Genomic DNA, 57,671 nt, shown 5'->3' on the forward strand with positions numbered 1-57,671 from the left:
TCCCCTTTTACCGATATACGCGCACCTTCGTAATTTGTGCTAATTTCTGCTTGGATTTTGTGATGCTCTTTAGACAATATAATGTCGAGTGCAATAAGTGATGGAAAGTGGCTCTCGATTTTTGAAAATTTTTCGTTGATATGCTCTCTAATAGAGTTAGTAACGTCTACATGGTGACCAGAAAGATTAATTTTCATAGGGTATCCTTTTATTTGTTACCTCATAAATAGTATTGGGGGCTATTTAGATTAACACAAGGAAAAAGCACTGTTTTTTAAAATTAATTTGTTACTCAAACTGATTTAAATCATACATTGTGCAAAGTTTATGCAAAGCCCATAAACTATGGGCTTTCAGACGTCTAGCCTTAAGCGTTTAGTCTGTGTACGAACAGCAATAGTCAGCAAACTCACTTACTTTTACTTTAAAGCTAACATTGGCATCAACGTTAAATGATTCACCCGCGGTAAATGTTTTCCACTCACTCTCGCCTGGTAATAAAATCTCCCACTGGCCACCTAAAAGCTCCATTAATTCTTTTTTACTGGTATCAAATACAAATTCGCCCGGTTGCATAAAACCTAGCGTTTTAGTTGTGCCATCGTTAAATACCACGGTACGGCTTGATACTTTGCCGTCAAAATACACGTTCGCTTTTTTAATTACGCTTACATTTTCAAACTGAGACATCCTCACTCCTGTTGTATTATTTTATTTAATCGGCCACCACCTTGCCTGATAGGCCTTAGCCTTGCAAGGAATGTACATTGAAAGTTACTCATTTGCGGTTTTAAAGCTGCGTTTTTAGATACCAGCCGCTGCGCTTTTTACGTGGCAACTTATAGCAAAAGTTTGAATATGAGCTTCCAAAGTAGGTGTTAGGCTGCTTGCATTTTTAGCAGCACCTCTTCATATTTGATCAAACAAAAAAGCCCGCCCTGATTTACACAGGGCGGGCTTTTAAATATTAAATCAATTGATTAAAACAAGGCGTTTGCTTTATTTACAATGTTTTCTACTGTAAAGCCAAAAAACTCAAACAGCTCATTTGCTGGTGCAGACTCACCAAAGGTCGTCATACCTACTACTGCGCCATTTAGGCCTACGTACTTGTACCAGTAATCAGCAATACCTGCTTCTACTGCTAAGCGGCGTGTAACGGCTGACGGTAGTACGCTTTCTTTGTATTCGGCGCTTTGATCTTCAAACGCATCAGTACACGGCATAGAGACAACACGTACCTTTTTACCTTGGCTGCGTAGTTCTTTTGCTGAGTCTTGCGCTAGTTGTACCTCAGAACCTGTAGCAATAATAATTAGCTCAGGGTTGCCGTCACAGCTAAGGATGTACCCGCCCTTTTTAACATCTGCTAATTGCTGAGCGTCACGCGATTGTTGCTCAAGGCCTTGGCGAGTAAAGATAAGTGATGTAGGGCCATCTTTACGCTCTATAGCTTGTTGCCATGCAATTGCCGACTCAACTTGGTCACACGGGCGCCAGTTGTATAAGTTTGGCGTTAAACGCATGCTAGCAATTTGCTCTACCGGTTGGTGAGTTGGACCGTCTTCACCTAAACCGATTGAATCATGTGTGTATACAAAAATGCTTGGTTGCTTCATTAGTGCAGCCATACGTACAGCGTTACGCGCATATTCCATAAACATTAAGAAAGTAGCACCGTAAGGAATAAAGCCTTTATGAAGGGCAATACCGTTCATAATTGCCGACATACCAAACTCACGTACACCGTAATAAACGTAGTTACCACTTGCATCGTCTGCAGTTAATCCTTTAGAGCCATCCCAAATTGTTAAATTTGAGCCAGCTAAGTCGGCTGAGCCACCCATGAATTCTGGTAAAATTGGGCCAAAGGCGTTTAATGCATTTTGTGATGCTTTACGCGATGCTGGATTTGCAGGGTTTGCTTGTAACTGCTCTATGTACTCTTGTGATTTTTGTGCCCAATCAGCAGGTAAATCGCCAGCTGTACGACGTTTAAATTCTGCTGCTAGCTCTGGGTAAGCATCTGCGTACGCTGCAAACTTTTCGTCCCAGCTTGATTCAAGTTCTTGCCCTTTAGCTTTTCCATCCCACTGTGCGTAAATATCTTCAGGAATTTCGAATGCCTCGCCAGTCCAACCTAAAAATTCGCGAGATGCTGTAATTTCGTCATCACCTAAAGGTGCGCCGTGACAATCGTGGCTACCCGACTTGTTAGGCGAGCCATAACCAATCACTGTTTTACAACAAATAAGCGTAGGTTTATCGGTAACACTTTTAGCTTCAGCTATTGCAGCACTGATTGCGTCGCTATCGTGGCCATCTACGCCACTAATTACGTGCCAGCCATACGCTTTAAAACGTGCTGGTGTATCGTCGCTAAACCAACCTTCTACTTCACCATCGATTGAAATGCCATTGTCATCCCAAAAAGCAACTAACTTGCCTAGGCCTAAGGTGCCCGCAAGTGAACATGCTTCATGAGAAATACCTTCCATTAAACAACCATCACCCATAAATGCATAGGTGTAATGATCAACAATGTCGTGACCCTCACGGTTAAATTGTGCAGCCAATGCTTTTTCAGCAAGTGCCATACCAACCGCGTTTGTGATCCCCTGACCTAATGGGCCCGTAGTGGTTTCGATACCTGGCGCGTAACCGTACTCTGGGTGGCCAGGTGTTTTTGAATGCATTTGACGGAAGTTTTTAATTTCATCAATTGGTAAGTCGTAACCACTTAGGTGCAGCAGAGAATAAATAAGCATTGAACCGTGGCCGTTTGAAAGAATAAATCTGTCACGGTCAGCCCACTCTGGATTAGTTGGATTATGCTTTAGATAATCGCGCCATAATACTTCTGCGATATCGGCCATGCCCATAGGGGCTCCAGGGTGACCAGATTTGGCCTTTTGTACTGCGTCCATTGACAAGACGCGAATAGCATTTGCAAGTTCTTTGCGAGATGGCATGAATTCTCCTACCTTTATGTGTATTTGCGCGGGTACTAATGTGCTCGTTTTTACCCTTAAGTAACTTAAGAGCTGTTATAGCAACCATTCTTACTTAATGTGGGTGCTGTGTGCAATTAAAAACCCCATAAAAATGGGCTATTATGAATATTTTTTAAGACCAAAAAGTGATTACTCATTTTATTTAGACGTCTAGGCGTAAAAACACTATGCAAGCAGTTTCGTTTTAGATAAAATACGCCCCTTAATTTTTTAGCGCTAATACCGACGTTTGTGAAGCGCAATATTTGTGAGCAGAAATACAATGGCAAAACATTTATTTACTTCTGAATCTGTTTCTGAAGGTCATCCGGATAAAATCGCCGATCAAATCTCTGATGCGGTACTTGATGCTATCCTAGAGCAAGACTCTCATGCCCGTGTTGCGTGCGAAACTTACGTAAAAACCGGTATGGTTATGGTTGGTGGTGAAATCACGACTAGCGCATGGGTTGATATTGAAGAAATTACACGTAAAACAGTACGTGAAATTGGCTACACGCATTCAGACATGGGTTTCGATGCAGACTCGTGTGCTATTTTAAACACCATTGGTAAGCAGTCTCCTGATATTAACCAAGGTGTAGACCGTACTAGCCCAGAAGAACAAGGTGCTGGCGACCAAGGCCTAATGTTTGGTTACGCATGTAACGAAACAGAAGTACTGATGCCTGCGCCAATTACTTACTCACACCGTTTAGTACAACGCCAAGCGCAAGTACGTAAAAGCGGCGAGCTTAATTGGTTACGCCCAGATGCAAAATCGCAAGTAACTTTTGCATACGAAAACGGCAAGCCAGTAGGTATTGATGCAGTTGTACTTTCTACTCAGCACGCTGAAGAAATCTCGCAAAATGATTTAGTAGAAGCCGTGATGGAAACCATCATTAAGCCGGTACTTCCTGCCGAGCTTATTACAAGCGCGACTAAATTTTTCATTAACCCAACGGGTCGTTTTGTAATTGGCGGACCTATGGGCGACTGTGGTTTAACAGGTCGTAAAATTATTGTAGATACATACGGCGGTATGGCACGTCACGGTGGTGGTGCTTTCTCTGGTAAAGATCCATCAAAAGTTGACCGTTCAGCAGCATATGCTGCACGCTACGTAGCTAAAAACGTAGTGGCTGCAGGCCTTGCTGATAAGTGTGAGCTGCAAGTATCTTACGCAATTGGTGTTGCAGAGCCTACCTCTATCAGCGTTGAAACCTTTGGTACAAGCAAGCTTGAAGAAGGTCGCTTAATCGAGCTTATTCGCGAGCACTTTGACCTACGCCCTTACGGCTTAATTCAAATGCTTAATTTAGAGCGCCCAATTTACCAACCAACAGCGGCATACGGTCACTTTGGTCGTGACGAATTCCCATGGGAACGTACAGATAAAGCAGACGCACTTCGCGCAGCTGCAGGCCTTTAAGCCAAAACGTATTAATTAAAAACGGCCCTTTTAAGGGCCGTTTTTATATCTAAAATAAAAGTTAATAATGAGTTTTAGCGAGCCCTCGAATTACTTACTGTTTTAGGTATATACTCTTTGCATAATAAAAGCTTAAGGGATAAGTAAATGGCCAATAATTTTCGCGTTATGTTTGTAGGGCTCGCTGAGGGCACTGAGACTAAAACTGCCTGCGTTAATTTAGCAAATAAACTAAAAACGTCTGAAGATAAAGTAACTCAGTTTTTTAACGGCAAGACACTCTTTGCACCAAGCAATAAAGACAAAGCCCTAAAGCAAGCCAAATTACTCGCAAGTTTAGGCATTAAAAGTAAGTTACAAGCCACAGGTGAGCAGCCTCCTCAAAACCCTAGTGCAGCTAGTCAGCGTGATGAACGGATTTTTGATGCCCTCGATTACATAACAAGCAGCCTGATCCGCCTAGAAGAAAAGCTAGAAGAGCTAGAGCAAAGGCTTCCAACCAATGAGCTAAAAAGCCCTGCAGACGAAAGCGATGAGTGGCAAGAAGATGATCTAATGCTTGACGAGCAGCTCGATGAACCTGTTAAAGCGCGTAGCAATATTTTGTTATATTCACTGATTGCCACCGCCGTTTTACTACTGATTGTGCTTGCTGTTTACTTAGCTTTTCCTGATTTAGTGTCTATTTAATCGAAGGTGCGTAATTACAATGAGCAATAAACGTACACACATACGCCAATCTATTCGTCAATTACGCAATAATCTATCAAAAAAACAGCAAGAAAAAGCCGCTGCACAGCTAAAGTTGAATTTTACTCAACAGCTAAATAGCGAGAAAACAGCCTCGAAAAAACAGATAGCCATTTACTTTAGTAACGATGGAGAGTTAGATACATCGCTGTTAATTAATGAGTTATGGCGACAAGGCCATGCTCTTTATTTACCCGTTATACACCCATTTAATGGGGCTACTTTGCTATTTCAACGCTATGAAAAAAACTCACCCATGAGAGCAAATCGCTATGGTATCTTGGAGCCTAAGCTGAACTGCTCTCAAATATGCCCATTAACTGATTTAGATTACTTACTGATGCCACTTGTTGCATTTGATAATCAAGGTAACCGATTAGGAATGGGGGGTGGATTTTACGATAAAACACTGGCGCAATTACACGCATACAATTGGCAAAAACCGCAACTTATTGGCCTAGCACACAGCTGCCAAAAAGTAGATGCACTGCCAATTGAATCGTGGGATGTTCCACTTAAAACCATTATTACTCCTGATAAAATTTATCACTGGTAATATACACCCACTACACATTTGAAACATGAGCATGACAATGACGCAAGACGAATTAAAAAAAGCAGCTGCGTGGGCTGCACTCGAGTTTGTAAAAGAAAACACCATTGTTGGTGTAGGCACAGGCTCTACCGTAAATCATTTTATTGATGCCCTAGGCACAGTAAAAGACACCATAACGGGGGCGGTATCTAGCTCTGAGGCTTCAACAGCGCGCCTACAAGCATTAGGTATTGAAGTGTTTGAGCTAAACGATGTAGATGCGCTTGATGTTTATGTAGATGGCGCAGATGAAATTAATGCCCATAACGAAATGATCAAAGGCGGCGGCGCAGCACTTACCCGCGAAAAAATAGTCGCAGCCGTTGCAAAACAGTTTGTGTGTATTGTTGATGACACAAAATTAGTAGATACATTGGGCGACTTCCCACTTCCGGTAGAAGTTATACCCATGGCACGCAGCTACGTAGCGCGTGAATTATTAAAACTTGGTGGCGACCCTGTTTACCGCCAAGGCGTAGTAACCGATAACGGTAACGTTATTTTAGATGTACACAATTTAAGTATTAGTAATGCCAAACAACTTGAAACACAAATTAATTCAATTGTTGGCGTAGTTACCAACGGCCTATTTGCGATGCGCGGTGCTGATAAAGTAATTATCGGCACTAAAAATGGGCCACAAATTAAATAGGATGAGGTTATGAGTAAGGTATCGTTAGCAAAAGACAAAATTAAAATTCTCTTGCTTGAAGGTGTTCACCAAAGCGCTGTAGAAACGCTTAAACGTAATGGTTACAGCAACATCGATTACGTAAAAACATCGCTACCTGAGGACGAACTTAAAGAGCGTATTAAAGATGTGCACTTTGTAGGGCTTCGTTCTCGTACTCATATTAATCAAGCCGTTTTAGACTCAGCTGAAAAGCTAGTAGCCATTGGCTGCTTTTGTATTGGTACTAACCAAGTTGACTTAAACGCAGCGCGCGAGCGCGGTATTGCGGTATTTAACGCACCGTTTTCAAACACACGCTCTGTCGCAGAGCTGGTACTTGGCGAAATACTCTTGTTATTACGTGGTATTCCACAGCGTAATGCAGCAGCACACCGTGGCGGCTGGTTAAAAACGGCAACCGGCTCATTTGAAGCTCGCGGTAAAACACTCGGGATTATTGGCTACGGCCACATTGGTACGCAGCTTGGTATTATGGCTGAAAACATTGGTATGACCGTAGAATATTACGATATTGAAGATAAGCTATCTTTAGGTAATGCCACGCAAATTCATAACCTAACACAGCTTTTACAGCGCGCTGATATTATTAGTTTACACGTACCAGAAACACCGCAAACTAAAAACCTGATTGGCACTGCTGAGCTTGCCGTAATGAAGCAGGGCTCAATACTAATTAACGCTTCACGCGGTACTGTAGTGGATATTGATGCACTTGCCGAAGCACTTAGCGAGAAAAAGCTAAGCGGCGCTGCTATTGATGTATTCCCTGTTGAGCCAAAATCTAACGAAGAAGAATTTGTATCGCCACTGCGCGAATTCGACAACGTTATATTAACGCCGCACATTGGTGGTTCAACCCAAGAAGCGCAAGAAAACATTGGTATTGAAGTAGCCGGTAAATTAGCTAAATACTCAGATAATGGCTCAACTATTACGGCTGTTAACTTCCCTGAGGTTTCGCTGCCAGAGCTTGCTAACCGTAGCCGCTTATTGCATGTACACCACAACCGCCCAGGTGTACTTACGCAAATTAACCAAGCGTTTGCCCAGCACGGTATTAATATTGCCGCTCAGTACTTACAAACTGATGAATCAATTGGTTATGTAGTTATTGACGTAGATACCGATCAATCAGAAGTTGCGCTTAAAGAGCTAAGTGCAGTAGAAGGTACAATTAGAGCGCGTATTCTTCACTAAAAGGTGAAGTGTAAAAAATAAATAAACACCGTGTTTAAAATAAATACGGTGTTTTTATTTTAAAGCTAACTTAACTTTAGGCTCTCATTTCAACGTATTTACCTAGGTGCCCATTATAAACCTTGAGTAGCGCCTTGCTTAAACAGTTTCAAATTTTCATAACCACTTATACTTTCACAGCTGATGCTATCCTCGCATTTACCTCCTTTAATACGACTCGATACGGCGGTTCGCATACTAGGCATATTTTTTATATTAGTTATAAAATTACCCATTGTTTGCTTTTCTCTAACAACGGTTATTCGCTCAATATCTTTATTTTCAGGCTCTCTTGGTAAATCAATGCCTAAAGCGGCAAGCTTTAGTTTTGCCCTTGGGTCTTTTATAGCCGCCTTTTTATAATGCTTAACTGCTTTTTCTTTATTGGATTGACCTAAAATTGCTGATTCATACACTTTAGCTAGTAAAAAATTAGCCCTCACATAGCCCTTATTTGCTGCCAGTTCTAGCTTTTCTTTTGCTTCTAAAGCATCATCTTTTGTCGGGTTATTAGCTAGCGTATATGCTGCAATATAATAATTTGCTTTAGGTAACTTTTTAGCGGCATGTCGTAAGTTTGTAAAGCCAAGGCTTTTATTAACTTCACCACCTTGGCCTTCAATCATCATTATGCCAAGTTTAAACTGGCTATTAGGCAGCCCCCAACGAGCGGCTTCATAAAAGTACCTTCTTGCTTTTTTTAAATCTTGCTCTACACCATAACCATTATAATAAAAAGTGCCCAACATCTCTTGAGCAAGTGGGATCTGTTGACGTGAGTATTGCTTTAGCTTTTTAAACTCTTCCTTACATTTTTCTGAAGAGCATGACTCCACCTTGATATTGTGCTCAAAATTAGTTTTTGCTGATATGGTTGGCGAAAGCGATAAGGTTATTACTTGGGTAAGAATTAAAAATAAGCGCATAATTAGGTCCATTTCCGTATGTATAACTAATACACTAGCCAAACAGAGACTGAAAAACAAGCAGCTCAACCAATGCAAAAGCATTTAAAAACAGATTATTATATTGCACAAAAAAGCGTGAGATATACTCACGCTCTAACAACTTCAGTGTTTGCAGCCAACCATATAGGCAACTACAAAGCTAAAACGACTTTATTCGCCTTTAACTTCTAAATTAACGAATTTAACTAGCTCTTCTGGCTGGCCAGCTAACATCATTATTTGCTGGTTTACTTCCATCATGGTTTTACCTTCAGGCAATTTTGCCGATATGCTTAAAGAGTTTAGGCCTTTGGCAAAGTCAGTAAGCGATTGTGCAATTTCTTCAGTTACAGGAGCTTGTTGCAATTGTTGCTGTAGCGTCATTTGCATTTGCTCAAGCGTCATACCTTGCTTTTCAAGCTCACTCACAAATAGCTCTTTTAATTTGCCTTGGTTATTAAGTACTAAATTAATATTACGAGGCTCAAGCTTGCTCATAGCTTGCATCACTAAGGTTTGCTGTTGTAACTCTTGCTCGTAAGTAAGTGGCGTGTCCCCTGCTTCTTGCTGCGCTTTGCTTATAGCAAGGGATGCGTCCATTAATGCTTTAGCATTGGCAAGGCCTACATCCATATTAAAACTAACAATATCTTTTGCATCGAGCTTTAAAACTACGTCGCTGTCGCCAGATTGTTCATCGTAATCGAGCGATGAGCTTAAGTCGTAACTTGCTGAAGCAAGCATTTCGTTTGTATCAGCAGGTAGTTTTGCTACAAAGTCTTTATCGAACTGGAAGCTTTTTACTGTAAACGATGTATGTGGCGATATTTTATCGGTTTCGTAACCGGTTACTTCAATACTTTGAATATGCGCTACGTTTTCACCTTCAGGGCTTATTACTTCCATGTTAGTAATTTCAACACTTTTAGAAATAACACTTGCCGATAAACCCGCATATTTAAACGTTGCACCAGTTTGATCGCTTACTAAAGCTAGCTGCTTGTCTACTTCGGTACGTACTTCTTGAGTTGCTACATAGTTTGCGTAGCTAATGCCACCCACACCTGCTGCAACAATGGCTATGGCTATTACGAGTTTTTTCATGTTATTTCCTTATTCTGTTCTTTGTATAAGTTATATTAGCTCAAGAGTAACATTGCATGGCAATCCCTGTAAGCGTTAATTAATCAAACTAAGAAGCTCATGCACTGTTTTTACAGGCGTAATTTTAGCGCCTAAGCCTTCCATCGATTTATGGTAATTACGAAATGGAATAAATATTTCGGTAAAACCATGCTGCGCCGCTTCTTTAACTCGCGGTACACCACTGTCGATTGGGCGTACGTCGCCGTTTAAGCTAAGTTCACCCATAATGCAGGTTGTACGCGGTACTACAAATTCGTTTAAGCTACTTAAAAGCGCAGTCACTAACGCTAAATCAATACAGGTTTCGGTTTCATCAATTCGTAAGCCGCCCACAATATTAAAAAACGTATCGTGGAATATTTTGGTTTTGGTGTGTTTACGTAAAATACCAGTAAGCATTTTTATTCGGTTCATGTTTAAACCTACACATACTCGCTGTGGGAATTCAGCTTCGGTTTCGGTGGTTAAACATTGTATTTCGAGCAATAAGTTCCGGTTACCTTTTCGGATACACGTAATAGTAGAGCCTGGTGATTCAGTACTTGATCCTGATAAAAAAATCTCGCTTGGGTTATCAACGCTCAGCATGCCGCGCTCGCACATTTTAAAAATGCCTACGGTATCAATATCACCAAAACGGTTTTTATTAGCTCTTAGCGTACGTACTTGTCCATCATTCGTGTCAATATGCAATAAAGCATCCACTATATGCACTAATGTTTGCGGCCCTGCAATTTCGTTGTTTTTATTTACATGGGCAATAATAAACATGGTGACATCGTTTTGCTTACAATACTGGGTAAGCGCTTGTGCGGCACTTTTTACTTGCGAAGGCGAACCTGGGCTGCCGTTGGCGGTATCGGTTACAACCGCTTGAATAGAGTCGATGACAGCAAACTTAATTTTATTTTTATCAAGCTCTTCAATAATGGTTTCTACGCTGGTTTCGGAAAGTAAATAAAGCTCATCGGCGTTGTAATTAAGCTTTAGTCTGTTTACACGGTTTTTAAACTGCGACAGCGACTCCTCAGCTGTACAATAAAGCGATGGCATACGCTGCGACATTCTGGCTACTAAGTCAGATAATAGCGTTGTTTTACCCGCACCAGGGTCGCCCGAAATAATATTAACCGAGCCTGTGGTTACCCCGCCGCTTAGTACACGGTCAAGTTCACCTATTTCGGTTAGTTGCTTTTCGGCTTCTGTGGTGGCTACATCGTCAATTTTTTTAGAGCCGCCGCCAACACCACCGGCATAGCCACCTACCGTTGCGCGCGCAGCCGCTTTTTTACTTTGTCCTGCTGAGGGTTTAAATTCTGCCAACGTGTTCCATGCACCACAGCGACACTGACCTTGCCAACGTTGATAGTTCATACCACATTCTGTACAAACAAATTCTACTTTTGCCGCTTTAGCCATTTATAACCTTACCTACTATTGTTTAATTTGAGCGTTTACTATTAAGAATAGATATTACCATTGAAGCAATGTGCTTGCAGTGTAGCATTCGTCACACGTAGTTTGTTTCTACTTTAAATACAAATACATACTACTTTTTATTTTGCCCTAATTTAGGGCATACTTATTGCTTTTATATGCTTTGAAGTAACTTGCCAATAATTTGGCATTTAACACATAATAACAAGAGTTAAACTGTACTTACACGAAAAACCGTACCTATATCAACACTGTGGTGCGATGTTACGTTTATTGAATTTTCAAATAAATGGACTTTACAGTATACCTACTTTTCAATTAGACGGTGACGATTTATAAATGGCTGAAGACATACTGCTCAAACACGAAAGTCTCGTAAATGAGTTAAAAACCTATTTAGGTAACGCGAAGTTCGACCAAATTTTCAAATCTAAAACGGCCGGTTTAACAAAGCCTGAGCAATTTTTGATGAAAATGGAAATGTCGCGCCTATCTCAGCCAGTAGCCCGCTTTGTAGACCTACGGGGCTTAGTTACTGGGCAAGTGCGCCCATATGAGCATAATGGCAAACAACATTTTATGGATGATACTGCCATAGAGGTTTTTGAAGCAGCCCTTAAGCAACACGGCGGCTATACGTTAGCAGTATACGAAGCAGTAATGAATACCGAAAACAACCATCGCGTACTGCAAAAGCAAGCGCAAGAGCAAAGTGATGCGCAAGCCGAAAACGATACCCTAACTACCAGCGTAATAAAATTTGCCTCATACGAAAGTCGCTCTGAAGAGCGGATGAACTACTCAATTAAAGTTAAAATTGAGTACAATGATCATAAAAATATTGCCGCTAGCACGTCAGACATTTCTTTAAGTGGCTGTAAAATTAAACTTTCTACTCGGCAAGTTATTAAAAAAGGGCAACTCATTGCCATGCGCCTGGTTGGGCTTGAACAAGATTTTGAGTTAGGCCTTAAAAACGGTATTCAATATGAAGTCGTGGCAGTTGATAACATATCACGCGAATATAACCACATTCGTTTAAAGCGCACTTATATAGAAAACAATGAAAAGTTTGATGAGTTTTTAGAAAGCTTTATTCATGGCAATAAACGCCGCTATAAAGTGAATTTAGATAACACCCTTGATGCAGTTGTTTCCAAAGGTTATGAGCAATATTATATCCCCCGTGTTACCTCTTTATACGTATTTTTAAGTAAAAAAGGCGACCATATAGTCCCAAGCTTGAGCCTGACAACTGAAAATAACATTTTTATTCAGCGCTATTTTACTGATGAAAGAAAAGTGCCCTGCTTATATAGCGTTTTGAATAACCAACGCATTAGTCAAATGCTTAGCCAAGTAACCGCCGTAAAAGAAGAGTATCTATATACATTTACACATGTGTCTGCGGGAAAAATCTATTACTACTCAGCCACGCGTACAGAGCTTAATAACAACCCTAAATTAAAAAATCTATTTTTAGGATTCGGCAGTCAAAAAGATAGTTGGCAATGTTTTAAGCTACAAGTTATGCCAAGCCACCCTGATGATTCGTTTATTCCGTTATCGCTACCAAACTCGGCGGGTAAAAATATAGAAAAGCTAAATAAACCGCCATCGCCACGTGTGTCAGGCCTTATAAAAGATGTGAAATACATTGCGGTTTTAACTGCCATTGGCAATAGCGAAGAACAAGCAAATTATAAAAAATTACCGTTTGATAAGGCGATAGTGAACCAACTTAAGCATTTTGGCCATGCTAAGCATAACAAACCACCTTATTTAGATATTGTTGCGTTAGAGTATGTAAATTTGCGCTCTCATAAACGCTACTTATATAAAACACCCGCTTTAGTTACCTTTGAGGATAAGCAGTACCAGGCCCATTCTCGGGATTTTTCGGTGATGGGTTTGCAATTAGAGTCATCCGTACCGGTTAGCTTTAAAAAGGGTGATATTGTTTTACTATCTTTCCCCGATTTACAAAAAATAACTAAAAAACATAACTTAAGTGAGCTTAAATACGAAGTAATGGCGATTAGTAAGTCATTAACAACCATTAATTTAAAAGCGAACAGAGTGGCTGACTTACCACATGCAGGTGTTAACTTTTTTACCCAATTAATTGAAAGTAATAAAGATAAACTAAAAGTATCTGAAGAAGCCCCGAAAATAGAAGGCCTTTCTACTGCACTGAGAAATATGGTGACCAAAAGTGTGTGCCAATTCCCGCTTTATTTACATAAAGAAGCAAACCACTTTATTCCAGGTGCCATAGGTTTTGGTTTATATGCCAGCCCTATCCACGTTATTTTACAAAATTTTGGCTTATTAAATAACAAAACTGATCTGAGCCATATTTTAACGCAACAACAAATTATTGATGTGATCACCCCAAGCATCAAAGATCGTAGCCGACAAGACCCGCCTTTACCGTTTACTCTCGTGATTAATTTTGACCCTAAGCAAGAGACTATTGAAAAGGCTGTCACAAGCCAATGCGTACTAGGTGAAAACTATTCAAGCTTTAGCGAGCAAATTAGTGCAGGCGTTAAATCTGAACTGGTATTTGTAATGCGCTTATATTTATCGCGTACTGGGCGCCCAGATACAGACTATCTATCAAATGAGCTAAAGTATGTAAGCCAATATGCAATGCACAAAGCAAAGGATATAGAAGAAGCGCTATGGGCAGTATCTGGCGTGGGTGATATTGTAGATATAACCGACGAAGCCCTTAGCCATTTACAATTAGATCAAAAGCAAGTAGCCCAAATGGGCCGAAGAAAACTGTTGTGGTTAAACCGCTTACGTTAAGCGGTTTAACTTATGCTGTGGTTATTTATGTAAAGGAATTGCCAGCATGTACAGTAACTGTAATAACGACCCCTTACATATAGCTGCTTGAGCTTGCTCCACCACTTTTGGTTTACCATGTACGGCAACGCCTAACCCTGCTTTTTCCATCATTAACAAATCGTTTGCACCATCGCCAATGGCTACCGTTTGCGTATTTGCTAAGCCCAACTTTTGTTGCAGTGTTTCTAAAACAACCGCTTTTTGCTGCGCATCAACTATAGTACCAGAGACCTTACCTGTGAGCTTGTCGTTTGCAAACTCAAGCACATTAGCATGTACTTCATCTAAATTAATAAGCTGTTGCACACGCTCTGCAAAGGGTACAAACCCGCCTGATGCGATAGCAAGATACCAATTATGCTGCTTTAATATTTGGCATAAGGCTTTAATACCTGGCATTAATGGTAAAGTATTTTTTAACTCATCTATTAAGCTTTGCTCTATGCCAGCTAACTTTGCTACACGTTGATTTAAACTTTCGCTAAAATCTAACTTGCCAGCCATTGCAAGTGCGGTTACAGAAGCCACATCGTCATATACATCTGCTAAACGCGCAATTTCATCAATGCATTCTATGGTGATGGCGGTGGAGTCCATATCCATAACCAATAAGCCTGGTTCATATAAGTTTGGCGGTGTGGCAACTTGCACTAGCTGACAATCAAGCGAATTTGCAAACTCCCCTAGCACAAGCGGATTAATTTTTTGCTCTGACTCTGGGCTATAAAAACACAAAGCTGGGGCTAACCCTAAGTCGGGTTGATAGTGACATACAGCCGTTACATTGAGTTCGTGCTTTTTTAAAAATTCGATAATGCTAGTTACGTGCTTTAGTTCAAAATCGCCTGCAAACGCAATACTAAATAACCCAACGGTTTTATCTGGTTGTGTTTGAGCAGTAGTAAACTGCCCATCATTATAATTAAACCATGTGTTTAGCGTTAAAGTGTGTAATGCTTGCTCAGCAGCTGGCTGTGCCATGTTCGTTTGCGACATGGGGTCTCCGTGTTTGTTATTTGTTTTTTTAATTTTGCGTATCTTTTAGAGGATTCATAACGCTAAATTCGCCATTGAGGTAGATTTAAGGTTATAGTTACTGTAGTTGTAACATCAAATCAAAATGCTGTCAGTAGCATATACGGTGACTATGAAAAATAACCATATAAAAAGCCCTTTATCTGCATCACAAAGAAAGCGAATTATTCGTTTATTATTGGCTGCGGGCTGTTTTGTATTACTGAGTTTTGTAGGTGTTAACAGCAGCTTTGAAAGCCACCAACTGCTTTATAATAGTGCCGATAACACTGCCAAAAGCTTAGCCCGATTTATGGCACTGAATGCTAAAGAGCCATTACTTGCTAAAAATAAGCCACAACTTACTGCGCTATGCAACGATATAAGTAAAGACGATTTTGTACTTTCAGCCACAATATACGATCAGCAAGGCGTGCTTATAGCAAGCAGCGATCATTGGCAGTCACATCATGTATTTGGCCAATTACCAGAGTCGACCCCTGGAATAAGTAAACTAAAAACCCCGTTTGTTGAGCCTGTTGTAAGCGACATAGATAAGCCTCTTGGCTTTGTCTCTATTACCTATTTAACACGTGCTGCGATATCAGACAGTCACAATCATTTTCATGATTTAGGCAGGCAAGTTTTGTTAATGCTAGTTATTGCGTGTATTTTTACGTGGCAGTTAGGGCGTGGACTAAAACGTTGGCAGGTAAACCGCTATATGCAAAAAACCTCAGAGCAAGAGTCATAAAGCTGCTTCGCAAGCGCCTCTTTATCGCTACTTTGCTTTAAACTACATAATACATTGAACACATTTGGAATGTGTAATGGCGTATTAATTTCACCTTGATGACCGCTAAGTGGCATTGAAGGCGAGTCGGTTTCGAGCACTAAATGTTGTGGCTCAATTTGAGCAATGACATTACGGGTTTTAGCAGCCCGTTCATAGGTAATAACCCCACCTACCCCTAATTTAAAGCCCTGTTTGATATAATACTGGGCTTGCTGGAGTGATCCCGAAAACGCATGTATCACCCCACCACATTTTGGCTTACAACGTTTAAACGATTGCGCAATTAAGTCATGGCTTTGCCTGTGGTGCACAATAAGCGGTAGGTTCAGTTCGTTAGCAATCGTTATTTGCTGCTCAAACAATCTTGTTTGCTTTTCAAGGTCTTCAATACTTCTATCAAGCCCACACTCACCTATTGCTACCAGTTGATTATTGTTCACCTTTGCAAAGTCGAATAGCTGCACTAAGTGAGCATCTTTATGATCACCTAAAAAGTAAGGGTGAAGGCCTGCGGCAATATGTACTTGTGAGTATTTATCTTTAAATTCAATTAGTTGCTTTGATTGCGCCAAGCTGATACCTGGCACAACAAAACGCTCAACACCTTTAGCAATACACTCTTTTATGAGTGATTCGCGATTTGTATCAAATTCGCTAAAATCAAGATGGCAATGCGAGTCTATAAACTTCACAGCGTAAACCGATTAAGGGTTTAAACGTGTTATTTGCCAGCTATTATCGGCTTGACGCTGATATATAAAACGGTCGTGCAATCGATGCGCGCCACCTTGCCAAAACTCAATTTTAGAAGGCACTACGCAATATCCGCCCCAAAAATCTGGCAGTGGAATTTCGCCGTTAGCAAATTTACTCTTCATATTGGCAAAGGTTTCCATTAGCGCTTTTCGCGAGGACACCGGACGGCTTTGCGCTGATGCCCATGCGGCTAATTGACTTTCTTTAGGGCGAGATAAAAAATATTTTGCCACCGCTGATGTTGGTAATGGTTTTGCCTCGCCGTATACAATCACTTGGCGCTCCATATGGTGCCATGGAAAATGCAGCGATATTTTATTATTACCTTTTAGCTCTTGTGCTTTACGAGAGCCGGTATTAGTAAAAAATACAAACCCGTTATCATCTAAATGCTTTAACAGTACAATACGCTGTGAAGGTTGCCCAGTTTCATCAACTGTTGCTACAACCATCGCCGTTGGGTCTGGAATATTACTGCCAACAGCATGCTCAAGCCACGTTTCAAATTGTTTGAATGGATCATCTTGCAAGTTATCTTCGCTTAGCGCGTCTTGCAGGTATTCACGGCGGATATCTTCGAGTTTCATAAACAAATCCTTCTCTGTTTATTAAAGCGTATGTGGGTAAGTTAAGGTCAGGCTGTTAATCGTTATAAGAGCAAAAATAAAAATGTTTTGTTTAATGTTAGTTTAGTGTTGGGTTTCGTTTCACTAAACCCAACCTACGATGCTATCAGCTATCAGCTATCAGCTATCAGCTATCAGCTATCAGCTATCAGCTACAAAATTGATTAACTTACAAAAGTTCGTCAAGTAAAGCCTAAAATCATCTGCAAGTGTAGGAGTGCTAGCAAGGCGGTAAAACTATTTATGCCAAGGAGCATACGGTTTGTATGTGACTTAGGCTAAATAGTTTTACCAACGCAGCTAAAGCGAACTACACGAAGCAGACGTTCACCTAAGTAGTTTAGCCTAAGACAAGGCATCCAACCCGACTTATCCCTATGAGCATACGGTTTGTATGTGATTAGGGTAGAACTCTGTGCCAAGTTATGTCGGCAAGTGTAGGAGTGCTGACAAGGCGAAGTGCTTTTTTATGCCAAGGAGCATACAATTAGTATGTGACTTAGGCTAAAAAAGCACGACAACGCAGTCAAAGCGAACTACACGAAGCAGAAGGTGATTACATTTGCTCCATGACTTCAATGCCTAACAGATCCAATCCTGTTTTTAGCGTATCTGCCACTAAATTACACAGCACTAAACGGCTGTCACGTACGCTTGGCTCTACGCCTTCTTTTAGTACTGGGCAGGCTTCGTAGAATGTCATGTATAAGCTAGCTAGCTCGTATAAGTAGCTACATAATACGTGGGGAGTAGCCTCAGAGATCATTAAATCAAGGACTTCTTCAAGCTGTAGCAGTTTAAGCGCTAGCGCTTTTTCTTGCGGCTCAGCTATAGCTACATCAGCATTTAACGAGGCAGCATCTACACCTGATTTACGGAAAATACTGCGCACTCGCGTATAAGCATATTGTAAGTAAGGTGCTGTGGCGCCTTCAAAGCTTAACATGGTGTCCCAGTTGAATATGTAATCGCTGGTACGGTGCTTAGAAAGGTCAGCGTACTTAACCGCGCCAATACCGACTTTACGCGCAATTTCGCTGCGCTCATGTTCTGACAAATCAGACTCACGCTCAGCAAGTTTTGTTGCTGCACGGCTAATTGACTCTTCAAGTAAGTCGGCAAGTTTAACAGTGCCACCGGTGCGAGTTTTAAATGGTTTACCATCGGCGCCCATCATGGTGCCAAACGGGCAAAACTCATAGCTTGTCTCATCACGTAAAAGGCCTGCTTTTCGTGCTGTAAGCTCCACTTGATTAAAGTGAAGGCTTTGACGCGCATCAACAAATATTAAAATACGTTCAGCGCCTAAAGTGTTTGAGCGGTAATTACATGCGGCTAAATCGGTGGTTGCATATAAAAAGCCACCGCCAGATTTCTGCACGATAAACGCTGATGGCTCACCATCTTTGTTGGCAAGCTCATCTAAAAACACCACTTGTGCGCCTTGCGACTCTACAGCAATATTTTTATCTTTTAAAAGGCTAATAATATCGTTAAGTTCGCTGTTGTATGCACTTTCAGCCATAATATCGTCTTGAGTAAGCGTTACATTTAGACGTTTATATACTTCTTCAGAGTGCTTAACTGAGGTTGCTATAAATAACTTCCATAGCTTTTCACAGTGCGCATCGCCGCCTTGTAGTTTAACCACGTAATCACGGGCTTTATCGGCAAAGCCTTCTTCATCGTCAAAACGTTTTTTAGCGTCGCGGTAAAACGTTTCTAAATCAGCAAGCGCTACCGACTCTAAGTCTACGCCTTGGCTAATTTGATCTTCTAAATGCGCAATTAGCATACCAAACTGTGTGCCCCAATCGCCCATATGGTTTTGGCGAATAACTTTATCGCCTCTAAACTCAAGGGCACGTACAATCGCATCACCAATAATGGTTGAACGTAAATGGCCTACGTGCATTTCTTTTGCAAGGTTTGGTGATGAGTAATCTACTACCACAGTTTGTGGGTTAGTGTGCTCATTCACAGCCAGTTTTGCATCGCTGTTTGCTGCTTTTACACTGTTTGCTAAAAACTCAGGCTTTAAGTGGATGTTAATAAAACCTGGGCCGGCAATTTCTGTTTTTTCAGCAATATCATTTACATCTAAATTATCAATAATTTTTTGCGCAAGCTCGCGTGGGTTGCTTTTCATTTTTTTAGCGGCACCCATTGCACCATTAATTTGGTAATCACCAAATTGCGGGCGTGTGCTTTGTGTAACTGCTGGATTGGTATCTTCTGGTAGGCCTGCAGCGGTCATGGCGGCAATGGCTTTTTCTACTAAAATAGTACGAATGTTCATTATATTATTTACCTATGTAAGCCCGCCATAGCAGGCTTTCAGTTAACTTTAGTCAGTCAGTTCTAATTTTCGCGCGTGTGGCTAAAGGTTACGTCTGGGTAACGCTCTACCGATAAATTTAGGTTTACGCGACTTGGTGCTATGTAAGTTAAGTTATCGCCACCATCAAGCGCTAAGTTGCTTTCGCACTTACGCTTAAACTCTTCAAACTTTTTAACGTCGTCACAATGTACCCAGCGCGCAGTATTTACGTTAACACCTTCGTAAATAGCATCTACGTTGTATTCTGCTTTTAAACGCGCAACAACAACATCAAACTGCAGCACACCTACTGCGCCTACAATCAAATCGTTATTAATAAGCGGTCTAAATACTTGTACTGCACCTTCTTCAGATAACTGTACTAAGCCCTTTAGTAGCTGCTTTTGCTTAAGCGGATCTTTTAATCGAATACGGCGGAACAATTCAGGGGCAAAGTTAGGAATGCCACTAAATTTAAGCTTTTCGCCTTGCGTAAAAGTATCGCCAATCTGAATAGTGCCGTGGTTATGCAAACCAATAATGTCGCCTGCGAATGCATCTGCTGCGCGCTCACGATCGCCCGCCATAAAGGTTACCGCATCGGAAATACTTATTTGTTTACCAATACGCACATGGTTCATTTTCATGCCTTGGCTGTATTTACCCGATACAATACGCATAAAGGCTATACGGTCACGGTGTTTAGGGTCCATGTTAGCCTGAATTTTAAATACAAAGCCGGTAAAGTTTTCTTCAGTTGCAACAACTTGGCGGTCTTCTGTTTCACGCGGCAATGGTGTTGGTGCCCACTGTGTTAAACCATCAAGTACATGGTCTACACCAAAGTTACCAAGGGCTGTACCAAAGTAAACAGGCGAAAGCTCACCCGCTAAAAACAGCTCAAGGTCAAACTCGTTAGAGGCGCCAATTACCAGTTCTAGTTCTTCACGTAATTGCTCGGCAAGCTCTTCACCAATGGCGGTATCAAGCTCTGGGTTATCAAGGCCTTTTACAGTGCGTACTTCTTGAATCGTATGACCTTGGCCTGTTTTGTATAAAACTGCCTCGTCGTTATGAATGTGATAAACACCTTTAAACTCTTTACCACAACCAATTGGCCACGTAATAGGCGCACAGGCAATGTTTAGCTCTGTTTCTACTTCATCAAGTAGCTCCATTGGGTCACGAATATCACGGTCACACTTATTCATAAAGGTAACGATTGGGGTAGTACGCAAGCGCGTAACTTCCATAAGTTTACGGGTACGTTCTTCTACACCTTTTGCGGCATCAATAACCATTAAACACGAATCTACCGCAGTTAAAGTACGGTAAGTATCTTCTGAGAAGTCTTCGTGTCCAGGAGTATCAAGTAAATTAACTAGCGCATTGTTATATGGAAACTGCATGACAGAGGTAGTAACTGATATACCACGCTCCTTTTCCATTTCCATCCAGTCAGACTTTGCATGCTGATTAGAGCCACGGCCTTTTACAGTACCGGCTTTTTGAATCGCTTGTCCGAACAAAAGTACTTTTTCGGTGATGGTGGTTTTACCAGCATCCGGGTGCGATATAATTGCAAAAGTCCTTCGCTTGCTAATTTCGTTGATAATATTCTGGTCTGCCATTAATAAGTTCTTTTAGTTTGATGCCAAGTTACATGCATAACATTGAGTGTATGCAAGGCAACCCGTTAAGTTGATCGTTATTAACTGGGCTTTGAGCAATTTAGTGTGAATAAATTGACAACAATTAACGCCATATAGCTAATTTTTTAATAGTGGCAATTGTAACAGGAGTCGGTATAAAAGTGTGCTATCTAACTTAAAAATATCTTGGCTTTGTCTAATCACTATTTTAGGGGGCCATCTAACTGTAATTTAATCGGTAGATACATTAAATTTTAACAATGATGTTTTCACTTAAAGCACAATACATAGGGTAATTTTTTAAAACTTAACAGATAAACTTAAAGTGCCAAGAATATAAAAGCCTCCTTAGCAATAACTTATTAACGACCCATGTATTAAAACATTATATTTTTACTCTAAATTAACGCTAATCGACCTTAGCTTCTTGAGAATTAAACCTGTAACGCATATCATTGATAGATTGCACGGAGGATAAGTAGTTTGGTCATGAAAACCAGTAAGTTAAGCATTCGATTATTATGGTATATAACTCCTTTGGTGATATTACCTTTGCTATTTTTAGGTGGCTTTACCCTAACTAATGTAACCAATTCGACCCAAAAACAAGCCGACCTTATAATGAGCCGCTTTGTTGAGCAACAGCAACAAAAGGTTTTTAACTACATAGACTCGTTTCATTCCACAGCAAAACTACTGTCAACCTCACCGGTTTTAAGTGATTTTTTATCAAACGACATTCACGCTGATGGCAGCTATACTCGCCGTTTAGGGGCACTAATGGATGTTTTTGCCAGTTATAGCGAAGCCTACCCAGATATAATTAGTATTAATTTAGTGTCGGCCAGTGGTAAAAGTGACGCGTATTACTCTAACAACCTAACAACTGCACCGCAGTCATACCCATTTTTTAAGCAAGTACTGCAAAGTAATTTGCGCCAGCAACAATTTATGGTGCAAAACAGCGACGGCACCACAAATTTATTTTTTGTACAACGCGTTCAAAGTGTAGATTACTATTTAAAGCGGCCACAACAACTTGGCTTTATAGTATTACAAGTCGAACCTTCTATATTAAACACCAGTATTTTAGAAGCGCCTTACAACAATACGCTAAATTTATTGCTTACAAACGATGGGCAAATTTTATTTAGCTCAGACTACAGTTTACGCGGACAATACATTACCGAGCACGAGCTTGAACAAGTGCATAATTTAGCTGATGTAGGCACCCTTTCGACTATTGAGCTTTCTAGCATAGACAAAATAGAAAGAATGATTTTTGCCGTACAAATGAGTGGCGGTTATTATTTTGTATCAACCATTCCAAAGGGCGTGCTTTATCAATCGGGTAAGGCTATTAGCTTAATTACAGGCTTAATTGTGATTATTTCGGTGATCACCCTGCCTATTCTTATTTTTGTGGTTGTTCGCAACTTACTACTTAACCCCATTGAGCTTTTAGGGGCGGCTAGCCATCGTGTTGGTGATGGTGATTTATCGGTAAATTTACCGGCTCATACCAATGATGAAGTTGGGGTATTGTTTAACGATTTTAACCACATGATCAACCAAATTAGACACTACCAAGAGCAGCTTGAAGAATATAAACACCACCTAGAAGATAAAGTAGAAAGCCGCACTAAAGCGCTTGAAGCGATGAATAGCCAACTTGAACTTGCGATAGCTCAAGCTGAGCAAGCCAACCAGCTTAAAAGTCGCTTTTTAGCAAATATGAGCCATGAGATACGCACTCCACTTACTGCCATTATGGGCTTTACCGAGCAGTTACTAATTAACGATAAAGTGGTTAACGATAAGCAGCATTTAAACACTATTTTAAGAAACTCTAAACACTTATTAGAGCTAATAAACAACATACTCGATTTATCTAAAATAGAAGCAGAAAAGCTTGCAGTAGAGCAGGCGCCACTCAATGTAGTCCAACTAGTTCACGATATTGAATCAATTATTGAACCGCTAGCACGAGAAAAGCAGCTCGCGTTCAGCATTCATTACGAGCTGCCATTACCACGCACTATTTATAGTGATATGACGCGTTTAAAACAAATCTTAATAAATATCGCCAGTAACGCCGTTAAATTTACCGAACAAGGTAAAGTGTCTATTTGTGTGCATTACTTACAAAGTAAGCAACAGCTTGAGTTTGTGGTTAAAGACACAGGTATTGGTATGTCTGAGCACCAAATAGAGCGTATATTTAAGCCTTTTGAACAAGCTGATGCCACCACAACGCGACGTTTTGGAGGCACAGGCTTAGGTTTGTGTATATCTAAAAACTTAGCACAGTTATTAGGTGGCGATGTCACTTTAAAAAGCGAAATTGGTATAGGCAGTCGCTTTGCTATTACCGTTGATTGCCATATTAACGAGCCTAAACAATCATTAGAGCTTTTAACTGAGAAAGCACAGCTTATTCCAGAAAAAGACCCTTTCTTGTCGTTTGCTACTTCTAGTTTTGATGCCAATATATTGGTGGCCGAAGATAATCCAGATAACCAGCTTCTTATAAAGCTTTTATTACAAACCTGGGGGCTTGAGCCTGATATGGCTAATAACGGTGCTCAAGCGGTAGAAATGGCGCTAGTAAATGACTACCAGCTTATTATTATGGATATGCAAATGCCTGTAATGGGTGGCCTTGAAGCAACTAAAATGCTACGCCATGCCGCCTACGATGGGCCTATAATTGCGCTTACCGCCAATGTAATGAACCATGATATAGACACCTATATAGAAGCGGGTTGCGATAAAGCACTCGCAAAACCAATCGATAAGGACGCGCTTGAAAACGTACTGGTAAGCTACTTAAATCTTGAAAAAGATAATCAAAATAAGTGGGATAGCTTACTAAAAAGTGAAAAGTTTCAGCAAATTAATGACAACTACGTGGCTAACCTGCCAAGTTACCTGCAAAAGGTAAACAGCTTAAAGGCGAGTAACGATGCAGAAGCACTTAGAAGCGTAGCCCATAGCCTAAAAGGCAGTGCGGGGTGCTTCAATTTTGATGATATTTACCACAGTGCTGCTTTATTAGAAGAGAACTTACTAAGTAACGATCAAACACAGCGCCCTACTTTGATCATTAATTTAATCAATGCAATAGAGCAAACTATCGCTAAAAGTAAAGAAACAGCTTAAAGCTTACAAAAAGCCTAAGTTAAGCGCCATACCCATTAGTATGGCGTCCTCATAACCATTTTTAGTCACATCATCGCTCGGGTAATAATTTTTACGTACCGACATTTGCGTAAAGCCAGCATGTTCGTAAAGCTTTATTGCACGCGCGTTTGATTCGCGTACTTCTAAAAACAGGTTTTCAGCATTTTCCTGCTCGCCATATTCAATAAACTGGCTAAGTAACTGCCTTGCAATGCCTTTACCTTGCTCACTGGGTGTTACACATATATCCATAAGGGTAAAGTCAGGCCCTGCCTTTTCACCAATATAAAAACCTACTAGGGTGTTTTCATCAAACGCCGCTAAATTAAAGTAACGACCGCCCATGCAAGAGCTCATTGTTTTAAGAGACCAAGGATGAGAGTGGCAAGCGGTTTCAATAGCCATTAATTGAGCTATGGCATTTTCGTTTACAGGCTTAAAGTTTATCAAGGTGTGTACTCATTAAAGCCCATAGAGCGCGCTTATCAGAAGCACTGAGCTGTGAGGTTGGTAGTGTAAGCTTATCGTCGGTTAACTCTATACCAGCGCCTTTAAAAACATGGTTAATTATTAAAGGAGGTGCGCTTAACCGTATATCACTTAATAACGGCTCACTCAGCGTTAAACGTTCAGCGGCGGTGCTTTGCGAAACGTCTGAAGAAGAGTCACTATTTTTTTGGCGATAGTGCCGATTTAGTTCAAGGTTTTCTATACCAAAAATAGCTGCGTAACGTGGATGCATAACAACTCAGTAAATTAAACACGGGAACAATATATGAAGTAATAAAAACGATGTAAAGAAGAAATGGCAGGGGCGGAGAGATTCGAACTCCCAACCGTCGGTTTTGGAGACCGCTGTTCTACCAATTGGAACTACGCCCCTGCAATGTCGACGAATTATAGAGACCTTTTAGAAAAGGTAAAGTAAAAAATTAACTTTTTAGTTCAACTGCCTTTAAATTATACAAAACGCTGAATTAGCAAGCTAAATAGCGTTATAAAAACACTTTACCAGCCCAGCAGAGCCTAGATGTTATGCTGTAAATACTCTCACCGGTAATAATTTGGTGCCGAGCATCACGTATTTCATCCGCCCTCACTATTTATGGCGCCTCCTCCCGCCCTAATGCAGCATTTAAGTGCATAAACAAATCAATAACATTAGCAGCATTTATGATACAGTTTAGCGCCTAGGGGATCCGCGCCTTACCACCTAATTGCATATTTCATCATGTATCTTACATACGCGGATCATTAACAATGCAAATATGGAGGAGCTTTACTATTAGCCGTTGCTAGTAGTTCATGCCGTGTTATATGAAGTTTAAATCAAAAAAATACAGTATCGATTCAACCGATTACCAAGTAGGGCAAGACAACGTTAGCAAATGGGGCATGGATATTCATACTAATGTATTTTCTGTTTCTATTGGTCTATCTCTACTTTTTATAATTACCCTGCTTGCCCTATCACCTAACGAAGCAAAAGAGGCAATTAACTCAATAAAAAATGCCGCACTAACTAATTTTGACTACGTATTTATGTGGGGTGCCAATATATTACTGCTGTTTGCAGTAGGTATTGCCGCTTCACCACTGGGTAAAATTCGCCTTGGCGGCGATAAAGCAACGACAGACTATTCAACCTTATCGTGGGTATCTATGCTCTTTGCTGCGGGTATGGGTATTGGCCTTATTTTTTGGGGTGTGGCAGAACCGACTGCATTTTACACCGACTGGTTTGGCACCCCACTCAATGCAGAACCCTTTAGCACACAAGGCCGCGAAATGGCTTTAGGGGCTACAGTATTCCATTGGGGGCTGCACGCTTGGGCAATTTACGGTATGACCGCTTTATGTTTAGCCTATTTTGTTTATAACAAAGGCTTACCGCTTTCTATGCGCTCTGTATTTTATCCGCTTTTAGGAGACCGAGTTTGGGGCAGGTTAGGTGATGTTATCGATGTAATGGCGGTATTAGTAACCCTTTTTGGTCTTGCGACCTCGTTAGGTTTAGGCGGAGCACAAGCCGCCAGTGGTATTAGCCACGTACTGGGCTTTGAAAGCACCTTATTATTACAACAAGGCATTATTTTATTAATTATGAGCTTGGCTATCCTCTCTATTGTGCGTGGTATGAATGGTGGCGTAAAACTCCTAAGTAATATAAATATGGGCATCGCCTTCGTGTTTTTGGGGTTAGTGTTTATTTTAAACTTTACCACCGTACTTGATTCTGCCTACACGGCCGTACTCGGCTATATTAAAAATATCATGCCACTAAGCTACAGCACAGGCCGAGAAGATACGCAGTGGCTACATGGCTGGACCGTATTCTATTGGGCGTGGTGGGTTGCATACGCACCTTGCTTTGGTATGTTTGTAGCGCGTATTTCAAAAGGGCGTACCATACGTGAGTTTTTAGTGTACGTATTACTTATTCCTACTCTCGTAACTACCGCGTGGATGTCGGTTTTTGGTGGTGTAGCAATTGATCAAATTATAAATAAAGTTGGGGTACTAGGGGCGAATCAAGGCATTACAGATGTAACGCTTAGTTTGTTTTATATGCTAGATGCTTATTCGTTTGGTACGCTGCTTTCGCTTTTAGCTGTGGCGTTAATAATTATCTTTTTTGTCACCACCCTCGACTCCGGCTCTATTGTAATAGATAGCCTTACATCTGGCGGCAAACTAGAAGTGCCTATAAAGCAAAAGTTAGTATGGGCCGTTATTGCCAGTATTATTGCTATGTTGATGCTGTGGATTGGCGGCACCGACTCAATTCAAGCGTTGCAATACATTACTATTATCGCCGCCTTACCTTTTACGTTTATTTTACTGCTTGGCAGCGTGAGTTTAGTAAAAGGCATGCTAACTGAGTTACCCCCTAAAACTTAAAAGCTTAGCCTTAAAGTTAGTGCATAAAAAAGCCCGTTTATTAAACGGGCTTTTTAATGTGCAATAATCAGCTCAGTAAATTAAGCTTACTTATTTGGTATTATTCCCACTCTATGGTGGCAGGTGGTTTACCAGAAATATCGTAAACAACGCGTGAAATACCATCAATTTCGTTAATGATACGGTTAGAAACCACACCTAAAAACTCATACGGTAAATGTGACCAACGTGCCGTCATAAAGTCAATCGTTTCAACACAACGCAGTGATACCACCCAGTCGTATTTACGCGCATCGCCCATAACCCCTACCGACTTAACAGGTAAGAATACAGTAAACGCTTGGCTTACTTTATGGTAAAGCTCGGCTTTGTGTAGCTCTTCAATGAAAATAGCATCAGCACGGCGTAGTAAATCACAGTATTCTTTTTTAATTTCACCTAGTACACGTACACCTAAACCTGGTCCTGGGAATGGGTGGCGATAAAGCATGTCGTACGGTAAACCAAGTTCTAAGCCTATTTTACGTACTTCATCTTTAAATAATTCACGCAATGGTTCAACTAAGCCCATTTTCATGTCATCAGGTAAGCCGCCCACATTGTGGTGAGATTTAATTACGTGTGCTTTACCTGTAGCAGATGCTGCAGATTCAATGACGTCTGGGTAAATAGTACCCTGGCCTAACCATTTGGCATTTTTAAGCTTTTTAGCTTGCTCATCAAATACATTGATAAACGTATGGCCTATGGCTTTGCGTTTTTCTTCTGGGTCTGATTTACCAGCTAGGTCAGCTAAAAATTGATCTTCAGCGTCTACTTTAACAATATTTAAGCCAAACTTATTGCCAAACATATCCATCACTTGCTGACCTTCGTTTAAACGAAGTAAACCATTATCAACAAATACACATGTTAGCTTATCGCCAATGGCACGGTGAATAAGCATAGCCACAACAGATGAATCAACACCGCCTGATAAGCCTAATATCACTTCGTCATCGCCAACGGTTTCTTTGATACGCTCAATGGCATCATCAATAATTTTGGCAGGTGTCCATAATTTTTCACAGCCACAAATATCAATTGCAAAACGCTCTAATAAACGTTGTCCTTGATGTGTGTGCGTTACTTCTGGGTGAAATTGTACACCGTAAAAACGCTTTTCTTCATTAGACATAGCTGCATGCGGACACGTTGGTGTTTTAGCTGTGGTGCTAAAACTTGCCGGCACTTCCATTACTTTGTCGCCGTGGCTCATCCACACATCTAAAACGCCGTTGCCGCCATCAGTAATATGATCTTCAATTGCATCAAATAATGCACAGTTACCCACTTTTTCTACCTGTGCATAACCAAACTCTTTTTTATCAGAGCTATGTACACTACCGCCAAGTTGAGCTGCCATGGTTTGCATGCCGTAACAAATGCCCAGTACTGGCACGCCAGCGTTAAACACATATTCAGGTGCACGCGGGCTGTTCTCTAGTGTGGTTGACTCAGGGCCACCAGATAAAATAATACCTTGTGGATTAAACTCGCGAATTTGCTCTTCGGTCACATCCCATGCCCACAGTTCACAATAAACACCAATTTCGCGGATACGACGCGCGATTAATTGAGTGTACTGCGAACCAAAATCTAAAATTAGAATTCGTGAATCGTGAATATCTTTGCTCATGAAGGATCTCGTAAAGTAGATGCTAGATTCCACTAATTTACTTAGTGGCTATAAAAGAGGGCTGGTAATTCCAGCCCCGTAATTTAAACGTGTTGTTTAACCTAAGCGGTAGTTAGGCGCTTCTTTAGTGATTTGCACATCGTGAACGTGCGACTCACCCATACCTGCAGATGTAACACGTACAAACTGAGGTTTTGTATTTAGCTCTTCAATGGTGGCACAACCCGTTAATCCCATTGCGCTACGAAGGCCACCCACTTGCTGATGAATAATCGTTGCAATTGGGCCTTTATAAGCGACGCGACCTTCAATACCTTCAGGTACTAATTTGTCAGCTTGGTTAGATTTTTGGAAGTAACGATCCGACGAACCTTCTTTTTGATCCATCGCACCTAACGAGCCCATACCACGGTACGATTTGTAGTAACGGCCTTGGTAAAGTTCAACTTCGCCTGGCGCTTCTTCAGTACCCGCAAGCATTGAGCCCACCATTACACACGATGCACCCGCAACCAATGCTTTAACAATATCGCCAGAAAAACGAATACCGCCATCAGCAATGACAGGAATGTCACGCCCTTGTAAGCCATCTACCGCATCAGAAATAGCCGTAATTTGTGGTACACCACAACCTGTAACAATACGCGTAGTACAAATTGAACCTGGGCCAATACCTACTTTAACCGCATCAACACCGGCATCAGCAAGAGCAATAGCGCCTTCGGCAGTGGCAACGTTACCGGCAATAATTTGTAAATCTGGGTACGTTTCGCGAGTTTGAGAAACACGGTCAATAACCCCTTGCGAGTGGCCGTGTGACGTATCGATGAGTAAAACATCAACACCCGCCTCTACTAATGCAGCAATTCGCTCATCAGTACCTGCACCAACACCAACAGCAGCGCCCACACGTAAACGCCCTAGCTCGTCTTTACACGCATTGGGTTTGTCTTGCGCCTTTTGGTAATCTTTTACGGTGATCATGCCTTTTAGCTTAAATGCATCATCAACCACTAAGATTTTTTCAATGCGGTGTTCGTGCATTAAACCCAAAATTTCTTCGCGCGACGCGCCTTCTTTAACTGTTACTAGTTTGTCTTTTTTAGTCATAACGCTAGAAACAGGCTGTTCAAGCTTAGTTTCAAAACGCATGTCACGACCGGTAACAATGCCTAGCAGGTTATTTTCGCTATCAGTCACCGGGAAACCCGAGAACCCTTTTTCTTGCGAAAGAAGCGTTGCATCTGCAATGGTTAAATCGGCAGACACAGTAACAGGAAATGACACAATACCTGCTTCGTAGGTTTTAACTTTACGTACGTTTCTCGCTTGTTCTTCAATAGTCATGTTTTTATGGATAAAACCAAGACCACCTTCCTGCGCGAGGGCAATAGCTAAACGAGCTTCTGTAACAGTATCCATAGATGCTGAAATAAGCGGCAAGTTAAGTTTGATACCACGCGTTAAGCGAGTTGAAATATTTGCCGTGTGTGGCAAAACAGTAGAATGACCAGGTACTAAAAGTACGTCATCAAAGGTAAGAGCTTCTTTAGCGATTCTAAGCATTTTGGCAACTTCTCACATGTGGATCTAAGATAAGGAATTGCGGCCAAATTTTAACAGCGTTGCGCGCATTCGTAAATAATATTTCGCAAATATTTATGATAAACTTATCTCATAACTTACCTCATAATAGTTTTAGGTTGTTTTATATGTTTTCGAAGCCTTCGCAAACGGTATACACCGTGTCGCGCCTTAACAAAGAGATTCGTGCAGTTCTTGAGCAGGGCTTTGCATCGCTTGTTCTAACCGGCGAAATTTCCAACTTTATTACCCCTGCTTCTGGGCACTGGTACTTTTCGTTAAAAGATGAAAAAGCACAAATTAAAGCAGCTATGTGGCGCGGCAATAACCGCAGTCAAAGTTATCGCCCCGAAAACGGCGCTCAAGTAACAGTTAGAGCCCGAGTTTCACTTTACGAACCACGCGGCGATTATCAGCTTATTGTTGAACATATGGAACCTGCAGGTGAAGGCCAGCTTAAGCAAGAATTTGATGCATTAAAAATGCGCTTAGCCGCAGAGGGCTTGTTTAGTTCGGCCTATAAAAAACCACTGCCGCAAAATATAAACCGTGTAGGTGTTATAACCTCAGCAACGGGCGCTGCTATAAAAGATATATTAACCGTACTTAAACGCCGCGCACCACAATTAGACGTCATTATTTACCCAGCCATGGTGCAAGGCAAAGAAGCCCATGTGCATTTAGTTAACCAAATACAGTTAGCCAATGCACGCAATGAGGTAGACGTACTTATTTTAGGGCGAGGCGGTGGCTCACTAGAAGATTTATGGTGCTTTAACCATGAACTGCTTGCCCGCGCTATTTACCAAAGTGAATTACCTATAGTGAGCGCAGTAGGCCACGAAATAGATACAACTATAAGCGACTACGTCGCTGATGTTCGTGCAGCAACGCCTTCTGCAGCGGCTGAACTTGTTAGCCCTAACACGCAAGAGCTACATAATAAGGTGGTTGAGCTCATTAACCGGTTAAATAATGCCTTTAAACACAATATGGCCGATAAACGCGCACTAGCAACACAGTTACAGCATCGGCTTAATTTGTGTCATCCGCGCAATCAACTAAACCAAAAAGCGCAGCGATTAGATGAGCTAACTATAGCCTTACAACAAGGCATGCGTAATCGCCTATACCAACAAGAGCGCATGCTTAATAATTTGATCCCGCGTTTAATGCGTCAATCACCTGATAAAAAGTTATCGCAGGCCAGTCATCAGCTTATGCAGATACAAACCCGACTTGAGCAAGCAATGCAGCACAAGTTGCAACACGCGCAAAATAGCTTAGCGCTGCAAGCGAGTAGGCTCGACTCGGTAAGCCCACTTAATGTTTTAGCGCGCGGTTACAGCATCACCAAATCTCAACAAGGCAAAGTGGTTAAATCGGTTGCACACATTAAAAAAGGTGACGTGCTAATCACAGAGCTGGTCGATGGCGCTATAAAATCGACCGCGTTGTAAAGCCCTCTTGATTAAAGCTCTGTGGCCATAAATAAAGTGAGTTCGGTGTCGCTTGACGTTGAGGTTGTTCTTTTAAATTGCAACCAAAACTCTTGCTTCATTAACTTATCGTTTAGCTCTCGCCATTGGGTGTGATCAAACGAATCGTTATCAGTTGGTGCGGCAAGTTCAAATTTACATACTGTGGTTTTACACGCTGCGCTGACAATCTCAGGGATAGCACTTAAATCAGAGGTAAGTAAAAAATCTTGCAGTGCTGTTTCTGTTTGATAGGCCCACTCTTCGTTGCGTGTTTGCTCATCAAATTGCGCTTGCAAAACGGCTTGTGCATCAGAGGGGTCGCGCAATTGTTGCGCCGCGTTTTTCATCAAGGTTTTTTGCGCTGCTAATTGCTGCTTAAGCTGAGCAACTTGCTCTTCTAGAGGAAGCTCATTAAGCGGTTGTGGGCCTAGGTTAGGCGGATTATCTTTTTGCACTAAAGCAGGGCTTTGCTCAGGGGCAGCTGGCACAACAGGTCTTGTTGTTGCGTCACTACTTTTAGGTGGCTGAACAACAGGGACCTGCTGCTTTGTATTTGCATGTTGTAACTTAGCGGGGTTTGCGTCACTTGAAACCAAATTAAAGTAGCTCCACGTTAAACCTACACCCGCAATAAATCCTATCCCTAGTGTTAATAAGCTATTTTTGCTCATTTTAATTCCTTTTAAAATTTTTTATTTGTACAAGTTAATATTACAGCATAGCGCTGGTGTGTGATTCGTTTTCAGGTTCTTGAGTGGATAAAAAATTTTGATTCATACTTTGCGCCGGACAGGGGCAATCCGGTCTGCCAATAATTTTAGCTGGTACGCCTACCGCAGTGGTATGTGGCGGTACCGCTGTAAGTACCACAGAACCTGCGCCAATACGTGCGCCCTCGCCTACTTCAATATTACCCAGCACTTTAGCACCTGCGCCAATAAGCACACCGGCTCTAATTTTAGGATGGCGGTCGCCCTGCTCGTTACCCGTACCGCCAAGCGTGACCGATTGCAGTATTGATACGTTATCTTCAATCACTGCGGTTTCACCAATAACAATACCGGTGGCGTGGTCAAACATTATCCCTTTACCAACCTGACACGCAGGGTGAATATCAACCCCAAACACTTCTGAGGTACGGCTTTGAATAAAACGAGCAAGCTCTTTACGGTTTTGCTGCCACAAACAGTTAGCCAAGCGATGCGCCTGAATAGCATGAAACCCTTTTAAGTTTAAAATAACCGTAAGGTAGGTTTCAGCTGCTGGGTCTCTGTCTTTAACGGCTTTAATGTCTTCGGCGACATAGGTAAGCATGCGGTCGCATTTTACAAACGCTTGGTCGAACAACTCACGTATTGTAAAAGCCGATACCACAGCATCTGCCAATTTATTAGCAACAATAAAGCTTAACGCTGAACCCAAACACTCATGATTTAAAATGCATGAATACACATGACTTGCTAAAAGTGGTTCGCGAGTTACAACTTCATTAGCTTCACTACGAAGCTGTTGCCAAATTTCATGACGCATAATACTACACTGCCTTAAATTGATATAAAAAGAGCTTTTTCCCAAGTTTAACGGATTTAAAGCCTAAGGTGTTAACGCCTTAGTTATTTGTTCTGGTTATTAGGTATAACTAAGGGTAAAAAATTATACGAGTGCTAAATCACTCACACATAAAGCATCTTTTCCTTTATCTTTTGCTTTATAAAGTAAATCGTCTGCTTCTTTGATTAAATACGCCGCTGTAAAATCACTACTTGGTGTAATAGTAGTCAACCCTACGCTAACAGTGAGGGTTTTGCTGGGTAATGAATGTTTATTTTCAATGTTTAACTGTTTTAGGTTTTCTAAAATATCGTTCAATACTAACAAAGCCTGATCTGAGTTTGTATTTCCATAAACTAGTACAAATTCTTCACCACCAAAACGCGCGCATAAATCACTGGGCCGTTTAGTGTGTTCATTAAGTACTTTAGCCACCATTTTTAAACATGTATCGCCTTGTTGGTGGCCGTAGGTATCATTAAGTAATTTAAAATCATCAATATCAATTATAGCCAGTGAAAGCGGCATACTTAAACGCTGACAGCGATTCCACTCTTGCTCTAAAAAGGTATCAAAAAAGCCTCGGTTAGCAATATCTGTTAAGCCATCAATAGCGGCAAGTTTTTGTACTTGCTCTTCTGCTAATTTTCGCTCGGTAATATTTTGATGACTAATAGCGTAATACGCATTATCTATATGGTTAAACGAGACCACACGCATCATAAACCAACGTTTTTCATCTTCGCTATGACACGGATATTCTAGATAGAAGTCGCCATTAGCACCTGAAATAACTGATTTAATACCGTTAAATGCTTTTAAACCAAAGCTGTCTCCTTTTTGCGCTGCTTTCTCACACTCAGTTAAGTAATTTTGTTGCTCCCACATATCACAGCAGGCACAGTCGTTTTGTTCACCAAAGTTTTGCCAGCTTCTATTGACGTATACTATATCGCCAGCAGAATTAATAACCACTACTTGGTCGGGCGTGGTATCTAATACCAACTTAAAAAACGCTTTATCGTCAATCACGAGCTTTCCATTTTAGCTTTGTTGTCAACTAGTATAATCAATAACAATTTTTTAACACAATATTGTTACTTTGCATCACGCTAATTGCTTAATTTATTAATGTGAAGTAATACACCGTATGACAGTTAAGTGATCTATAAAAATTCATAAAATTTACTTTTACATTAATAATCAAGTACTAATGAAGCATGACAGGGCTGCTGTCATGTGCCAAACTAGCTACTGACATACTACTGACGGCGTAAAAAATAAAAACAAACGCTAAATTAGCATCATCAACTCAACAAGGATAACGATGATGAAAAACGATATATTAAATACAAAACGACTTGGTTATAAATTCTACTTTCAAGATGGCGACAACCAAATAGCCTGCTTTGGTAGTTACTTTACTGGTAAAGAAGAAGTGTACATAAACGATGATTTATTCAGTAAAAAACGCACTATTAATTGTGCGAGCACACATTCTTTTGATTTTGAGGGCTCACAGTATCAAGTAAAGTTTGACATGCTTAACATATTCACAGGGCGCCTAGAATGCACACTTTATAAAGATGCAAAAATCGTTGCAAAACAAGTTCAATCTAGCCTTTCGGACGACCCTAAAAAGGCAGCATTTTTTCTTGCTGGCTGCACATTAGGCGGAGCGGTGTTTGGCTATACAACGGCAACCATTGTTGAACTATTTGTAGGGAAGCTTTAACGTGCAATTAAATCCTACAACAATTAAATCGCTTAGAAGTAAGTTGAATTGGACACAGCAGCAGCTTGCAGATGCCTGCGACGTAAGCTTGCGGACCATTCAACGAGTAGAAAAACAAGGCGCCGCTTCTAAAGAAACCACTATGGCACTATGCGCGGTACTTGAAGTACGCCAAGGCGAGCTAATTAAACTTGATGAACCTGTAAATGACACCGTTAAAAGTACACCAACTAAAAGCTTTTTAGCGGGCGTTGTTATTAGCTCCTTAATAAGCTTTGCTCTAGGCGCAGGTTCAGTGCTTTTAGCGACTAACTAATACCCTACGCTAATTAAATAAAAATGCCCCAGGCTATAAGCACTGGGGCATTTTTTATATATTGAATAAAGCGCTTAAATTACTGAAACACTTTTTCAACGGCCATTACTTCAATATTTTTAGCTGGGATTGCTAATTTGTAATCGGCAATGACTTTATCCTCAGCAACAAGTTCTGCTGGTTTTTCTGTGTTGTAAACCATTGGCGATGTTTGCTCTGACACTAAACGTTTTTTCATGTCTTCGCCGTCACCGGTAATAAACACATACTGCACGTTGTCTGTTTGCAGGTTATCTTTAATCACGCGATTAACATCAGCAAGTGTTAGCTTTTCAAGTTTATTTGTCACGTACTTTACAAACGACTCCGTATTATAAAATTCGCTATCAAGTGCATAGCCTAACTGGCGGTTTTGACTTGCGACAAGCTGCGGTACGTAGTTAATTAAAAAGTTACGTGTTGCTTCAAAGTCTTTTTCGGTTAAACCATTTTTAATGAGCTTATCCAGCTCAAACAATGCAGTACGCGTTGCAAAGTGTGCATCGTTATTAGAGCGCAGCGGGCGTAACCAGATTTGGAATATTTGCTCAGAGCGTCCTAAGTTTGCATCAGGTTTAGTTTGAAACATACCACGCGGGAAGTACTCAATGTAGGCGTAATCACCGTAGTTCATACCCCGTGTTTGACGAATTCGCTCATACAGGTATGAGTTAGAACTACGATGCTCACCAAAGTACGAACGCACAAGCCAAAGGGCGGTCCAATCTTCGCTGCTACGAATAGTATCAATTGGGAAACCAAACGATACCGCGGTAGATTGCGCTGACTTTTCTACAATTGTTGCATGATGACCTTTAAGTTCTGGCGCATCAGGAATACTTAAACGGCTTTGCTCGCCTTTAGGTAAGGTTGCTAAATCGCTCTTAATTTCGGCTTTAAGTGCTTTTGGCACAGCGCCAATTAAACCCAGTGTTAGTTTAGATTGGGTAAGCTCTGTGTTGTAAAATGCTTTTACATCATCAAGCGTTAGCGCTTCTAAATCCGAAATATCGCCGTAGTTGTAGCTTTCGTATGGGTGGCCTTTATAAAGCGTGCTGTAGAGTACTTCTTTACCAAGCTCTTCGTCGTTAGAGGCTTTTAAGCCCGATTTAATACCGTCGATCATTTCTTTTTTAAGGCGTTTAAAGTCATCGTCTCTAAAACCTGGGTTAAGCAGTTGCTCGCTTATAATTGCATACCATGTTTCAGCATTATCTTTATGTATACGCCCTTGGAACGACAGCATTTCTTTATCTATTTGATAACCGAAACTACCCGCAAGCGGGTAAAGCGCTTTTTGTATCTCTTTGTAACTCGTACTTTGCGAGCCACCTTGAGCAAGCATAGCGGCTGTAAGCGCAGCAACCCCTTTTTTACCTTTAGGGTCTGCGGCAGCCCCTGTATTGAATAAAAAGTTTACGTCAATCAGTGGCGAGCTATTGGTTTTATCAAGCACTTTAAATACTGGCGCTTCAGGCGCTTTATCAAGCTTTGCAACTAACGCGTTTAAGCTTGCTTCCTGCTCAAACCCTGGCGCTTTATCAAGTGCCGACATAGTTACGGTTGTACGCGCGTCATCTACAAAGTATTTATTAGCCACGGCTTTAATATCTTGTGCTGTGATGTTGTCGGCCGATTTATAAAGTTGGTTAATTACCTCTGGATCGCGCTCAAAATGCATGTACCTTGCAAGGGTTGACGCAATTGCTTGTGATGAATCTAAGCCGTTAATAAAGCTGTATTTAAGGTTCGATTTTAAATCACTTAGTTTTTGCTCATCAACAAGTTCGGTACGTGCTTTTGCGTAAGTGCGATTAATAGCATCGCGTGCTTTTGCTAAATCATCTTCATTTTCTACTTTTACAAATACATGCAATAAACCAGGATCTTTTGTTTCTGGATTATAGGTAAACATTTGACTCGCTATTTGTTTTTCAACAACCAGCTCTTGATATAAATCTGAGTTATTTGAAAAATAAAGTTGTGAGATTAAATCAAGCGCGGCTCTATCTTTTTTTGCAGGCTCCCAGGCCGCACCTTTGTATGATACAAGCAACCAATGACCAGGCAGACCTTCGTTTTTCTCATGTACATATTTAGGCGCTTGTTGTGCAGGCTCGGCTTTTATATCGGCAACGTAATTGCCTTTTTTCCAGCCACCCCAATGTTTTTTCACCATCGCCATCGTGGCTTTAGGGTCTACATCGCCGACAATTACTAGCGATACATATTCTGGCTTATAAAACTTATCAAAAAATTCTTTACCGTACGCCATTTGATCTGGCATGGCTTCAATATCTTCAAAAAAGCCCATGGTGGTATGTTTATAGGTGTGTGTATCAAACGCTTCTTCGCGAACTGCGCTCAATAACTTACGAATTGGGCTGGCGTTATTTTTTAAATACTCCCCTTTAACCGTTAGCGCTTCGGTTCTAAATTGCTCTTCGGTGTAGGTTAAGTTTTGAAAAATATCGGCTTCAATTTCAAGTACTTTATCAAGGTGCTGCTTTGAAAAGTTTAAATGGTAGTTTGTGTAATCATTAGTGGTGTAAGCACGGTTATCTACCCCTGCATTTTTAAAAATGGCAGTGTATTCGTCTTGCGGGAATTTTTTAGAACCTTTAAACATCATGTGCTCAAAAAAGTGAGCAAACCCGGTTTTACCTTCTTTTACTTCATTTCGTGAACCAACCGATACCGGAATTTGCAGCGACACTACATCGGGGTAATCGGTTTTAACAACCATTACACGTAAGCCGTTATCAAGCTCTTCGATTAAGTACTCTTGCGAAAATACACGCTCATCAGCGGCTGTTGTTTGCTGTTGCTGTGCTGCTTGGGTGTTTTCGCTTTGCTGTGTTGCGCAGCCTGTTAGCGCCAGCGATACCGCTAAGCTTGTTGCTAGTAATTTAAATTTCATTGTTGTCCCTTTTTAAATTGAGCAAATTTGTTATTAGATTTAATGCTAATTCATAGTTGATTATGCCCTAAAGCAAATGATTGTAAGAGCTTTGCGACAGTTTTAATGTAAACAACTGTGTCAATTCCCTATTTTAAAAACACTTAAGCATGAAAAACACTCAAGTTAATTGAAAAACTTTCACCAAATAAATCTATCTAGACGTCTAAATGGCTGCTATATTAAATTACATACATTGGACTAAGCTGGAATGAGGATTATGGCTTTATCACTACAAGAAAAAATAGAAGACACCAATCAAGGTGTTTATCTTATTGGTACTACCCCGCCTAAAATTGGTACTGATAAAGTGCAACTAAAAATCATTGCAGAAAAACTACTTGCTCGCTTACACGAAATTGAATACGACGGCGTAATAATTTACGACATTCAAGATGAAAGTAGTCGTACAGATAAAGCACGCCCATTTCCGTTTAAACAAACTGTAGACCCACGTGAATACAGCCACTTACTACGTAATTTATCTGCTCCGGATGTCATTACTTACAAAAGTGTGGCACAGCGTGGTGTAGAAGAGTTTAAAGGCTGGTTGGATGAAACCAAAAACGACTACGATTTAAAAAATGTGGTTTTAGTGGGTAGCCCTTCATCGGTGGGTGATATAAAACTAAGCTTGCCCAATGCCTATAAAACGCTTGCAGAGCAAAGTGATGACTTCTTTTTAGGGGGCGTTACCATAGCAGAGCGCCATGCAAGTAAGCGAAATGAGCACGAGCGCCTTATAGAAAAAACAGCACAAGGGTGTCAGTTTTTTATATCGCAAGCGGTTTACGACGCACAAGCAACGATAGAGCTAATCACAAGTTATGCGCGTACCTGTAAAGCGCAAGGTATTACACCAAAACGAATTATTTTAACGTTTACCCCGTGCGGTGGCGATAAAACCTTAGAGTTTATGCAATGGTTGGGTATCTCAGTGCCAGAGGCCACTAAATGGCGCATGCTTGATGCAGAAAACACCTTAAGTGAATCGGTACGTATTTGCCGAGAAAATCTCGACCTAATACTCAAAAGCTGTGCACACCTTGATGTGCCACTGGGCTTAAATATTGAAAGCTTAACAAACCGTAAAGAAGAAATTGACGCATCAATAAACTTATACCGTTTATTAAAAGCCACGATGGAATTAAACTTAGCCGAAAAACAAATCGCTTAACGCCTCATTCTCCCCGTTTATAGCAAGCCTAATGGCTTGCTTTTTGTTGCTATGTTTAAGTGTATTGCTTTTATTATTATGCTTTTTTAGCCAATTTGTACGCTTGTTTATTTTTATACATTTGATGATCGGCCAAATTTAATAACGTATCAAAGGGTTGCTTTTGTTTATTAGTAAAACTTTCGCCTATGCTGAGTGTCAGCGCGCATACGTTGTTTTCTAATAGTGCGTTTGTATACTCAATTTTTATTTTATCAATAATATGGTTAAGCTTACTTCTATCACTAATTTGCATTACAGCTACAAATTCATCGCCCCCTAAACGCCCTACTATATCAGCCTCTCTTAAGTGTGTTTTTAAGGTATTTGCCAAAATGATTAGCGCCTGATCGCCTATATCATGGCCGTAAGTGTCGTTTAGTTTTTTAAAGTCGTTTATATCAATAAACAAGCAACACACATCAAAACCCAAACGCAGTGCTAAATTAAGTTTGTGTTGGGCAAGTAAGCTTAGTGCACGGCGGTTATAAATGTTGGTAAGCGGGTCAAGCATGGCTATTTCGCGCATTTGCTCAAAGCTATAAATAAGGGCTAAATCGTCTTCAATTAAATCACGCAGCTGCTCTATTAGTTCAAAATACTCATTGGTATAACTGGTTTTTGTTGAATCTTTTAAACACAATGTACCGAATACATTGCCTTCAGGCCAGTGAATTGGCAGGCCAAGGTAGGATTCAACATCATCTTCAATCACCTCTGGCATGGTATTCCACTGCGCATCATTACTGGCATTATTTACATATAAGGTTTTGTTGTTTTCGGCTACATATTTACAAAACAAGGGCGTTTCTGGAGGGAGTATAGGGTTGGTTTCAAAGTGTGAGCCGCCTTCATTTGCTCTAATAACTACGCGATAGCCTTTACTAGTAGCCTGAACTATATAGCCGGAAGGTGCCGAAAAAAGCCCCGTAATCAGATCAATGGTCTTTTGCCATTTATGTAACGATATTTGGCCATCGATACCAGAAAATGCCCATTTATCTGTTTCAAACATAACTATACCTCAGCTATTTAGTCGCCTCAGTATAGCTAAATAAATATGTTTAAGGCTACTTTCTGCGGCGTTTAGTTGGTGCTCTTTGCCCCGTAATGCGCTTTTTATCGCGATCTTTACGGGCTTTATTGGTGTTTTTACGGTTATCTTTAGGGGGCTTGTTTAAATCAGGCTCGTAACCTTCTAGCCATTGTGGTGTTAAACGGGTATCAAGTAGTACTTCAATTTCTTCCAGTAACCATTGCTCATCAATACTTACCAGCGACATGGCAAGGCCTTGCTCGCCAGCGCGACCTGTACGGCCAATTCGGTGTACGTAATCTTCTGCTATGTAAGGTAGCTCAAAATTTATTACGTATTTAAGCGCGGGAATATCTAAACCGCGGGCAGCTACATCAGTGGCAACTAATACACGCGTTGAGCCTTCTTTAAAGTTTTGTAATGCACGGTCGCGTGCACCTTGCGATTTATCGCCATGGATAGACTCAGTTTTTAAACCGTCTTTACACATTTCTTTGGCAAGTTTATCGGCCATTTGTTTTGTACGCGTGAATATAAGTACTTGGCGCCAATTTTTCATGCCAATCATGTGTGATACAAGCTCACGCTTTCTATCTTCATCAACTGCGTAAATAACTTGCTCTACTTCCACGGCGGCTGAGTTACGTTTATCAACTTCAATCAGCTCTGGGTTTTTAAGTAGTTTTTTACTCAGCTCAAACACGCTGTCATCAAATGTGGCTGAGAACAATAAGGTTTGGCGATCGCCTGGAATGTGGCGCAAAATACGTTTTATTTCATCAATAAAGCCCATATCCAGCATACGGTCGGCTTCATCAAATACTAACGAATCAACACTTGAAAGCACCACACTGCCTTTAACGATATGATCAAGTAAACGCCCAGGTGTTGCGACTATCACTTGCGCCGTTTTAAGTGCTTTAATTTGCGGGCCAATACTTGCGCCGCCATACGCTAAAGCGCCTTGAATATTACTGCCTTGAGCGTATTTTTCAAAGCTTGCAAATACTTGCTGAGCAAGCTCACGTGTGGGGGTTAAAATAACTACTCGGGCTATACCTGGCTCATCTTTTTTTGGTGTATTTAAAAGCTTATGTAGTAGTGGTAATACAAAGGCGGCTGTTTTACCTGTGCCTGTTTGCGCACTGCCCATTACATCGCTGCCCGCTAATATGTGCGGAATAGTTTTAACCTGAATGGCGGTAGGCGTGGTGTAATTATTTTGCTCAATTGCTGTTAGTAATAACGAATCGAGTTTTAGAGATGAGAACGATGTGGCAGACATAGGCTTAGCTTTAAAATAACAAAGAGCACCATTATACCTGAGCTTTAGCAATAAAAAAGGCGCTATAAATAGCGCCTTTATTTAAAATAAACTTTAAGCCGGTTTTAAGGTGGCTTTTCGCTCATTATAAAACGCGATTAAGTCATCAACCGTTGCTTGGCAGTATTCACGAATACCCGACACCACCATGTGCTTTTCACCAAAACCGACTTTTTCGCCGTTTTCTAGTAAATTAAAGCGCAAGGTAATTTTGCCGCGCTTACCTGTGTACTCAAAACTTGGCTCAGCAAACTCAAGCGTTGGCGCTTGAATATTAATGTTATCAAGGTTAATGATCATCGACTCGTAAATAACCATAGGGCGCGCTGGGTTAATCATTACATCTTGCTTGCCCATTAGCGGAATAATTACGTGCGGAAATGCAGCACCAGAAAACTCAACATAGTTTTTTATTAGGCTATTTGTAAGTGTTGGGCACTTGCTGGTTTGACCTTCGCGTTTTACCTTTAAAATTACTTTGTCGCCGTTGGTTACATCAAACTCATCAGCCCCTTGTGGAAAGTTAAGTTTAGTGTTTTCGTCAACCATACCGGCAAAGGTAAATTCCATTCGCTCACTTATACCGTAGCGGTCTAATACTAAAGAAAAAAGTAAGTCTCCTGGCGCGCAAAACTTTTTGGCATCTTTATCATGAAGTGGGTTGTAATCATCGGCAACGCACTTTGCGAAACGACACCCTTGCTCACGAGAGATAGAAACATAGTCAGCATGCTGCTGAAAGTAAGGACTTAACATAGATTGTTCACTGCTTAAACTGCTTATAACCTGCCCATACTACCAGAAAAAATTTAAAGAGAGGTCGAATCACTTACAAATTCATACAATTAACTTAAGGGTAAATATTGCACATACCTGTTTTAGTTAGTAATTTAGGTACCAAACTTAAATAAGGGACTAATTATTATGTTACGTGTTTTTGCAGCAATAAGCGTATTCACTGCTTTAACTGGATGCTCAAACGTGACTTTTCATACCGATATAGATAACGATGTTTTATCTGAGGAAATTGGTACGTACGTTAAAAAACGAGATTTACAACAGTTTTATAGCGACCAAGAAGCACACGAAAGTGGCGCCACACTTTTAGGCCGAATTGAAGGCGAAAGCTGCAATGGAGATGGTAGAGGCAACAGTAGTATAAGCTACAATCGCTCTAAATCAGAGTCTATAGATTTACTTAAAGCAGATGCAATGCGCAGAGGCGGTAACGCCTTTACTATAAATTCTTGTCGCGAAATATCTGTATCGTATTGTGACCTGTCTGTTTTATGCAGCGGACAGGCCTACGACTATTAATAAATTATATATTAAGCGCAAAACTAAGTAGTACGCGCTTTCCTGACTCAATTTTAGAAACGCTGTGCTCGTACTTGTCGGGTCTAAATAGATACACGCGGTTAAACCAATTAATAATGCATTTTGAGCATTTAAAAACCCCACCCGCTTTGGGTTTTACGAGTACAAAATTAAGTTTGTAGTAACGCCCTTGCTGCACGGGGTCTATATGGCTCATTACGCTGTGGTTTGTAGGGTAAGTAACTAGGTTTATTGAAAAGGCATTACTGCTAAATAAAGCTTTGTTTTTTACAGGTGCAATCATGCTGCCTCCTTTTAATTTACATGCAGCATTGTAGCATTTGCTAAAGCGCCACTGCTTGCGCTAAACGATATCAAAACGCGATGACATATAGCCAAACAGCCTGAAACAAAAAAGCCGCGCTTAATTAATAAGCGCGGCTTTTTATAAAGTATGACTAAAGGTTATGCACTTGGGTATGTGCGGTACGCACGCTCAATATTTTTAGCCTGCTTTTTAGAAATACCTAAATGAGCAAGTGCAACACGTAAACGCGCACGTGATAAGTCTGAGCCTAAAATTTCCATTGCATCAAGCACTGAGGTAGATGATGTTTTACCCGTGATTGCTACAAATATTGGCTCTAAAAAGTCTTTAATTTTAAGCTCGTGGAATGTAGCAACTTCTTTTGCAATGGCAAAAATAGCTGGCTTATCGAAACTACGTAAACCTTCAAGCTGCCATACAAAAAACTGTAGCGCTTGGCGTATTACGTTTTCGTCAGCTTTGCCCGCTGTTAACAGTGCTGGGTCGTAAGTTGGAATGCCGCCTACAAAGTGGCCTGCTAAGTCAACCATATCCGAAAGCGTATTAATGCGCGTTTTAGCCTCTGGTAATACTTTAGCTAGCATTTCGCCATTAAACTTCCAATCAACAAAGCGCTGTACAAGTTCTTCATCTGTAAGGTTTTCGCGGATCCACATGCCGTTTAACCAGCTTAATTTTTCCACATCAAATACTGGGCCGCCCAGTGATACACGCTTCATGTCGAAGTGTTCAATCATCTCGTTAAGGGTGAATTTTTCACGCTCATCTGGCATTGACCAACCCATACGGCCTAAGTAGTTAAGCACGGCTTCTGGTAGGTAACCCATTTCTTTATAGTAATTAATAGACGTTGGGTTTTTACGCTTAGAAAGCTTTGATTTATCTGGATTACGTAATAATGGTAAGTGGCCTAATACGGGGGCTTCCCAACCTAAATCTTGGTAAAGTTTTAATAGTTTAGGTGCTGAATTAATCCACTCTTCGCCACGGAAAATATGGCTTATTTGCATGTGGTGGTCATCCACTACGTTTGCTAAAAAGTACGTTGGAAAACCATCGGCTTTTAATAGCACTTGCATGTCTACGTTTTCCCACGGGATTTCAATTTCATCGCGTAGGTAGTCGTTAAACTTAAAGGTGCCTTCGCTAGGTATTTTCATGCGTATAACGTAAGGCTTCCCAGCAGCTAAGTTCGCTTTAATTTCATCTTCTGTGAGGTTTAAACCACGACCGTCGTATTTAGGGCGCAGACCTTGTGCCATTTGCTCTTCGCGCATTTGGTCAAGCTCTTCGCTGGTTGCAAAACAATAAAACGCTTTACCTTGCTCAACTAATTGGTGCGCGTATTTTTTGTATAAATCGCTACGCTCAGATTGACGGTAAGGGCCAAATTCGCCGCCTACATCAGGGCCATGATCCCACTCAAGACCTAACCAACGCAGGCTATCCATAATCGCTTGTTCTGACTCTGGCGTGCTACGAACCTGGTCTGTATCTTCAATACGAAGTACAAACTCGCCGCCTTGTTGTTTAGCAAAACAGTAGTTAAATAACGCAATATAAGCGGTGCCAAGATGCGGGTCACCTGTTGGAGATGGGGCAACACGAGTACGGATTGTCATGATAATGTCTCTTTTAATAAGTGAGATAAAAATTAAGGGGGTCGTTTAAGCCGCTACTTTATTTAAGTAAGCAATAATATCGTTAGATTCGTACAGCCACTCTACTTGGCCATTTTTTTCTATACGTAGGCATGGCACTTTAATTTTGCCGCCTTGCTCTAACAGCTCTTGACGAAATTGTTGATTATTTTTTGCATCACGCGTTTCTATTTTTAAGCCTTCGCGCTTAATTGCACGGCGTACTTTTACGCAAAACGGGCATGCTTTAAATTGATAAAGTTTAAATTGTGAGGTTTGCTGATCAAGCTGCGCTTGCACATCGCTTGCACGCTTTTTACTGCGAGGAGTAAATACAAAATTAAAGAATAAAATTATACAACCTAAAAACCAACGAACGAATTTCATGTTTGTGCCTGCCTACAACAATTTAAGGAGCCAGATTTTAGCACAAATTCACAATCAAAAAAGCTCAATACTATTATCGGTGGTCACTTCTTCATTTACCTCAAGCTCGCTATAAGCAGTCACTTTATTACGGCCGCTATTTTTAGAATGATACAGCGCCATGTCGGCTTGGTGCACTATGCTAGATACAGTATCAATACTTGCCAACTCTAAAAAGCCAATGCTAATTGTAAGCTGCCCAACTTGCGGAAAGGGGTACTCAGCAATATTTGAGCGCAAACGGTTAAGTGCTATATGTGCTTGTGCCTCGGTTTTGGTTTGAAATAGTACCGCAAACTCCTCGCCACCATACCTAAATACGTAGTCTTCTAACCTAAAGTTATTTTTTAGCAGGCGCGCCACAAGTAAAATAACCTCATCCCCTATGACATGGCCGTAATTGTCGTTTACGCGTTTAAAGTGATCGATATCTGCAATGGCTAAATACCATCGTCGCTTTTCGTTTGTATCATCACGGGGTAATAAAAAGCCTTTGCCTGAGACAATTTCGATCACTTTTTTATCAAAGGTTTGTCTATTTAAAAGCTCAGTTAAGGGGTCTAAACGCGATTTATGCAGTAGCCCTAGCTGGTTGGCATAAATATTTAAAATATGCACGGCGAGCATTGTGGTGGTTTGCGCTAACTCTGTTGTGGTTTCTATTAGTAATATGCCAATTACTTTTCCAAAGTAATACACTGGCACATACGTTGTTACTACACCTAAGGCACGGCTTACTCTTATTTTGTTTTGGGTTACTTTATTAAGCAGCGCTAACGCTTCGTTAGACTCTAATACTTCAAGGCGAGTGTCGCTGTTTATAAGCGTAGGCGGTAATTGCGCACTAAAGTGTTTATTAATATAAATAGCAAAATTTTCAACTTCGAGCAGGTCGCCAATAATCTGTACTAACGACGTATCTAAATCACTTTCTTCTTCTTGCTGAGTTAGATTGATTATCCATTCGTGCCCGCAATTGTTTGCCTTCATTAGTTTACCTAAACTGTTTTAACTTCAATCAGTTTAGACAAAACTATCAACTTTGCTAAATAATTAACCAATACTTTTTAATTAGGGCGCATTCACCTATGTGGATTAAAGTTTGTTTTACTAAGCACTATAAAAAACTAAAGTAAAACTAAGTCGTCTCTGTGTAGCACCACAGCACCACTATCAAAGTCGAGTAGCTCGCCTATTTGCTCTGAGTGAGCACCTTTAATTTTATTTACTTCAACTTGGTTAAAGCGCGTTAACCCTCGTGCAATAACATGGTTATTGGTGTCTATTAAATCGATTAAGTCGCCCCGCTCAAAACGGCCAAAAGCATTGGTTATGCCTTTGGCTAATAGGCTTGCCCCTTTGTTTTGTAGTGCAGCAATAGCGCCTGCATCAATCATAATTTGGCCGGTACTTTTAGGCCCAGCCATTAGCCACTTTTTACGGCCATCTTTTGGTGCAGTAAGCTTTAAAAAACGCGTACCGGGTAATTGCTCGCTCATACATTTTAAAATAACATTATTTCCAGCGCCTTTTGCAATAATAACCTCAACCCCTGCGCGCCTTGCTACGTCGGCGGCTTGTAGTTTTGTGGCCATACCGCCGGTGCCTAAATTTGTACCGCTACCACCAGCGAGTTGGCGTAATTCATCATTTATATGAGTGACTTCGTCAATTAGCTTTGCATCCGTATTGGTTCGCGGATCGCTGGTAAATAAACCTTCTTGGTCGGTAAGCAGTAATAGCTTGTTGGCATTAGCTAAAATAGCTACAAGCGCCGATAAATTATCATTATCGCCTACTTTTATCTCGCTAGTTGCTACTGCATCGTTCTCATTAATAATAGGCACCACATCGTGGCTTAATAACGCATTTAAGGTGTCGCGCGCATTTAAATAGCGTTCGCGGTCATCTACGTCGGCACGGGTAAGTAACATTTGCCCTACGTTTATCCCATACAAGGCAAATAAGCTTTGCCAAATATGTATAAGCTGGCCTTGCCCAACGGCTGCCAACATTTGCTTATCTATTAGGCCGCGGCCACAGGGTTTAATTAGTTGTTCGCGCCCCGCAGCAACCGCGCCACTTGATACTAATATAACTTGGTGGCCTTGCTTTTTTAGTTCACTACATTGGCGAACCAGCTCAACCATATGGGCTTTGTCTAACTTATCGGTGCCGCCTGTTAGTACACTTGTACCAAGCTTAACAACAATTACCTGTTCCCTACGCATTATTATTTACTATTAAAATTAAAGATAAATAAACTTATACCAGCTCGGTATTTTTGAACAAGTTAAAATTATTCATGCTAGGATCAGCGTTAATTTAATTTGATAAAATTTCATTTATGCCAGCTAGTTTATGCCTAATTATTGCCACCTTTTTATGGGGCAGCTCCTTTATTGCGCTTAAGTATGCTATTGCCGTTTACGACCCTGCATTAGTTATATTCTTACGCATGTTAACCACCTTAGTTTTATCGCTTTGCTTATGGCGTTATGTAATTCGGTTTGAGTATTTAAAAGGCGATTGGAAGTACTTATTAGGTATGTCGCTGGCTGAGCCTTGCTTGTACTTTTTGTTTGAAGGCCACGCAATGGAATACACCTCGGCCTCTCAGGCGGGAGTTATTGTTTCGTGCTTGCCTATTATTGTGGCATTGATGGCGTTTTTTATGCTTAAAGAGTATATCAGTAAAGCCATTGTGATTGGGTTTACTCTATGTATTGGCGGCAGTATTTTACTTACTTTGCTTTCACCCAATACTGATCAAGCCCCTAATCCATTATTGGGTAACTTTTTAGAACTTATGGCCATGGTATGCGCGGCGTTTTACACCATTAGCATTAAGCACTTGGCCAATCGTTACTCGCCGTTAACGCTAATTGCTTTACAAGGTATAAGCGGTAGTGTGTTTTTTGCACCATTTTTGTTTTTTATCGACTTACCAAGCGAAAACCAGCATGACCTAGCCGCCCTTATGAGCATTTTGTATTTAGGCTCGTGCGTCACCCTCGGTGGCTATGGTATGTATAACTATGCAATTGGCAAAGTATCAGTGTTAACTGCTGCGGCTTACTCAAATTTAATTCCTATTTTCACGCTTATTTTATCAGCCATCATTTTGGGTGAAGTGCTCGATTTTTGGCAATGGGTGAGTATATTTATCGTGTTTGCAGGGGTGATGATAAGCCAACGACATCAAGAGCTGGTGGTCGACATACCGCTTAACGAAGCTGGTGATGACCCTATCAACTCAGCCGATACAAGCCATCTTAAATCAGTGCCCGATGCCAACGAGTCAAAAGGGTAACAGGTTAATAAGTAAAGCCCAGGCGTTTGTAAAAACGCCTGTTGGGATTGATGAATAACCTCAATCCCTTTCACTTTATAATGCTGAATTACGCCATTTTGCAACTGCAGCGTAAACGTTTCCCCCACTTTGGTGTGTTGTAAAAATGCAAAGTGAGTGTCGTTGTGACCCGCTATTAACGCACCGCCTTGTGCATCGCCAAGCTTTGCCCCCGGCAAAAAGTGGCTTGGTGCAAATGCTAAATTACGGCTACTTGCTCCTGCTAAAACGCTAAGCATTTTATTGTACTTAGGCCAGCTAAGCTGCGCTGTAACAAAGGTATCGGCGTAAAACCACGGTTTAACGCGAGCGTTTGGCGTAATAAGGGCCTCTTGCCAGGCCTGCTCTATTAATACTTGGGCAAGCCATGCCTTAGCTTGCATATAAGCACCATGAGAAAACAACCCCAACCCAGCAATTAATAAGCCTGCACTTAGCCACTTATTCATTTAAATGCCCGAGTTAATTTTACCGCGCCAAACCCGGCTAACAAAATACAGCCCAGCAGGATGTAAAGACGGCTTTGTCCATCGGTTTGCGGTAAACGCATAGCTAGCCCGTGTGGCGCTGCGTTTTTAGCTAGTGCAGTTTGCTTTGCAGGCTCTTTAGTTTGAGTGTGTTCAATAGCTATAAAGGCCGTAAACGGGCTAAGTAATTGATGCGTGAGCGCAAGGCCTTGCACCTCATTTTTAACTGCCTGTCGGTCATTATACAAAAGCAATGATTTAATTTTTTGGCGCGCCCACAGCTTATCAATCCCTTTTGCGTTTGCGCTATTTTGTGCGCTTAGTTTTATATTTAAGGGGCCTTGAGCAGTTTGCCCATTAAGCGTAATTCGACTCGAATCGTTTAGCTTTATAGCCACCATTATTGGCTCACCAAAATATAAATCGGGCAAGGGGGAAGGCCAAAAATCTAAACTATTACCACTTTCATCGCTCAGTGCTAAATTAGTGATAGCTGGGTGAGCAAGCTTATCAAATAACTGCTGCATTTTAGGCTGCACTTCATGTGTGCTACCTATAAACGTAAACGACCCTTTACCTATATCTGCAGCACGGCGCATAAAAAAGCTATTAGGTGCACTACCAATACCGACAGTAAATAAACGGCTATCGCCCAATTTACGCTGAATATTTTTAAATAAGGCGTCTTCATTACTTACACTGCCATCCGTTAAAAATACCACTTGGCGTACAAAGCCTTCAAAACGGCTACCATCAAGGACAGCATCAAGGGCACCTTGTATTTCGGTGCCGCCATCCGCCTCTAAGCTATAAATAAAGCGCTCAGCACGGCGCAAATTAAAATCGCTGGCAACGAGGGGGTTATCGCTCATGGGGGTAACCACGTTATCAAAGCCAATAATGTTAAAGCTGTCGTCGCTATCGAGTAAAGAAAGCGCATAAAACAGCGCCTTTTTAGCTTGCTCCATAGATTGCCCGTGCATAGAGCCTGAGGTATCTACAACAAACACCATTTCACGTGGTAGGCGCTGCGTTTGCGTAAAGTGATCTGCAGGTGGCATTAGCATAGCAAGTCCGTATCGGTCGCCGTTTTCAAACTGCTGAGTAAAAAATGCTGCCTGAGCGCTTTCTTTTTGTAGCGGTTTAAACTCAAGTACAAAATCGCGATTTATAGTTTTTTGCTCATTTAAAGCAACCGTATATTGGCCAAATGCTGGGTTATGAATGTCTACGTTATGAAATTTAGAATTTATCTCTACCAGCTCCAGCCCTACGTCTATGTCTATATTTAAGCTAAATTTGCTATCGGGTGCATCATCTTGGCTTTGCTCTGAGCTTTGTATATTGTAAACAGGGTTTAACCAGCCGCTCGGTGCCTGATTTAATACGGTTTTGTCGGTGTTACTTTGCCCAACTTCACCACTAATTGCATGATAGCGCGGCGTAATAGTTGTAGGAAAACGAACCGCAAATGTACCACTGCTGTAATTAATAATTTCTTGATACTCAAGCTCAACAATAACCTGCTCGCCAGGGCCTATATTTGCCACATTAGTAATAAACATATTCGCGCGCTGCTGGCGCACAAGTGCGGCTTGCTTGCCTGCCTTTTTTGCCGCTTGGTATTTTTTTTCGGCCTCCACTTTTTTATCTATTTGACCTTTAATGACCCGCTCACCTATGCGCATCGTCATTGCATGAACGGCGCTTTCATCAGGCAGCGGAAACACATAACGCGCATTTACCGCAAACAGATTATCGTTTTGATAAGTTTGCTTAACGACCACATGGTTAATTAAGCCGGTTAAAGTCATGTTTGCGTCACTTTTTAAAATAATGGCTGGCGCTAAAGGCGCACCGCCACTGTCAAAAAGTTCAAGCTTGGGCGACTGTGCACGGCTATTAAAACTAACCAGAAGCACACTCACTAAGAAAATAAAAATGCTTACTTTAGTAAGCATTTTGGTTGGGTTACTCAACATAAAATCACTCCATCAAACGCTTAACTTTACTCAAATAAAAATGGTTTTAGTTACTTGCCGTTTGGCCATTTACCGGGTTTATTGAGCGAGTAGTCAGTGTTACGCGTCTATCAAAAAAGTTATCTTCAATTGTGTTGCTACTTGCTAATGTATGCTGCTCACCAAAGGCCTGAGCACTTAAACGTGTATGGCTAATACCGTGCTTTATAAGGTAACTTTGCACTGCGTTTACACGTTTTTTAGACAATAAAAGATTCGCTTGCTCATCACCGCGCTGATCGGCAAAACCACTTAAATCTAACGCTAGTTGCGGCTGGTTTTTTAACAGCACCACAAGCTGGTCTAACTGGGCAGCAAAGTGCGGGGCAATAACACTTGAGCCTGTTTTAAATTGTACTGTCATGGCAAGTAAGTTATTTATTTGCGATTGTGTTAGCTGCTCATTTTGATTAGTGAGTACTTCTAACTGTTGCTCAAGCCTATTGTTGTGATTAAGTACGTGCATGTAGTCGCTGGTTTTTTCCTGCATCAGCGTAATCGCGCGCTGTTGCTGGGCTATTTTGTCATCGGCCACTTTTGAATCACCAATTAAGCCCCCGGCAAATGCGCCAATAAAGGCACCAATTGGCCCACCAACGACACCACCAATAATGGCGCCTGTACCTAAGCCAATGGCGGTTTCTTTGTGTGCTTCTTTAGAAGGGGTGTTAGCGGCTGACGCAAATGCAGGTGTACACACACTGGCTACTAGCGTTAATGCGATTAATATCTTCTTCATGATGTAATCCTTAAACTTGTTTTAATTTGCGATGTTTTGTTTTGATGGTTGTATTAAAACAGCTACAAGTGGCAACAAAGGGGAGCAAAAATGGCAAAGTACTGAGCAATTGTGGCAAAAAAATGGCAATTGCCTTTTTAACCGTACATAGCTGAAAAACTTCGATATAGTGCGTTTTAAAATAAATAAGGGTGAGTAGAATGAAAAAAATAGCCATCATTGAAGATGAAACCGCCATCCGCGAAAACTATATTGAGATGCTTAGCGCTCAAGGTTACCAGGTAAGTGGTTTTGCAGATCGCGCCAGCGCAGAGAGCGCATTTAAAGACGCCCTACCCGATTTAGCCATTGTTGATATTGGTTTAGGCCACGAAATAGACGGCGGTTTTTTACTTTGCCAAACTTTGCGTACGCTTTCTAAAACACTGCCTATTATTTTTTTAACTGCACGCGATAGCGAAATAGATACCGTATGTGGCCTGCGTATGGGCGCCGATGACTACCTAACAAAAGATATTAGCTTAGCCCACTTGGCTGCGAGAATAGGCGCGCTATTTAGACGCATGGAAGCGCTTGAGCAACCCGCCGATGCCAATGCATTAATTACACGCGGCCCGCTTAAGCTCGACACCCAGCGCATGCAGGTATTTTGGCAGCAGCAATTAGTTGATTTAACGGTGACCGAATTTTGGATGCTGCACTCCCTTGCGCAGCGCCCAGGCCATGTTAAAAGCCGCAACGATTTAATGAGCGATGCAAAAATTTACGTAGACGACAGCACTATTACCTCACATGTAAAACGCATTCGTAAAAAGTTTATGGCACTTGATAGCCACTTTGACTGCATAGATACCGTGTACGGTATGGGCTACAGGTGGGAGCAACGCTAATGTTACGTTTTGGCCTACGCAGTAAATTTATACTTCTGTCGTGCTTTTTGTTTTTACTGCCGTGGCTTGGTTACGAGTACGTATGGGAAATGGAAAAGTTTTTACGCCAAGGCCAAGAAAAAACCCTCGTAGGCACCACACGCGCGCTTGCCACCGCTTTGCACGAGCGCCCAGCACTGTTTGATGAGCAAACCAATTTTTTAGATCAGGTAGTAAAAGGGCGCGACTTATATGCGTACAACCTTAAAAATCCCATTCAACTTGATGGCAAGCTGAGCGACTGGCAAAGCTATCAACCACTTTTTTGGCATTACGATAAACGTTATTTACAAAAAACGCAGCGCAATCACCAAGCCAGTGATTTATCGTTTGATCATATGGTTGGCAAATTTGATAACTATTTGTATGCGGTGTTTAAAGTCACTGACGATCATCTTGTATATCGTGCTAAAAATAGTTTAAGCATTACGAATAACGACCATTTAAAAATTGGCCTAAAAAGCCCAGGCGGCGATTTTAATACGTACATTATTGCCCCACGCCAAGATGGCTGGGTAAATGCGTTTAATGCGAATACCAAAACACCGTTTACAAAAATTCAGGGCTATTTTATGCGTACTGAATCGGGATATAACGTAGAGCTGCGCTTTCCCATTAATATGCTGGGTAACAAGCTAGGCTTTGCCGTGGTCGATATCGACACAAAAAAAGCGCCGTTTGATTCTAAAACAATGTCGACTTCTAATTTAAATAACCCCAGCGATTTAGGCTCGGTATTGGTGCCCTCACCCGAAATTAATCGAATTTTAAAAGGTATGGGCCACAGCGGCAGCCGTATTTGGGTGGTTGATAACCATCATCGCGTATTAGCGCAGTCGGGCACAATTCAAAATGCCGATGGCGTATGGGCCGACGGGCTTAAAAACCAGCCGCCTAAAAATGCTTGGCAGCGCTTTGAGCAAACGTATTTACACCCGCTTTATTATAAAATTTTAACTCGCCCCGAAAACGAATTTTTAGATACCCTACACGATGTCGCTTCAATGCAAGGTACGCATTTAGCTAAAGCACTCAAAGGGCAACCAGCGTCGTCTTGGCGGTTAACCCCCGACAGTAAAGCCGTTATTTTATCGGCGGCTTACCCTATTTGGATTGACGACAAAGTCATTGGCGCAGTCATCGCTGAGGAAACCACTAACGGTGTACGCACACTGCGTAATAAATCGCTCGAAAAGCTCTTTAACGTTATTTTAGCGGTGATGCTAATTGGTACTGTGACGTTGTTCTTTTTTGCTTCGCGTATTTCGAGCCGTATTAGACGACTGCGTGATACCGCAGAGCAAGCCATTGACGCCCAAGGGCGCATTACCGGCAGTATAAATTACAGCGACTCAAACGATGAAATTGGCGACCTTTCACGAAGCTTTGCCAATATTGTTGGCCGATTAGGTGGGTACACTAACTATTTAGAAAATATGTCATCGCGGTTATCGCACGAACTACGCACGCCGGTGGCTGTGGTGCGCTCATCACTTGAAAACTTACAAAGCCTGCCACAAAACGAGCTAAGCCAAAAATACTTAGAGCGCGCCAGTGAAGGGGTTGAGCGCTTAGGTAAAATAATAACCACCATGAGCGAAGCCACACGCCTTGAGCAAAGCATTCAAAGCAACGAGAGCGAGCCGTTTGATTTACAAAAGGTCATTAATGGCTGCATGCAAGGCTATCAGCTTACTTACCCTGAACAATTATTTGAGCTTGATGTATGCCAAAACCCTTTACCTATGCAAGGAGCTCCCGAATTTATAGCTCAGCTACTAGATAAGCTTATTAATAATGCGCTGGAATTTAGTGAAGCCAATACGGCTATAAATGTAGGCCTTAAGCAGAGCGAAAATAAAGCAATATTAACAGTGAGTAATACAGGCCCCGTACTGCCTGAAGGACTAACTGAGCATATTTTTGATTCTATGGTGTCGGTGCGTAGTCAGCAAATGCAGCAACAACCACATTTAGGGTTAGGGCTTTATATTGTAAGGCTAGTATGTGATTACCATAACGGCAGTGTCACTGCGCAAAATAACCAGTGCGGTAATGGCGTGGTATTTAAAGTAACCCTGCCTTTACAAAACTAGGCTGTGCATAAAGTAGCGCCCTGCTGAGTCGCCCTTATTTTTTGCACAGTGATTACAATTTACTACAACTTAAAATGTAACTATTCACTTTTAATTCAGTCGAACAGCCATACCCTGAGCGCTAATTAAGGAGAATAGATCATGAACAACCCACTTGAGCGTGAAGAGATCGAATTTATTTTTGATTTATACAGGCCCCAAGAGCAAGCACCTAGCTTACCTTCAGAGCCTGCCACCTCTACATATAAAAACTTACGACAGCCAGAACAAGTTAAAAACGAAGGCGTGTCTGAATACCTCAGCTAGGGCTTTGCCTATTGCGTTGCTTGCTCGTGTTGTAAAAACGCTTTGATGCAGTTTATTTCTGCCAGCTTTACCTCTTCGCCTATTTCTGGGCCTTTTTTGCCATTTTTTAGTGCAGTTTGCACTACCTGCTTTTTATCCAATTTTTGTAATTCATTAAAAATTGCACGCAGCTTAGCTCCTTGCGGATAGGGCTTATCTACGAGCGCTTCTCCGCGCCCTTGCGCATCACATTGGCATGCCTGGGTAAACGAAATAAAGCGCTCAGGGTGCACTAGAGCATTTAAATTAGTGACAATTAATTTATGAATCGTTTGTGGCCTTAATTGCTCAAGCGTATGGCATAAGGTGTGATTATCGCTGGTGAGTACGCCAATATCGCGAAAGCGGTTAGGCACTTTTAAACGCTCACAAAACTTTTCTACTACGGCTACCCCTTCGCGCTCATGGCCGCGTAAATTACCGCGTTTTTTATAGCTCAGTGCCTTGCCAAAATCATGAGTGAGTGCCGCAAACCGTGTTTCTAAATTAAAGTTTAAATCGGCAGCGCGCCTAAGTACCAACATAGTATGAACAAGCACATCGCCTTCGGGGTGGTGATTGGCAGGTTGCGGTACACCGTCCATTTGCTCTATTTCAGGGAAAATACCTAAACCATGCAGTGCTTGAAAATACAGTTCTGGGTGTTTTTCACCCAGTGCTTTTTCGGTTTCAAGCCATACGCGTTCGGGCACTAAATGATTAAGCTCACCTTTGTTTTTAAGCTCGCGCATTAATGCATACGTACTTGGGTGAATACGCCACTCACTTCCGTAACGCGCCAAAAAACGCGCTATGCGTAATACCCTTACAGGGTCTTCTACAAAGGCCTCTGTGGTATGGCGCAATATTTTATTGTGTAAATCGCTTTGGCCATTAAAAGGGTCAATAACGGTGCCGTTTTCATCAAGCGCCATTGAGTTTATAGTTAAATCGCGCCTTGCAAGGTCTTCCTCGAGCGTAACATGAGGACTGGCGTCTACCACAAAGCCGGTATAGCCTTTACCACTTTTTCGCTCAGTGCGACCCAAGGCGTATTCTTCTTTTGTTTTTGGGTGTAAATAAACCGGAAAATCACTTCCTATAGGCACAAAACCAAGCGACTCCATAGTTTGGGGTGTTTCGCCTATAACAACGTAATCGTTATCTTTTGATGCTATATTAAGGAGCTGGTCGCGTACCGCGCCACCAACAAGGTAAACTTGCTTAAGGTTGTGTTTCACTGTTTATCCTAATCACACTGGGTGGTTATTTGATATTGATCATACCATTAAAATAGCCATTGTTTGCCAAGCTTACATAAGCTCATTACAATAGCGCTTTATTTAAAGCCGCAGCCTTATACTCAATGAAAAATCATTCATCAAAAAAAGAACTTATGCTACTGCCTATATTACTTGTGGTTATTGTAATGTGCGTGGCGGGACACTTTTTACTACAGGCTAACTTTCAAGATAGCAACATGGTTGAATACATGTTGGCAGCGCTACCCTTTGCGATGTTTACCCTAGTTATTGTGGCATTTAAAATGGCGGCTAAAAGCGAAGCCAATGAGCAAAGCGAGCAAGACTCTTAATTTTACTATTAAAGAATATAATACCCAAACCAATCAGGCTTTATTGGCTGAGCATGCCCACTTGGCGTAAGCTTGATATTTAATTGGCTGTCGAGTAAATCTATAGCAAAGCAGTCATCTACATCATGTAAATCATCTTTATGAATATGGCTAAGCCCTGCAAGCAAATCGCTTTTAGC

The 57,671-nt window shown here is 41.3% G+C and carries 51 protein-coding genes, 1 tRNA gene and 1 pseudogene (2 of these 53 cut by a window edge); 19 read left to right on the forward strand and 34 right to left on the reverse strand.

Annotation, left to right across the window (positions count from 1 at the left end; translation table 11 throughout):
• The 3 genes from hpf to tkt form a co-directional block, all read right to left on the reverse strand.
• Positions 1-197, reverse strand: partial view of a ribosome hibernation-promoting factor, HPF/YfiA family gene (hpf, locus tag AN389_RS04080; protein WP_024033129.1) — the 5' portion only. Its footprint begins 160 nt before the window's first position; 197 of the gene's 357 nt are visible here — the first part of the coding sequence; it begins with the start codon at positions 195-197; the stop codon falls past the left edge of the window.
• A 178-nt stretch (positions 198-375) separates the two neighbouring features.
• Positions 376-690: a pyrimidine/purine nucleoside phosphorylase gene (locus AN389_RS04085; RefSeq protein WP_055016910.1), complete on the reverse strand. Its 315-nt coding sequence runs from the start codon at positions 688-690 to the stop codon at positions 376-378.
• Between the two features lie 290 nt (positions 691-980).
• A complete protein-coding gene (tkt, locus tag AN389_RS04090; RefSeq protein ID WP_055016909.1) occupies positions 981-2,972 on the reverse strand; it encodes a transketolase in 1,992 nt (663 codons plus the stop codon).
• 304 nt (positions 2,973-3,276) lie between these two features.
• Between tkt and metK the strand changes: the two genes are divergently transcribed.
• The 5 genes from metK to serA all read left to right on the forward strand — a co-directional run bounded on the left by metK (position 3,277) and on the right by serA (position 7,664).
• On the forward strand, positions 3,277-4,428 hold the full coding sequence (gene metK, locus AN389_RS04095; RefSeq protein WP_055016908.1) for a methionine adenosyltransferase: 1,152 nt from the start codon (positions 3,277-3,279) through the stop codon (positions 4,426-4,428).
• Positions 4,429-4,575: 147 nt separating this feature from the next.
• Complete coding sequence (locus AN389_RS04100; protein WP_055016907.1) at positions 4,576-5,118, forward strand: hypothetical protein; 543 nt, start codon at positions 4,576-4,578, stop codon at positions 5,116-5,118.
• 19 nt (positions 5,119-5,137) lie between these two features.
• On the forward strand, positions 5,138-5,734 hold the full coding sequence (locus AN389_RS04105; protein WP_055016906.1) for a 5-formyltetrahydrofolate cyclo-ligase: 597 nt from the start codon (positions 5,138-5,140) through the stop codon (positions 5,732-5,734).
• A gap of 37 nt (positions 5,735-5,771) precedes the next feature.
• Complete coding sequence (gene rpiA / locus AN389_RS04110; protein WP_055016905.1) at positions 5,772-6,425, forward strand: ribose-5-phosphate isomerase RpiA; 654 nt, start codon at positions 5,772-5,774, stop codon at positions 6,423-6,425.
• Between the two features lie 9 nt (positions 6,426-6,434).
• Complete coding sequence (gene serA / locus AN389_RS04115) at positions 6,435-7,664, forward strand: phosphoglycerate dehydrogenase (RefSeq protein ID WP_055016904.1); 1,230 nt, start codon at positions 6,435-6,437, stop codon at positions 7,662-7,664.
• A 113-nt stretch (positions 7,665-7,777) separates the two neighbouring features.
• On the opposite strand, the gene AN389_RS20640 is transcribed toward serA, so the two are convergent.
• The 4 genes and pseudogenes from AN389_RS20640 to radA form a co-directional block, all read right to left on the reverse strand.
• Complete coding sequence (locus tag AN389_RS20640) at positions 7,778-8,329, reverse strand: tetratricopeptide repeat protein (protein WP_235575950.1); 552 nt, start codon at positions 8,327-8,329, stop codon at positions 7,778-7,780.
• A gap of 51 nt (positions 8,330-8,380) precedes the next feature.
• Positions 8,381-8,713 (reverse strand): annotated as a pseudogene (locus AN389_RS20800) (hypothetical protein); the annotation flags it as partial.
• Positions 8,714-8,821: 108 nt separating this feature from the next.
• Positions 8,822-9,754, reverse strand: coding sequence for a hypothetical protein (locus AN389_RS04125; protein WP_055019307.1), 933 nt, complete (start codon positions 9,752-9,754; stop codon positions 8,822-8,824).
• Between the two features lie 75 nt (positions 9,755-9,829).
• Complete coding sequence (gene radA / locus AN389_RS04130; protein ID WP_055015152.1) at positions 9,830-11,215, reverse strand: DNA repair protein RadA; 1,386 nt, start codon at positions 11,213-11,215, stop codon at positions 9,830-9,832.
• Positions 11,216-11,572: 357 nt separating this feature from the next.
• Between radA and AN389_RS04135 the strand changes: the two genes are divergently transcribed.
• Positions 11,573-14,050, forward strand: a complete 2,478-nt coding sequence (locus AN389_RS04135; protein ID WP_055019308.1) for a PilZ domain-containing protein — start codon at positions 11,573-11,575, stop codon at positions 14,048-14,050.
• Between the two features lie 21 nt (positions 14,051-14,071).
• On the opposite strand, the gene serB is transcribed toward AN389_RS04135, so the two are convergent.
• Positions 14,072-15,088: a phosphoserine phosphatase SerB gene (gene serB / locus AN389_RS04140; protein ID WP_055017342.1), complete on the reverse strand. Its 1,017-nt coding sequence runs from the start codon at positions 15,086-15,088 to the stop codon at positions 14,072-14,074.
• Between the two features lie 151 nt (positions 15,089-15,239).
• On the opposite strand from serB, the gene AN389_RS04145 reads away from it, so the two are divergent.
• Positions 15,240-15,860 carry an AhpA/YtjB family protein gene (locus tag AN389_RS04145; protein ID WP_055019345.1) on the forward strand — a complete coding sequence of 207 codons (621 nt, stop codon included), beginning with the start codon at positions 15,240-15,242 and terminating at the stop codon, positions 15,858-15,860.
• On the opposite strand, the gene AN389_RS04150 is transcribed toward AN389_RS04145, so the two are convergent.
• From AN389_RS04150 to prfC, 4 genes are all read right to left on the reverse strand, one after another.
• Positions 15,827-16,594: a TatD family hydrolase gene (locus tag AN389_RS04150; protein WP_055019309.1), complete on the reverse strand. Its 768-nt coding sequence runs from the start codon at positions 16,592-16,594 to the stop codon at positions 15,827-15,829. The two genes, AN389_RS04145 and AN389_RS04150, sit on opposite strands and share 34 nt — an antisense overlap.
• 12 nt (positions 16,595-16,606) lie before the next feature.
• On the reverse strand, positions 16,607-17,245 hold the full coding sequence (pdxH, locus tag AN389_RS04155) for a pyridoxamine 5'-phosphate oxidase (RefSeq protein ID WP_055015147.1): 639 nt from the start codon (positions 17,243-17,245) through the stop codon (positions 16,607-16,609).
• Positions 17,246-17,840: 595 nt separating this feature from the next.
• Positions 17,841-19,583 (reverse strand): arginine--tRNA ligase, encoded by a 1,743-nt coding sequence (argS, locus tag AN389_RS04160; protein WP_055019310.1) that lies wholly within the window; start codon positions 19,581-19,583, stop codon positions 17,841-17,843.
• A gap of 62 nt (positions 19,584-19,645) precedes the next feature.
• Positions 19,646-21,235: a peptide chain release factor 3 gene (gene prfC / locus AN389_RS04165; protein WP_055015145.1), complete on the reverse strand. Its 1,590-nt coding sequence runs from the start codon at positions 21,233-21,235 to the stop codon at positions 19,646-19,648.
• Positions 21,236-21,745: 510 nt separating this feature from the next.
• Here prfC and AN389_RS04170 point away from each other — a divergent pair.
• Positions 21,746-24,418 carry an ATP-binding protein gene (locus AN389_RS04170; protein WP_055015144.1) on the forward strand — a complete coding sequence of 891 codons (2,673 nt, stop codon included), beginning with the start codon at positions 21,746-21,748 and terminating at the stop codon, positions 24,416-24,418.
• 3 nt (positions 24,419-24,421) lie between these two features.
• Here AN389_RS04170 and rimI read toward each other — a convergent pair whose 3' ends face one another.
• The 3 genes from rimI to AN389_RS04185 form a co-directional block, all read right to left on the reverse strand.
• Complete coding sequence (gene rimI, locus AN389_RS04175; protein WP_055015143.1) at positions 24,422-24,889, reverse strand: ribosomal protein S18-alanine N-acetyltransferase; 468 nt, start codon at positions 24,887-24,889, stop codon at positions 24,422-24,424.
• Positions 24,876-25,181, reverse strand: a complete 306-nt coding sequence (locus tag AN389_RS04180; protein WP_055015142.1) for a hypothetical protein — start codon at positions 25,179-25,181, stop codon at positions 24,876-24,878. Before AN389_RS04180 ends, rimI begins: the two co-directional genes overlap by 14 nt.
• A gap of 64 nt (positions 25,182-25,245) precedes the next feature.
• Positions 25,246-25,322, reverse strand: a tRNA-Trp gene (locus AN389_RS04185).
• A 434-nt stretch (positions 25,323-25,756) separates the two neighbouring features.
• On the opposite strand from AN389_RS04185, the gene AN389_RS04190 reads away from it, so the two are divergent.
• On the forward strand, positions 25,757-27,340 hold the full coding sequence (locus AN389_RS04190; protein WP_055019311.1) for a BCCT family transporter: 1,584 nt from the start codon (positions 25,757-25,759) through the stop codon (positions 27,338-27,340).
• Positions 27,341-27,440: 100 nt separating this feature from the next.
• Here AN389_RS04190 and guaA read toward each other — a convergent pair whose 3' ends face one another.
• Both guaA and guaB read right to left on the reverse strand, forming a co-directional pair.
• Positions 27,441-29,018 carry a glutamine-hydrolyzing GMP synthase gene (gene guaA / locus AN389_RS04195; RefSeq protein WP_055015140.1) on the reverse strand — a complete coding sequence of 526 codons (1,578 nt, stop codon included), beginning with the start codon at positions 29,016-29,018 and terminating at the stop codon, positions 27,441-27,443.
• Positions 29,019-29,114: 96 nt separating this feature from the next.
• Positions 29,115-30,584, reverse strand: coding sequence for an IMP dehydrogenase (guaB, locus tag AN389_RS04200; protein ID WP_055015139.1), 1,470 nt, complete (start codon positions 30,582-30,584; stop codon positions 29,115-29,117).
• A gap of 146 nt (positions 30,585-30,730) precedes the next feature.
• Between guaB and xseA the strand changes: the two genes are divergently transcribed.
• A complete protein-coding gene (gene xseA, locus AN389_RS04205) occupies positions 30,731-32,062 on the forward strand; it encodes an exodeoxyribonuclease VII large subunit (RefSeq protein ID WP_055019312.1) in 1,332 nt (443 codons plus the stop codon).
• Positions 32,063-32,073: 11 nt separating this feature from the next.
• Here xseA and AN389_RS04210 read toward each other — a convergent pair whose 3' ends face one another.
• From AN389_RS04210 to AN389_RS04220, 3 genes are all read right to left on the reverse strand, one after another.
• A complete protein-coding gene (locus AN389_RS04210) occupies positions 32,074-32,754 on the reverse strand; it encodes a hypothetical protein (RefSeq protein WP_055019313.1) in 681 nt (226 codons plus the stop codon).
• 40 nt (positions 32,755-32,794) lie between these two features.
• Positions 32,795-33,613 (reverse strand): serine O-acetyltransferase, encoded by an 819-nt coding sequence (gene cysE, locus AN389_RS04215; RefSeq protein ID WP_055015136.1) that lies wholly within the window; start codon positions 33,611-33,613, stop codon positions 32,795-32,797.
• Positions 33,614-33,736: 123 nt separating this feature from the next.
• On the reverse strand, positions 33,737-34,666 hold the full coding sequence (locus AN389_RS04220) for a diguanylate cyclase (RefSeq protein ID WP_055019314.1): 930 nt from the start codon (positions 34,664-34,666) through the stop codon (positions 33,737-33,739).
• Positions 34,667-34,961: 295 nt separating this feature from the next.
• Between AN389_RS04220 and AN389_RS04225 the strand changes: the two genes are divergently transcribed.
• Both AN389_RS04225 and AN389_RS04230 read left to right on the forward strand, forming a co-directional pair.
• Positions 34,962-35,369: a hypothetical protein gene (locus tag AN389_RS04225; protein ID WP_055019315.1), complete on the forward strand. Its 408-nt coding sequence runs from the start codon at positions 34,962-34,964 to the stop codon at positions 35,367-35,369.
• 1 nt (position 35,370) lies between these two features.
• Entirely contained in the window at positions 35,371-35,685 is a 315-nt protein-coding gene (locus tag AN389_RS04230; protein ID WP_055015133.1) for a helix-turn-helix transcriptional regulator, read from the forward strand.
• Positions 35,686-35,764: 79 nt separating this feature from the next.
• Here the strand turns inward: AN389_RS04230 and AN389_RS04235 are convergent, their stop codons facing one another.
• Positions 35,765-38,644 carry a pitrilysin family protein gene (locus tag AN389_RS04235; protein WP_055015132.1) on the reverse strand — a complete coding sequence of 960 codons (2,880 nt, stop codon included), beginning with the start codon at positions 38,642-38,644 and terminating at the stop codon, positions 35,765-35,767.
• Positions 38,645-38,903: 259 nt separating this feature from the next.
• Here AN389_RS04235 and AN389_RS04240 point away from each other — a divergent pair, with 259 nt between their 5' ends.
• Entirely contained in the window at positions 38,904-39,860 is a 957-nt protein-coding gene (locus AN389_RS04240) for a methylenetetrahydrofolate reductase (RefSeq protein WP_055017336.1), read from the forward strand.
• Between the two features lie 76 nt (positions 39,861-39,936).
• On the opposite strand, the gene AN389_RS04245 is transcribed toward AN389_RS04240, so the two are convergent.
• The 3 genes from AN389_RS04245 to AN389_RS04255 form a co-directional block, all read right to left on the reverse strand.
• Complete coding sequence (locus AN389_RS04245; RefSeq protein WP_055015130.1) at positions 39,937-40,914, reverse strand: sensor domain-containing diguanylate cyclase; 978 nt, start codon at positions 40,912-40,914, stop codon at positions 39,937-39,939.
• 55 nt (positions 40,915-40,969) lie between these two features.
• Positions 40,970-42,220: a DEAD/DEAH box helicase gene (locus AN389_RS04250; RefSeq protein ID WP_055015129.1), complete on the reverse strand. Its 1,251-nt coding sequence runs from the start codon at positions 42,218-42,220 to the stop codon at positions 40,970-40,972.
• Positions 42,221-42,313: 93 nt separating this feature from the next.
• A complete protein-coding gene (locus AN389_RS04255; protein WP_055015128.1) occupies positions 42,314-43,015 on the reverse strand; it encodes a DUF3581 domain-containing protein in 702 nt (233 codons plus the stop codon).
• A gap of 168 nt (positions 43,016-43,183) precedes the next feature.
• Between AN389_RS04255 and AN389_RS04260 the strand changes: the two genes are divergently transcribed.
• Positions 43,184-43,576, forward strand: a complete 393-nt coding sequence (locus tag AN389_RS04260) for a hypothetical protein (protein ID WP_055015127.1) — start codon at positions 43,184-43,186, stop codon at positions 43,574-43,576.
• Positions 43,577-43,580: 4 nt separating this feature from the next.
• Here the strand turns inward: AN389_RS04260 and AN389_RS04265 are convergent, their stop codons facing one another.
• The 5 genes from AN389_RS04265 to proB all read right to left on the reverse strand — a co-directional run bounded on the left by AN389_RS04265 (position 43,581) and on the right by proB (position 48,201).
• On the reverse strand, positions 43,581-43,880 hold the full coding sequence (locus AN389_RS04265; protein ID WP_055017332.1) for a hypothetical protein: 300 nt from the start codon (positions 43,878-43,880) through the stop codon (positions 43,581-43,583).
• 161 nt (positions 43,881-44,041) lie between these two features.
• The gene (gene gltX / locus AN389_RS04270) at positions 44,042-45,526 is read right to left on the reverse strand and encodes a glutamate--tRNA ligase (protein ID WP_055015125.1); all 1,485 of its coding nucleotides are present in this window, start codon (positions 45,524-45,526) and stop codon (positions 44,042-44,044) included.
• A gap of 45 nt (positions 45,527-45,571) precedes the next feature.
• Positions 45,572-45,931, reverse strand: a complete 360-nt coding sequence (locus AN389_RS04275) for a glutaredoxin domain-containing protein (RefSeq protein WP_004586118.1) — start codon at positions 45,929-45,931, stop codon at positions 45,572-45,574.
• A gap of 54 nt (positions 45,932-45,985) precedes the next feature.
• Complete coding sequence (locus tag AN389_RS04280; protein WP_055015124.1) at positions 45,986-46,960, reverse strand: GGDEF domain-containing protein; 975 nt, start codon at positions 46,958-46,960, stop codon at positions 45,986-45,988.
• A gap of 137 nt (positions 46,961-47,097) precedes the next feature.
• Entirely contained in the window at positions 47,098-48,201 is a 1,104-nt protein-coding gene (gene proB / locus AN389_RS04285) for a glutamate 5-kinase (protein ID WP_055019316.1), read from the reverse strand.
• 116 nt (positions 48,202-48,317) lie between these two features.
• Between proB and AN389_RS04290 the strand changes: the two genes are divergently transcribed.
• Positions 48,318-49,283, forward strand: coding sequence for a DMT family transporter (locus AN389_RS04290; protein ID WP_055017329.1), 966 nt, complete (start codon positions 48,318-48,320; stop codon positions 49,281-49,283).
• On the opposite strand, the gene AN389_RS20130 is transcribed toward AN389_RS04290, so the two are convergent.
• The 3 genes from AN389_RS20130 to pdsO are packed head-to-tail and all read right to left on the reverse strand — an operon-like array spanning position 49,172 to position 52,549.
• On the reverse strand, positions 49,172-49,771 hold the full coding sequence (locus AN389_RS20130) for a class GN sortase (protein ID WP_082430533.1): 600 nt from the start codon (positions 49,769-49,771) through the stop codon (positions 49,172-49,174). The two genes, AN389_RS04290 and AN389_RS20130, sit on opposite strands and share 112 nt — an antisense overlap.
• Complete coding sequence (locus AN389_RS04295) at positions 49,768-51,771, reverse strand: marine proteobacterial sortase target protein (protein ID WP_055019317.1); 2,004 nt, start codon at positions 51,769-51,771, stop codon at positions 49,768-49,770. Before AN389_RS04295 ends, AN389_RS20130 begins: the two co-directional genes overlap by 4 nt.
• A gap of 46 nt (positions 51,772-51,817) precedes the next feature.
• Positions 51,818-52,549: a sortase-associated OmpA-like protein PdsO gene (gene pdsO / locus AN389_RS04300; protein ID WP_055019318.1), complete on the reverse strand. Its 732-nt coding sequence runs from the start codon at positions 52,547-52,549 to the stop codon at positions 51,818-51,820.
• A gap of 200 nt (positions 52,550-52,749) precedes the next feature.
• Between pdsO and pdsR the strand changes: the two genes are divergently transcribed.
• From pdsR to AN389_RS20525, 3 genes are all read left to right on the forward strand, one after another.
• Entirely contained in the window at positions 52,750-53,439 is a 690-nt protein-coding gene (gene pdsR / locus AN389_RS04305) for a proteobacterial dedicated sortase system response regulator (RefSeq protein WP_055019319.1), read from the forward strand.
• Complete coding sequence (gene pdsS / locus AN389_RS04310; RefSeq protein ID WP_055019320.1) at positions 53,439-55,574, forward strand: proteobacterial dedicated sortase system histidine kinase; 2,136 nt, start codon at positions 53,439-53,441, stop codon at positions 55,572-55,574. The genes pdsR and pdsS overlap by 1 nt, the downstream gene beginning before the upstream one ends.
• 141 nt (positions 55,575-55,715) lie before the next feature.
• Positions 55,716-55,880: a hypothetical protein gene (locus AN389_RS20525; protein ID WP_024033174.1), complete on the forward strand. Its 165-nt coding sequence runs from the start codon at positions 55,716-55,718 to the stop codon at positions 55,878-55,880.
• Between the two features lie 8 nt (positions 55,881-55,888).
• On the opposite strand, the gene AN389_RS04315 is transcribed toward AN389_RS20525, so the two are convergent.
• Positions 55,889-57,139, reverse strand: a complete 1,251-nt coding sequence (locus AN389_RS04315) for a multifunctional CCA addition/repair protein (RefSeq protein ID WP_055019321.1) — start codon at positions 57,137-57,139, stop codon at positions 55,889-55,891.
• A 125-nt stretch (positions 57,140-57,264) separates the two neighbouring features.
• Here AN389_RS04315 and AN389_RS04320 point away from each other — a divergent pair, with 125 nt between their 5' ends.
• Positions 57,265-57,492: a hypothetical protein gene (locus tag AN389_RS04320; protein ID WP_055017322.1), complete on the forward strand. Its 228-nt coding sequence runs from the start codon at positions 57,265-57,267 to the stop codon at positions 57,490-57,492.
• 8 nt (positions 57,493-57,500) lie between these two features.
• Here the strand turns inward: AN389_RS04320 and AN389_RS04325 are convergent, their stop codons facing one another.
• Positions 57,501-57,671, reverse strand: partial view of a DUF1543 domain-containing protein gene (locus AN389_RS04325; RefSeq protein ID WP_055019322.1) — the 3' end only. 330 nt of this gene lie beyond the right edge of the window; 171 of the gene's 501 nt are visible here — the last part of the coding sequence; its start codon lies beyond the right edge, outside the window; it ends in the stop codon at positions 57,501-57,503.

Source organism: Pseudoalteromonas sp. P1-7a (genome assembly GCF_001401855.1).
Lineage (GTDB): Bacteria > Pseudomonadota > Gammaproteobacteria > Enterobacterales > Alteromonadaceae > Pseudoalteromonas.

Bases quoted from the DNA above. Each gene is read 5' to 3' on its own strand.
- AN389_RS04085 (WP_055016910.1), bottom strand. From the start codon at position 690: ATGTCTCAGTTTGAAAATGTAAGCGTAATTAAAAAAGCGAACGTGTAT.
- tkt (WP_055016909.1), bottom strand. From the start codon at position 2,972: ATGCCATCTCGCAAAGAACTTGCAAATGCTATTCGCGTCTTGTCAATG.
- metK (WP_055016908.1), top strand. From the start codon at position 3,277: ATGGCAAAACATTTATTTACTTCTGAATCTGTTTCTGAAGGTCATCCG.
- AN389_RS04100 (WP_055016907.1), top strand. From the start codon at position 4,576: ATGGCCAATAATTTTCGCGTTATGTTTGTAGGGCTCGCTGAGGGCACT.
- AN389_RS04105 (WP_055016906.1), top strand. From the start codon at position 5,138: ATGAGCAATAAACGTACACACATACGCCAATCTATTCGTCAATTACGC.
- rpiA (WP_055016905.1), top strand. From the start codon at position 5,772: ATGACGCAAGACGAATTAAAAAAAGCAGCTGCGTGGGCTGCACTCGAG.
- serA (WP_055016904.1), top strand. From the start codon at position 6,435: ATGAGTAAGGTATCGTTAGCAAAAGACAAAATTAAAATTCTCTTGCTT.
- AN389_RS20640 (WP_235575950.1), bottom strand. From the start codon at position 8,329: ATGATTGAAGGCCAAGGTGGTGAAGTTAATAAAAGCCTTGGCTTTACA.
- AN389_RS04125 (WP_055019307.1), bottom strand. From the start codon at position 9,754: ATGAAAAAACTCGTAATAGCCATAGCCATTGTTGCAGCAGGTGTGGGT.
- radA (WP_055015152.1), bottom strand. From the start codon at position 11,215: ATGGCTAAAGCGGCAAAAGTAGAATTTGTTTGTACAGAATGTGGTATG.
- AN389_RS04135 (WP_055019308.1), top strand. From the start codon at position 11,573: ATGGCTGAAGACATACTGCTCAAACACGAAAGTCTCGTAAATGAGTTA.
- serB (WP_055017342.1), bottom strand. From the start codon at position 15,088: ATGTCGCAAACGAACATGGCACAGCCAGCTGCTGAGCAAGCATTACAC.
- AN389_RS04145 (WP_055019345.1), top strand. From the start codon at position 15,240: ATGAAAAATAACCATATAAAAAGCCCTTTATCTGCATCACAAAGAAAG.
- pdxH (WP_055015147.1), bottom strand. From the start codon at position 17,245: ATGAAACTCGAAGATATCCGCCGTGAATACCTGCAAGACGCGCTAAGC.
- argS (WP_055019310.1), bottom strand. From the start codon at position 19,583: ATGAACATTCGTACTATTTTAGTAGAAAAAGCCATTGCCGCCATGACC.
- prfC (WP_055015145.1), bottom strand. From the start codon at position 21,235: ATGGCAGACCAGAATATTATCAACGAAATTAGCAAGCGAAGGACTTTT.
- AN389_RS04170 (WP_055015144.1), top strand. From the start codon at position 21,746: ATGAAAACCAGTAAGTTAAGCATTCGATTATTATGGTATATAACTCCT.
- AN389_RS04180 (WP_055015142.1), bottom strand. From the start codon at position 25,181: ATGCATCCACGTTACGCAGCTATTTTTGGTATAGAAAACCTTGAACTA.
- AN389_RS04190 (WP_055019311.1), top strand. From the start codon at position 25,757: ATGAAGTTTAAATCAAAAAAATACAGTATCGATTCAACCGATTACCAA.
- guaA (WP_055015140.1), bottom strand. From the start codon at position 29,018: ATGAGCAAAGATATTCACGATTCACGAATTCTAATTTTAGATTTTGGT.
- guaB (WP_055015139.1), bottom strand. From the start codon at position 30,584: ATGCTTAGAATCGCTAAAGAAGCTCTTACCTTTGATGACGTACTTTTA.
- xseA (WP_055019312.1), top strand. From the start codon at position 30,731: ATGTTTTCGAAGCCTTCGCAAACGGTATACACCGTGTCGCGCCTTAAC.
- AN389_RS04210 (WP_055019313.1), bottom strand. From the start codon at position 32,754: ATGAGCAAAAATAGCTTATTAACACTAGGGATAGGATTTATTGCGGGT.
- cysE (WP_055015136.1), bottom strand. From the start codon at position 33,613: ATGCGTCATGAAATTTGGCAACAGCTTCGTAGTGAAGCTAATGAAGTT.
- AN389_RS04225 (WP_055019315.1), top strand. From the start codon at position 34,962: ATGATGAAAAACGATATATTAAATACAAAACGACTTGGTTATAAATTC.
- AN389_RS04235 (WP_055015132.1), bottom strand. From the start codon at position 38,644: ATGAAATTTAAATTACTAGCAACAAGCTTAGCGGTATCGCTGGCGCTA.
- AN389_RS04240 (WP_055017336.1), top strand. From the start codon at position 38,904: ATGGCTTTATCACTACAAGAAAAAATAGAAGACACCAATCAAGGTGTT.
- AN389_RS04245 (WP_055015130.1), bottom strand. From the start codon at position 40,914: ATGTTTGAAACAGATAAATGGGCATTTTCTGGTATCGATGGCCAAATA.
- AN389_RS04250 (WP_055015129.1), bottom strand. From the start codon at position 42,220: ATGTCTGCCACATCGTTCTCATCTCTAAAACTCGATTCGTTATTACTA.
- AN389_RS04255 (WP_055015128.1), bottom strand. From the start codon at position 43,015: ATGTTAAGTCCTTACTTTCAGCAGCATGCTGACTATGTTTCTATCTCT.
- AN389_RS04260 (WP_055015127.1), top strand. From the start codon at position 43,184: ATGTTACGTGTTTTTGCAGCAATAAGCGTATTCACTGCTTTAACTGGA.
- AN389_RS04265 (WP_055017332.1), bottom strand. From the start codon at position 43,880: ATGATTGCACCTGTAAAAAACAAAGCTTTATTTAGCAGTAATGCCTTT.
- gltX (WP_055015125.1), bottom strand. From the start codon at position 45,526: ATGACAATCCGTACTCGTGTTGCCCCATCTCCAACAGGTGACCCGCAT.
- AN389_RS04275 (WP_004586118.1), bottom strand. From the start codon at position 45,931: ATGAAATTCGTTCGTTGGTTTTTAGGTTGTATAATTTTATTCTTTAAT.
- AN389_RS04280 (WP_055015124.1), bottom strand. From the start codon at position 46,960: ATGAAGGCAAACAATTGCGGGCACGAATGGATAATCAATCTAACTCAG.
- proB (WP_055019316.1), bottom strand. From the start codon at position 48,201: ATGCGTAGGGAACAGGTAATTGTTGTTAAGCTTGGTACAAGTGTACTA.
- AN389_RS04290 (WP_055017329.1), top strand. From the start codon at position 48,318: ATGCCAGCTAGTTTATGCCTAATTATTGCCACCTTTTTATGGGGCAGC.
- AN389_RS20130 (WP_082430533.1), bottom strand. From the start codon at position 49,771: ATGAATAAGTGGCTAAGTGCAGGCTTATTAATTGCTGGGTTGGGGTTG.
- AN389_RS04295 (WP_055019317.1), bottom strand. From the start codon at position 51,771: ATGTTGAGTAACCCAACCAAAATGCTTACTAAAGTAAGCATTTTTATT.
- pdsO (WP_055019318.1), bottom strand. From the start codon at position 52,549: ATGAAGAAGATATTAATCGCATTAACGCTAGTAGCCAGTGTGTGTACA.
- pdsR (WP_055019319.1), top strand. From the start codon at position 52,750: ATGAAAAAAATAGCCATCATTGAAGATGAAACCGCCATCCGCGAAAAC.
- pdsS (WP_055019320.1), top strand. From the start codon at position 53,439: ATGTTACGTTTTGGCCTACGCAGTAAATTTATACTTCTGTCGTGCTTT.
- AN389_RS20525 (WP_024033174.1), top strand. From the start codon at position 55,716: ATGAACAACCCACTTGAGCGTGAAGAGATCGAATTTATTTTTGATTTA.
- AN389_RS04320 (WP_055017322.1), top strand. From the start codon at position 57,265: ATGAAAAATCATTCATCAAAAAAAGAACTTATGCTACTGCCTATATTA.